The organism is Sphingobacterium sp. LRF_L2 (assembly GCF_965644235.1).
Taxonomy (GTDB): domain Bacteria; phylum Bacteroidota; class Bacteroidia; order Sphingobacteriales; family Sphingobacteriaceae; genus Sphingobacterium.
Genome location: NZ_CBFFRI010000011.1, coordinates 115,343 through 173,013 on the forward strand (window position 1 = coordinate 115,343; position 57,671 = coordinate 173,013).

A 57,671-nucleotide genomic window follows, 5' to 3' on the forward strand; every position below is an offset into this window, starting at 1 on the left:
CTATCTTGGTCAATGAAGCTTCAGCATTTGCGACAGGGCAGTTGCCGGATAAGGAGGGACAGATGTATCACGTTGGTGGCGATGATATGTATTTAATTCCTACAGCAGAGGTTCCTGTTACCAACTTATACCGTGATGTCATTGTTAAAGCTGAAGAATTTCCAATTAAGCATTCCGCTTACACACCTTGTTTCCGTCGTGAAGCAGGCTCTTATGGAGCGCATGTGCGCGGATTAAATAGGTTACATCAATTCGATAAAGTAGAAACCGTACAGATTGTTCATCCAGATCATTCTTATGATGTCATCGAGGAAATGAGTCTTTATATTCAACACCTATTGCAAAAATTGGAATTGCCCTATCGGGTGTTGCGACTTTGTGGTGGCGATATGAGTTTTACTTCTGCGTTGACTTATGATATGGAAGTGTTTAGTGCAGCACAACAACGTTGGTTGGAAGTTTCTTCGGTATCCAATTTTGAGACATATCAGTCAAATCGCTTAAAAGTGCGTTTTAAAAATACAGACGGAAAAATGCAATTGGCACATACGCTAAATGGCTCCGCTTTGGCTCTGCCGCGTATTGTTGCTTCTATCTTGGAAAATAACCAAACAGAAAAAGGGGTTCGCATACCAGCTGTGCTTGTACCTTATACAGGATTTGAGTGGATCGATTAATGATCGCTTGCTAAAAGCAACGCCAACTACCGTGTCATTCATGGAGTTGGCGTTACCCTTTCAATAATCCCCATTTTAGACAACGTTTGTAGGGACACTCTGCTATTTCGGTTATTGTTTTTTTGCAATGTATTCTCTCCTTGTACGAGAACTTTCTGTCTCTGTGCTAAATACTATAATATTTCCTTAGTTCCCAGCCTTCTAAGATACTTTTTTCTGGTAGGTCTCTTTTTCGATTTCGTAAGGGCTATCCATTGAAAAACACTTCACTTATTGATACCCACAACTGTTGCTGCATAGTCGCTTTCGTACATTAGATCTTTTAAAAGCGATATTTTCAACTCTCTCTTTTCAGCGCGAAACCTAAATTTCATAGGTTAATAAAAAACGTATGCGGCTGTCGGGGTAACCTATTCTTTGTTTGAAAATGCTCTGCTGTAATTGCAGAAATTCTTTCGTTTTTTTAACATATTTTAAGAGCTTCATTGTGTAATGTAATGTTCGTTAACAATACAATTAGGTAGTTTTGGCGTGATCAAAAAACAAGCAGACATGAAGAAATTTTTAACTTGGGTTGGTATCTTTCTCTTTTTACAGCAATCCAATGGCTATGGTCAAGAATTAAAATATAAATTTGGGGTAGGTGCGGATTTCAATTTACCTACCTACCAGATTGATGTCAACAAAAATGGGACAGCCAGGGAAGCCGATTATAACTGGGGATGGGCTGTAAATGGAGTTGTAGAGGTGTCTGCTTATCGGTTTTTCGGCTTACAGACAGGAATAACATTAAAATCTATAGGTGCAACATTAAAATATTCGGAGTTTGGAAAAACAACGATTGATCAAAAAACGTATTGGGCAGAAATTCCTTTAAATCTACTTTTTAAACTTCCGTTGGGCGATGCGGATCGATTCATGTATCTTTCTGCAGGGCCTTATGCTGCTATAGGGTTATGGGGGACGAACAATTTTTCAGATAGTTATTCAGGTACAACCGCAAAGTTCACATTTGGCGAAACACAAAGACGCTTCGATTATGGCGTAAATGCAGAGATCGGCTTCCAATTGAATGCTCGGTGGAGAGCTGGAGTAGGGTATCAAATGGGCATACAGGATGCGCTATCAAGTGATCGCTATGATCAGCGAAACAGAGCATGGAAAGCATCGCTAAAATATTATTTGAAACCTAAGAATGCCGAAAAGTAGATCTTTTGGGCATTCTGGTGTTAATATAATTAGGTAAGGAGTTGGGAGACGTCCGACTTCCTATTTATGGATACCTCTATTGTTTTAATCTGGGCTCCATCCTTACAAGGTACTGATCATTCTCGTCTTCGTATAAGATCTGGACTACCCAGTTCTCTTCCGTAGCAATCTTGATTAATTCCTGTTGGTCTATATATAGCCACTGAAAAGGCGACCCCATATTTCCTTTATATTCATATTGAAACCGGATCTCGCCCAGATAATGAGGCGGTCTCGCGATTTTGTATTCCTCGTAAAGATAACTGATATCGGAGGAATCGAATAGTAACTGTCCACGATCACTTAGTAGACCTTTTGCATGTCTCAACAGCTCACGAAAACCTTCAAGTGTTTTTGCAAGTCCTATGCCGTTCATAAGAAATAATAAGGTGTCGTATTTTCGATCTTTTAGGTTGAAAAAATCACCGCTCTGTACATGTTGTATGCCTCGGCTGCGCATAACGTTGCAGGCGAGTGTAGACTGCTCAATCGTGTCAACAGTAAACCCTTTATGTTGTAGGTATAAGGCATGGCTGCCCACACCAGCACCAACGTCGAGCACATGTCCGTCACATAAAGCCAAAGCAATGTGTTCTAATTCCGGAAAATCATCCTCGTCTCTGAAAAAAACTTCGATAGGCATTTCTTCAATATCCCCGTAACTGCTATGTAGCAGTAAAGGTTCTTTTGTTTTTTGGAGTATGAAAAAATCATACAATGCCTCACCATATACATCTCTGTTCATCTACGCTTCAATTTTTAAAATCTCTTTTGCAATATGGATTTCTTTAGAAGTACCTGTATGTTTATTTGGTTCATCTGATAATTTAATAACTTCGGTCCATTCGCCATCTTCGGGTTTTGCCTCTACCATTTTCAAGACAATGTTCATACGCGGAAGTCCCACATCGTTTGTGAAATCCGTTCCTATACCAAACGAATAACCAATTTTACCGTCGCAGAATTTTACTATTTTCTCCACCTTTTCGTAATCTAGTCCATCAGAAAAAATAATGGTTTTCGAGCGAGGATCTATTCCCTTCTGTTTATAATGATCGATTGTCATCTGCGCAAAGACCAAAGGATCACCACTATCATGCCTAACCCCATCAAATAGTTTGCTGAGTTTTTTGTCAAATTGTGTAAAGAAAACTTTGGTGGTATATGTATCAGATAAAGCGATGCCTAAATCTCCTCGATACACATCCGCCCAATGCTCTAGACCGAGAAGATTAGCCATTTTATAGCCGTATTTGGCAGCATGAAACATAAACCATTCATGTGCGTGAGTACCTATAGGGGTGGTTTCATATTTCATCGCGAGATGAACATTCGAAGTGCCAATGAATGTTTTTGAAGGATGTTTCTTTAACGTTTGAATGACTAGGTCGTGTACTTCGTAAGAATGCCGCCGCCTAGTGCCAAAATCAGCAATTGTGATGTGAAGTTTGTCGTATTTTACCATCTTATCTTCGACGATCTGACAGACTTCAGCATTGGATACTCTATTTAATTTGTTTGCTTGGTAATATAGCTCACAGATTAAAGACATGATCGGGACTTCCCAAAGAATCGTTCGGTACCAGTATCCTTCAACACATACTTTCAATTCTCCATCAATTTGCTCTATTTTTACCTCATCTGGATCGTAGTGATAACCTTGGAGAAAGTCTAGATATGTCGGGTCTATGTAGGGACATTTTTCACGAAGAAACTGTTTCTCTGCTTTAGTAAGCTTGAGCTGAGCCATCGTCTCAATAGCTTCTCTTAGCAATTTATCGAATCCTTCTGGAAAAGTATGTTTGCCGCGGTTGATGAACTCATACCTGGCCTTTGCTTTTGGAAAAAGTTTGCTCACCGCAAATTGCATCGTGAATTTGTAAAAATCATTATCCAAGATGGAGGTCAAATGCGCCATTTGTAAAAGTTGTTGGTATTCGTCGGTGAAGTTAGGAAATTGTAGGCTGAAAGCAAAAAAGAAGGCCTTTGCTCAAATGCTTAATGCAGCTGAATCCGATAAAATCAAGTACAGTCTTCCAAATGCTTGAAAAAATTACAAGACACTCACAAAACACTCTATTTCTACAAAAAAAGGTGAAATGCCATCGTAGGCTAGAACAAAAGCATAGCGTAATGCATTGGGAATAAAGCCAAAGTATTTTTTAAAAGCTGTAGTAAAATGTGTAGAATGTTTATAACCTGTTAACCGAGCAACATCGGCAACGCGATAACTCCCCGTTAATATCAGCGACCTAGCATGTTCCATTCTGACCTGTGTCGTGTAGCTCATGATTGTTTTTCCGAAATACTGTTTAAAATATTTCTTCAAGTACTGTTCGTTAGTTCCTACTTTCTTAGCCAAGACCGTTATGGTATACGATTTAGAAAGGTCAGCATCAATTATTTTCTTTGCAAGTTGGATTTTTTCTACTTGATCTTTGTTCAAAAATATATGAGTATCTCCCTCTTCTTCGTATAGCCCTTCCACTTGCCTTAAAAACAACTTCGTAAATAAAGATTGAAGCCTTAATTTGTCAAGTCGTACTTTGCATCCCTGCTCAATTAGATCTTTTATTCGATGAATTATAAGCATCGTTCGGGGATCACGATTTGTTAATAAACATTTCTGCTCATCGAATCTATCGTTCATTAATTTTAGAGCAAAATCATCGACCATTTCAAATGGAATAAATAGAATGATGGTGCCATCTTGTTCATCTCTATGCTGCCACTTAAAAATCTGGTCTTTCGTTATAGCATGTATAACATTTTGATTACTATGGATTAAGAAAGAGTTGTTGTCGATAAAGTAGGCAGATTTATTGATTGCCGTTTGATCCGTTTGTAAGATGTTCAGGAAACCATTTACAGGGCTTTCAAAATGTTCTGTCTTATTATTTCTTAGTATGCTGTAGTATAATTCAATATTGAGGCTTTGTAATAGTGGAGTTGGCATATGTTAGTTTTCAATAATTTCTGAATTTGAAGGTTTTTTTTCTACTTGCGTCATTTTCTTGTTTAGAATTAGTCTAGTTTTGTGACGCGAATTTATTTAGACTTGTTCTAAAGGATATTCGAAAATAGAATATTAATCTCAAATAATGAAATATTTTTACGTTACCTTCTTCATGATGCTGATTTCAAGCATTGCTCTAGGCCAATCGAGTACAATAAAGGGAGTTGTACATTTAGCCGACAAAATTCCGGTAATAAATGCTACGGTACGAGTTGAAGGAACAGAAATTATAGCCATATCGAATGATTTGGGACATTATGAACTTCCGAATGTACCATTCGGAAAACACGTAATCTTAATTACTTCCGTTGAGATTCAAGAAATGAAAATCCCCTTATCAGTAAATAAAGTAGTACATCATTTCAATATCCCCGTCAGTAACAAAGAAAATACGGCAATTGAAGAGGTTACCGTGGAGCGGAAAACGATGAAGAAGGATATGGAGACGAGTGGGTTTGCTGTTGCAGTCATCGAAACAAAAGAAGCCTCTCTACGTAATTTGACTACAAATGAATTATTGGACAGAACGGTGGGGGTACGTGTGCGTCAAAATGGAGGAATTGGTTCCCAGGTGGAATACAATCTCAATGGTATGTCGGGTAGTGCTATTGGTATTTTTTTAGATGGAATAGAAGTTTCAACCTATGGTTCCTCTTTTAACTTAAATAATATACCGCCAGCTATGATAGAGCGCATAGAGGTGTATAAAGGCGTTTTGCCATCACATCTGACGGGAGATTATGTTGGAGGAGCGATTAATGTGGTTTTGAAGAAAGATGCTTCTCGAAATAATGCAACCGTTGCGTTATCTTATGGATCTTTCAATACTTATAATGCGGATGCTAGTCTCATTCTTCGAGATAAGAAAACAGGACTTTCATTTCGAGGTTCAGGATTTTATACCTATTCCGATAATAGCTACGAAATGTGGGGGAAATTCGCAAAGTATACGGATAGAAACGGAAAACTACAACGTAATTTTAGAGCAAAGAGATTTAACGATACGTATAAGTCTATTGGAGGCCGATTTGATATCGGGTTTACTGATGTGAAGTGGGCCGATCAATTTTTTCTCAGCTACAATATTTCAGACACCTATAAAGATATACCTCATGGGGTTTCAACAGGTCAGCCTTATGTGGGGCGATTTACAGAATACCAAGCGCACGTCTTTAGCTTGAACTACAATAAGAATAATCTATTTACGGAAGGTTTAGCTTTGAATATCAATGCCGTAAGAAGTAATAGAAATACTTATGTACAGGATACGGCTTCTACGTTGTACAATTGGGATGGGAATCCTGTTATATTACATACCGATTATATGATTGCAGCGGGAGATCCTCCAAAAATTGTGAAATCACCTACCGGTGCACAACAAGGTGCTCCTACGATGACCCAGACCGATAGAGCGATAATAAATTCACGTTCAAATTTAGCCTACACCATCATTCCTGGTCACAAAGTCTCTCTGAATCACAAGTTAGAAAGAACCGATAGGGACGACACAAACCTTCTGAAGCCAGTCAATAAAGATCTCATAACAATAACTCAAGTTACTAAAAACATATTGGCTGCAAATTATGAAGCGCAGACATTTGGTAATAAATTACGAACGAACTTAATGATCAAATATACGGGGAACAGTACTAAACAGACGAATCCGAACCCTACCTATAATGATGATGGAACTTATGAGCTCGATCCTATTGTAAAGAAACGATTCGATGATAATTTTGGATACGGGGCGACAATCTCTTATAATATTATTCCCCGGCTGTTTTTGATTACGTCAATGGAAAACAGTTACATTATGCCTACAGAAGAGCAGATGTTTGGAAACCTCGAAAACAATATTTTGCCCAGTCTAGATTTACGTCCCGAACATAATGTAAACTATAATCTTGGGTTTAGATGGGGGAGCTTGGATTATGGCAGACATAGCTTTTCATTCTATGGTAGTGCATTTTTGAGAAATGGGTATGACAAGATCAGTAGGCAAACTGTTGATAGCGTTCAAACAGATAGTGATATGGATATACAGGCTGCAGCATTTGTTAATTTAGGCATGGTTCAGTCTAAGGGGCTAGAAGCAGAAGTACAGTATGTTTTTGATAACAGATTGAATGCGACTTTTAATTTTTCAAAATTTAATGCATTGTATAAACGTAAGTATGATGATGATGGGCGGCCAGATGATAGGTACAATTTGCAAGTCGCCAATGAGCCTTTTTTTACGATAAACACAAATTTGCAATATCGCTTAGATAATCTCATTCAGCGAGGCTCTGTGGTCAATCTATATTATAATTTGGGATATGTCGGCGCATATGATATCGCTTGGTTCCCGTCTGAAGGAAGTCTTACACCTTATCAGTTGTTTCATGATCTTGGCGCGAGCTATCGTTTCCCGTCAGGAAAGCTTGTCGCGAGTCTTGATCTAAAAAATATATTTAATGCAGCATTATATGACAACTTTGGCGTTCAAAAGCCAGGAAGAGGAGCCTATTTCAAAATAAATTATACGATCGGTAAATTTTAAGATAAAGTAATAACATGAAAAAAAATCTATTTAAAACAGCCTTTTTTGGACTAATGATTACTTCTTTAGCATTGGGAAGTTGCGAAAAAAATAACGAGTCTGAAGTTCCGGCACCCGAGCCAGAACCGGAAGAAGATGCAACTCGTTGGATTACATTAACAGCTGCACTAAAGCAGACCACTGATGGTGATGGTAACGGAGGTACATTGGCTTATGCTATCACGCATGAACAAGCAATTAATTCGACATTTGAATTGGATATTTTTCCAGCAGGAAAGGCATTGAAACTTGAATCCCCACGAACTTCTAGGATACAAGCTTCTGCTGATGGAAAATATTTGTATGATATTCAATATACAGGTGCAGACGGAGGTATCTTTCAAAAATTTAGAGTAGACGGTGAAGAGAATTACGTGAGGGTACAAGACGAGGTGAACACCGCAATTATCTTAGGAACATCTCCTCGTTGGGTTAAATCTGCTGAGGGAGTAGGTGTAGGCGTGAGTATTACAACTGAAACTGCATATACTGGAACTTTTCCTGCTGTGACTTTTGGGTCAATTAAATCTACTGCTGCCGTGGCTTCCCTTAACCTTGAAAGTCCGAGTATCTTAAACACAGCTTCTTTTGATGTACCTTTTACAGAAGCACAATTAGCCCAAGGTTATTCTATTGGTCGTATCGATGTTCCTATTTTAAATCAAGCGAAGGATAAAGTATATATAGGTTGTAATGTTTCTAAAATTAACCCAGTTGGTACTCCTACGCAAAATGCAACCTCAGGAGTTGTTTCATGGCCAAGTGATGCTGCTAATATAGCGGGAACGGTTACCATTGTACTTGATTATCCGACGTTAAAGAATCCTAAACTAATATGGTCTACGAAAAGTAAATATGGTAATAATGGTTATAGAACGATGATTCAGCATATTGGTGATGATGGGCACGTCTATCAAGCCACAGGTGTAAATACCACAGGATATCCGCATATCCTTCGTATCGATAAAAATACGAATGATTATGACAATACCTATTTGTTTGATCTTTCACAGGCGTTAGGGGTGGATGGAATTGCTGGGATCAAAGCTTGGAAATATCTTGGTAATGACAAAGGGTTTGTTATGTACGATATCAACAAAACCGGAGGTTATTTAGCTTTGATAGATTTAAAAGCAGGTACAGCTACTAAAATTGCGACAGAATACGAAGCCAAATTGAATTTTGACCAACATCAAAGTATAGCGGTTGAGGGGGATTATGTATATGTTCCTTTGACACCTGTAAGTGAAGCTGGAAACGTATTCGTTTACAATTGGAAAACGGGAGAACTTACTAAAGGTGCTAAATTGGCAAATGGAACGGGACATCGTTTTATTGGTGCATACTAATCCAAGTTTTCAATATTTTTTATAAAGTAAAATCAGGTAAGGGCTTGACCTTACCTGATTTTTATATAAATATCATTTTTACTATGCTGTTTACCTAGAGAAAATAATCCTGCTGTAGAATCCAATGACTAAATTAAATTATTAAGCCCATCACGCGTTGTAACAACCAATCATCAAGGATTCTAGGAATAAAATAAATAAATATATAGATGAAAAAAATATTTTTAGCCTTAGCTTTATTTGCTGCGATGCCTACTTCGGCGCAGCAATCTAAAGGCAATACGTTAATGTCTCCCGATTTTTGGAAATCAAAACCCACAGTTGAACAAGTAAAAGCCGAAATAGCCAAGGGGAACAGCCCCTCGCAACCCGATGGTGCCTCCTGGGATCCAACAGCAAGAGCAATTCTTAACGACGCTCCATTAGAAACTATCAAATTCATGGTAGAGCAAGAAGGAAATGGCGTTGCAAAAAAGACACATCACAGTGCATCCTATTTACATTGGGCAGCAGCGAGAGGAAATGAAGACTTAGTAGCTTACCTCATCGCAAAGGGATCCGATGTACATTTGTCCGATAGTCATGGACGTACGGTAATAGCGAATGCTGTAGCAAGCGGGAATAAAAACACCGCTATTTACGACGCACTTTTCCTCGCAGGAATAAAACCTGATCAAAAATATGAAGATGGAGCTTCACTTTTATTACTAGGTGTAGCAGGGGATAATGATCTGGTTGTATCGGACTATTTTGTGTCTAAGGGTTTGTCTTACAACGATACCGATGAATACGGAAGCACCGCGGTAGATTATGCAGCTAAGTTGGGTGATATCGCATTGATAGAAAAACTGATTAGTAAGGGAATCAAACCAACAAACAGAGCTCTTTTCTTTGCCGCACAGGGGTCTAGGATGTCCCAAAATGGTATTGAAACATATCAATACTTAATCGAAAAGCTAAAGTTAGATCCCACGGCGATTCATGCCAAGGACGGCACTACGATGCTGCATGCATTGGTGCGACGTCCAAATATGGATGTCGTTAATTACTTTTTGGAAAAAGGTGTAGATATCAATGTAAAAGACAACGAAGGCAATACAGTCCTATCCAATGCAGCAAGTGGAAGGGATATTTCCTTAATCAAAACCTTAGTTGCTAGAACCTCAATGATCAATACTCTCAATGAAAAAGGGGAGTCGGCATTGACCAAAGCAACAGCAAATGGTTCAATAGAAACCGTTTCGCTCTTATTAGAAAATGGTGCAGATATTAAAGTTACGGACAAAGAAGGGCGAAATCTAGCTTATTACTGGTTTAATTCTTTCCAGGAAGCAAGATCTGGAGGAGCGTTCGGTGGAGGACCACAAGGAGCAGCAGCTCAGCGTCCGCAAAGTGGGGCACAGACTCAGCCACAGAAAGATGATTTTGCTGAAAAGCTATTGGTTTTAAAAGAGTACGGCTTGGATGTAACTGCTCCGCAAGGTGATGGAAGTTCACTTTTTCATCTTGCAGTAGCTAAGGAAAGTGCGAGTCTAGTAAAGAAAGCTGCTGAATTGGGAGCAGACATCAATGCGCAGGATCAAGAAGGGACAACGGCTTTACACAAGGCTGCGCTAATCGCTAAAAACGACCAAACCTTAAAAGCACTAATTGTATTAGGGGCTAGGAAAGATTTGAAGACTGAGTTTGGTGAGACTGCCTATGATTTGGCACAGGAAAATGACTTTCTAAAAAATAATAATATTGCTATCGATTTTTTGAAATAAATCTCGCTATCCAAAACAAAAATATTCTTTATGACAAAAAAAATAATATTATTTACGCTATTGAGTCTGTTCTCGGTAAGTTCATTTGCTCAAAAAAGTAAATATAAATGTATGATTCAAATGAACAATTATCAAGGGGAAAAAGCATACGTGATCGTATCTCTTATAGATCCGAAGGGCGAGTACGAAAAGACTTTTGCTGTACTTGGTCCAGATAAGCAATGGTTTAATACATTAAAGGAGTGGTATAAATTCCAGAACAAAACCAAAGAGAAAATAAGTGCAGTTACTGGCGCTTCTGTAGGAGGAGGTGATCGTGCGGTACGTACCTTCGAAATAGAAGATGCCAAACTGAATAAGGGCTATAAATTACGTTTTGAATCCGCGGTAGAAGAACAAAAATACCACGTAAAAGATGTTGAAATTGCGTTAACATCGCAAGGAATAGTAGAAAAGATAGAAGGTTCGGGGTATATTCGCTTCGTGAAATTAAGTAAGGTTCAATAATGACCCTATCCATTTGGAGATTCGCTCATTTGACCCTTGCGGTCATCTCCTCCTTGTTTTTGCTGATACTTTCTATCACAGGAGTAATCTTGGCAATAGGGGCAGTAGAAGAAAAGACACAGGGGTACAAAGTGGAGGATGTTCATCAAATAAATCTTTCACAGGTCATTCCGGAACTGTGGAAGGTTTATGCTGAAATAACGCAGCTAACGGTAGATCACAACCAGTTTGTGATCATAGAAGCATTTGATGAGAATGGAAATCCTTTGAAAGCTTATATCAACCCCAGAGATGGTGCTGTATTAGGTCAACTGGAACCTCAAAGTGATTTCCTTCAATGGAATACAGCATTGCACCGTTCCCTGTTTATGAAGGAAACAGGGAGAATCATCGTCGGTATCGTTTCTTTTTTGCTTTTTCTTATTACAATCTCTGGCGTGGTTCTCCTTGCGAAACGACAGCAGGGAATACATAATTTCTTTGCTAAAATTAAAAACGATTTCTTTTCGCAGTATTTTCATGTTCTTAGTGGACGTTTTTTTCTGATTCCAATACTTATCATCGCGCTTACAGGAACCTATCTTTTTATGGTCAGAGTCGGACTGGTGAACAACGAAAGTCAGTTTGTTAACATGCCTGTAATGAGGGATGCTGTCGATTCCAAAGCATTAAAAGATTTTCCTGTTTTTCAGGAAACGAAGCTTGTCGATGTGGAAAAAATAGAATTTCCATTTATCCCTGACGACCCAGACGAACACTATGTGTTGAAGCTAAAAGATCGCCAATTATCCATCAACCAGATTACAGGACAAATTTTAGAAGAGAGCCGATACCCCTATAGCCTGCTTTTAGAAAAATTAAGTTTGAATTTACACACTGGACGAACAAGTATTGTATGGGCTTTTATTCTGGCTTTTGCGTCGCTGAATATTCTGTTTTTCATCTATACAGGTTTTGCAATTACGTTTCGAAGAAAGCAAACAAAGGTGAAAAATAAATTCAATAGTTCTACTGCGGAGTATGTTATCTTGGTCGGTTCGGAAAATGGTAGTACGTTATCTTTCGCCCATAAGATTCATCAACAACTACTCGCGCAAGGCTATAAATCCTTTTTGACGGAGATGAATAAATTTTCTACTTTCCCTCAGGCCACCCATCTGTTGCTGTTCTGCTCTACTTATGGACTCGGTACCGCTCCTGCTAATGCGTTGCACTTTGATAGATTGGTTTCATCGTCTTTGCAAAAACGACAAGTAAAGTTTACTGTAATTGGTTTTGGTTCAAAATCTTATTCCGATTTTTGTGCTTATGCAAAACATATAGATAGACTGTTGAACCGACAGTCTTGGGCTGAACGCCTATTGGATCTGTATACGGTTAATGATCGCTCCGCCACGGAATTTATCGCTTGGGTGAAAGCTTGGAACGATAAGAAGATCTGTGAATTAAAAAGTACACCGGCATTGTATACGAACAAGGCAACGGGCTTGCAGCGTTTCGATGTACTGAAGCGAACGGAAGTGACTGAAGATAACTCTACCTTTAGTATGGTGCTTCGCTCAAATACAGGAAAGTCCTTTCAATCCGGAGACCTATTAGCCATTTATCCCGAAAACGATAGTCGGGAGCGCTTATATTCCATTGGCAAAATAGAGGGCACTATTCAACTCGTGGTCAAGTTATACCCTCAGGGATTAGGATCAGAGTTCCTTTATAAAGTTAGTAAAGATGACTGTTTTTTAGGCAGGATTATTACAAATAAAGAATTCCATTTTCCAAAGAAAGCTTCCGCAGTTGCGATGATTGCGAACGGAACAGGGATAGCACCCTTTCTTGGGATGATAGCGGAAAGCAAAAGAAAAGCAATGATAAGGCTTTATGCAGGTTTTCGATATAATAATACGCTCGCGAAACAGTATCGTGAATTTGCCGATGAAGCGATTTTATCAGGAAAACTAATGGGGGTTCAAATGGCTTTTTCACGTGAAGAAGAGTCCAGCTATGTTATGGATCTGATCAGAAAAGATCGTGGGTATTTTTTTGAACTATTGGAAAATAACGGCATTATTATGATTTGTGGCTCATTAGGCATGCAGCAAAATGTGGAAAATGTTCTTCAAGATATAGGACTGACAAAAGATTGGAGTCATTATAAAAAACAGATATTAGTAGATTGTTATTAAACCTATTCGTTGTTTATGCCCATACGCTCTCACTTCATTCGGTTTCTTTCTGTTCTTTGCTTTCTTTTTTTTGGACTGAAGATTGTCTTTTGTCAACAGATTTTCAAAAAGCAAACCATACAAATGGGGTCAACTTTCGAGTTTGTTTTGGTAGAGAATGATTCTTTAAGCGCACAACGTCATTTTCAGTCCGTTATTGATGAAATTGAGCGAATTGAAAATCTAATTTCGGAATGGAGACCGCATACGCAGATATCACAGGTAAACCGCTATGCTGGAATTCGCCCTGTACGTGTCGATAAAGAAGTGTTTGAGTTGACACGGCGTGCTGTTCGCTATTCTCAGTTTAGTGAAGGCACTTTCGATATCAGCATAGCTGCTTTGGATAAAGTATGGCATTTTGATGGAGAGATGAACGAACTTCCTTCGGATGAGATGATTCTCGGTTCTATCCAAAAGGTCGGGTATACACATATTATACTGGATACCGTTAACTCTACCATTTTTTTAGAAAAGAAGGGTATGAAAATTGGCTTTGGATCTATTGGAAAAGGTTATGCAGCTGACCAGGGAAGAGCATTGTTACAGTCTCTAGGTGTGAAAGGCGGTATTGTCAATGCTTCTGGTGATCTTTCCACTTGGGGGGGGCAAGCAGACAAACAGCCTTGGAAGATTGGCGTGCGTGATCCATTTCGTACTTACAAGATGGTAAAAGTTTTGAAATTACGAGAGGGAGCGGTCGTTACATCGGGTAGTTATGAGAAATACGCCGAGATACAGGGCAAACACTATGCGCATATTATCAATCCCAAAACAGGATGGCCCTCAACGGGATTAACCAGTGTGACAGTATACGGTCCTTCTGCCGAGTTGGCAAATTTTTTGAGTACCTCGATTATGGTTCTAGGAGCTGACGAAGGGAGGTCGCTACTTAAGAAATTTCCTAATTATAAAGCGGTGTTTGTAAGAGACAGGTAAGCATAATTACCTAAATAAAAATAGCGGTTGAGACATTTACCTCAACCGCTATTGCTTTGTTTCAATATAAATAGTCTAAAATAATTTTATCTATTACTTCGGCTACTTGATCTTTCTGATGCAGCCTTAGAAGAATTTTCCCGTGTCGTATTACTACGTGTAGCGGTACTGCTACGCGAGGTGCTTGAAGAACTTTGACGGCTAGATGGCGAAGCAGTGCTGTTAGTTCGCTGACTAGTTTGATAAACACGTGATGACGCCGTGCTTTGTCCTCCTTGGTTACGCGAGCGACTTTCGCTTCTATTTGGCGTGGCACGTTGCTCGGTACTTGTTCTTCCGTTTGAACTATTGCTGCGCTGTTGTTGTGTAGTGCTTCTACTTACGCCGCTAGATTGTTCATTTCTAGACGATGACCTCGACTGATTTTGAGGTGTTGAACGCTCTTGTCGTGTTGGAGCTTCGTTTTTACTTTCACTGCGATTTATGCGATTTGTTGTTGTAGATCGCTCTGTTGCGGTGTTTGTGCGTCCAACGTTTCTGTTGTTTTCAGAACGATCAGATCGCGTCGTAGTTGAATTTCTACTGCCACTTCTGCTATCGGTATTTCTATTTTGTATAGTATTGTTTCTCGTATTATTGCTTCCCGTCGAACGATCAGTTCGGCGTGCTTCATTTGTGCTTCTGCTGTTCTGCCCGGCATTACTCCTGCTTGCAGAGCTTCTGGTCGAATTTCTATCCGGTTTGTAAATTGACACCGAGCGATTATCTACGCGAGATCTTCCTGGATTACTCGTTGTGCGTACACTTCTTACCGAAACACGGCGGCCAAGATTCCGTTCAATGTCTCTACGGCCAGGACCTCCATAATAATGGTGATTATTTACGATGTAAGTATTATTTATAATCGTTGTCCGATTATAAATATTGCGTTGTCCATAACTCCAGTGCCGCGAGATATAAGGATCATATATGCGTCGAACAGGCAGAAATACCCATAAGTTAATAGGGAGCGCTGCAGAGATTGATATACCCACTGCTGGCGCCATAGGTGCCCAGCCATAATAGCCGCCACCAGTACGCCAATCGACCCAAGCAGGTCCCCATTCATAACCCGGAATCCATCCCCAACCATTATAGTTTGTATAGACCCAGCGGCCGTAATGGAAAGGAGCCCATCCCCAATCGTAGTTAGATACCCACGTGTTACCGTACTCTGTCATCGTCCAATATCCGTTCGTTCCGTAAGGACGGAAATTCCGATCTACATCGGGAAACCAAATATCACCGTAATTGACATCTCTATCCCAATAACCGTAAGGCGAAAGTTCGTCATAGAAGAGGTCAAATGAAACATCTCCGTAGACTTGGGCGGACACTTTATTTACTGAAAATATACTAGCAACAATCGCGAGGATTGTAAAATATAGTGTGTGGGTTTTCATGCGTTTCATACTCTTTTCATTTATAGTGAAACATTCTCGTGTTTGTATAGTATGACGGATACGACAAAGCAAAGGTTTAATTGGAGAAGTGAAGTTATAGATCGCATGCGGCTTAATACTTGTCAAATAACCTCGGTATTTTTGTTCTTCATGGTGTATAATACGTTGATTTATTGTGGTTAAGTTGGTTTTGAAAATGGGAGAAATCAGTTTGTTTGTCTCAGATTTTAATTTCCTACTTCTCAAATAAAACAAGGAAATCTGTCAGAGGACAGCGTACCTCTAATCGCTAACGCACAAGATGAACAAAGTTGTAAACAAACCATAAACATTTTCGTTTATTAAATATTAATATATGATTGGACGTGGAAAGAATAAAGTTCGTACATTTGTCGGGTATTTTTTTGACCGCCATATATTGGGCATCAGCTTTAACTTCATACTTGAATGGGAAGTAAAATAGAAAAACTACTTATCGAATTTGCAAGGATACATCGTTTTATGATGAGTTTTTTGCGAGAAGCGGTATCTCCTCCTTATGAATTCAAGGAAATTATTCGTCAGTGTTATGAAATCGGTTGGAAGTCGTTTCCACTTATCAGTTTAACTGGCTTTATCGTTGGATTTGTATTTACCAAACAGTCACGACCTTCCTTGGAAGAGTTTGGCGCAACTTCTTGGCTTCCTGCCTTGATATCAATAGCTATTGTTCGGGCTCTAGCACCGTTGGTTACAGCGCTTATCGCCTCCGGGAAAGTAGGTTCCCAAATTGGAGCAGAGTTAAGTTCAATGAATGTTACGGAACAAATTGACGCGATGGAAGTGTCGGGTACCAATCCTACGAAATTTTTAGTATCCACGCGTATCGTTGCGACAACCTTTATGATTCCTGTCCTTTGTTTCTACGTAGCTGGTATCGGTCTTTTTGGAGGTTATTTAAGTATTGCTAGTAAAGATGACCTGAGTATATTGGCATTCTTTACACAGGTATTTGAATCTATAGAACCTAAGGACATCTTCGCGATGGTTTTGCGTGCAGTAGTATTTGGTTTTACAATAGGATTTGCAAGTTCTTATGTTGGATATTATTCCAGTAAAGGAACCGAAGGTGTTGGGAAAGCAGCCAATGCAGCGGTTGTATCATCGATGTTTTTAGTGTTTATTGAGGAGTTGCTTATTGTACAGTTACTATCATTAATCGGTTAATCATCAAAAAATGGAGAAAGGTGAAGTAAAAATCAACCATGATGATGTCGTTATTCATGTGGATAACGTCAGTAAATCATTCGGCGATTTGCATGTTCTACGAGACGTAGATTTGAAGCTGTATAATGGTGAGAATCTGGTTGTTTTAGGGCGATCGGGAACAGGTAAATCCGTGCTTATTAAATTGATTTCCGGTTTGTTGAGCCCTGATAAAGGTGATGTTCGTGTATTGGGAGAAGTGGTAAATGAATTGGAGGATCGCGATTTGCGCGCCTTAAGACAACGTATAGGATTTTCTTTTCAGAATAGTGCGTTATACGATAGTATGACCGTAAGGGAAAATCTTGAGTTTCCTCTGGTTCGGAACAAACGTAGCTTAACCCGCGCAGAGATCAATAAAGAGGTGGAGGAAGTTTTGGATGGTGTGGGATTGTTGCGTGCGATTAACCAAATGCCTTCTGAGCTCTCCGGCGGACAGCGCAAGCGCATAGGTATTGCGCGCACGTTAATCCTTCGTCCGGATATCATGCTTTATGATGAACCCACGGCGGGTTTAGACCCTATTACCTGCTTGGATATCAATACGCTCATTAATGAGGTTCAAGAGCGCTACAATACATCATCTATTATCATTACTCACGATTTAGCCTGTGCCAAAATGGTGGGCGATCGTATGGTGATGTTATTGGATGGAAAATTTGAACGACAAGGGTCTTTTAACGAAATTTTTGACACAGACGATGATCGTGTCAAACCATTTTATGACTATAATTTTATTGTTTAAAATATATGAGTACAAACGAAAGGAAGCGTTCGCTTACGGTTGGATTATTTGTTCTGATAGGTCTGGTTATTTTGGTAGCCGGTATTCTTGTGTTGGGAACCCAACAGAATAGGTTTAGCAAAAATCTTGTTGTAACCACTTATTTTCACGACGTAAAAGGCTTGAAAGTCGGTAACAATGTATGGTTCTCAGGTGTAAAAGTCGGGATTGTAAAGGCTATTAAATTTCAAAGTGTGGACAACGTGCAAGTAGTATTACAGATCGAAGAAAAATCGAGCGAGTATATTCGTGAAGACGTGGTCGCGAAGTTGGGTTCTGATGGTTTGATCGGAAATGCTATCGTGAGTTTAGTTGGCGGTAGTGAGAGAGCTCCAGCAATTAAAGACGGTGACGTAATTAAGTCTTTAACAGGAACAGATACCGAAGCCATGTTTGCCACTTTGCAAACAAATAATGAAAACCTCGTAGAGATCACGAAGAACTTTGCTGTGCTGTCGAAGCAAATGGTAGAAGGTAGAGGTACTGTAGGAGCTTTGCTCACAGATTCGACAATTGCTATGTCATTAAAAAGCTCTGTAAATTCATTAAACAAAGTCATGAGCGATGCAAATAAGGCTTCTGCAAATTTGGCTATTTTAATGAATAAACTGAATAGCAATCAGGGGCTGATTCATGATTTGACGACCGATACAGCTGTTTTTGCAAGCCTAAGGGAGTCAGCAGCGCAATTGCAAGGTGTTACACAAACAGCTTCTGCTTTAATGGCCAATCTGAATGAAACCTCAACACGTTTGAATGATAAAAATAATGCAATCGGCGTTTTGACGAACGATCCAGAGGCTGCATCAGAGATCAAGCAGATACTGCGCAACTTAAATTTGAGCACCGAAAAATTGGATGACAACATGAAAGCTTTACAAAGTAATTTCCTTTTTCGAGGTTATTTCAGAAAACAAGAAAAGGAACAAGCTAAGGCTGCAAAAGAAGCTGCGCAATAACCTTGGAAAGATTGTATAGTCAGGTCGATAGTATGGAAATTACAGATCAGGATGTCATCTTTGAAGACAACCATTACATAGCTATTAATAAGCGTGCGGGCGATATCGTGCAAGTAGATACCACGGGCGATAAGTCGATGGAAGATATGGTTAAAGAATATCTAGCCGCCAAATATCAAAAACCGAATGGTGCTTTTCTAGGTGTAATTCATCGCTTAGATAGACCCGTAAGTGGAATGATTCTTTTTGCGAAAACCAGTAAAGGGCTGGATCGTATGAATCGTCTGTTTCATGATCGGAAGGTATCTAAGACATATTTTGCAATTGTTCGGAATAAACCGGAGAAAAAGGCAGATACCTTAAAAAACTGGCTGTTGCGGGATCGTAAGAAAATGATTACGAAGGCTTACGATAGAGAAGTAAAAGGCGGTAGTTTTGCGCAACTGGATTATGAGGTGATCGGAGAATTGGACGGATACTTCCTTTTAAAAGTAACTCCACTGACCGGGAGGACGCATCAGATTCGTTGTCAGCTAGCTTATATGGGCTGCCCTATCGTTGGTGATAATAAATATGGATATCCGAGAGGCAGTCAAAGAAGATCCATCTGTTTACATTCCAGAGCACTTACATTTGTCCACCCTATTAAAGAGGAGCCTACTGAATTAACTGCCGAGTTACCAATAGATGGTTTTTGGGAACGGTTTAATGTACTCTTGTAATTTCAATATTCGCTAATCCACAAATAAAACGGTATTTTTGCAGTATGAATGCTAAGTCGTAGAAGATATGAAATCAAAATATATACCATTTCTGCTCCTAATAACTGTCTTGTTGATGATCTGTTTCTATACAGAACTTCCTGCACAATGTGCGATGTGTTCGCTTAATGCGGAGAACAGTGCTACCAATGGGAACACACAAGGGCGCGGATTGAATGATGGTATATTATTTTTACTTGCAATCCCTTACCTTATCGCCGTGGGCGTGGGCATACTTTGGTATACCAAATACCGTAAAAAACAGACTAAGCAAATTTCTCCTTTCGAAAGTAAATAAAGACAATGGCAACCTCAAAGTTTTCTGCTTTTTTGCAATCTAAGTGTCCTCGATGTAGGGTCGGTAAGATGTTTGAAGGTCCTGTCTACGGTTTAAAGAAACAGAAAATGAATGATGTCTGTCCACATTGTGCATTGAAGTTTGAAATCGAACCCGGTTACTTTTATGCCGCGATGTATGTCAGTTATGCTTTTTCTGTCGCCGAAGTGGTTTGTTTAGGACTGTTGACTGCTTGGACGACTAGAAGTGAGTCTCCTTGGTTATATCTTATCGTTTTGTTTGCTGCTATTTTTGCTTTTGCCCCATTTAATCTACGGTATTCTAGACTTGTTCTTCTCCATTTCTTATCACCGAAAGTTTCCTATAATCCGAAGTACGAAGAAAGATTAGGGAAATAATACGCTTATTGATTGTTGTGACTCTGAATAGGTACGGTTACCAAATCCGTGCTGGATATTGTTGCGTATAGTTTATAAAAATTGTCGCTCTTGTGGATAAAAATTGTTCCAGCACGTTGGAGTATCCAGTATATTTATTGTTTATTATTGTTCAGCCTTTCTTAATCCTGGAATTCTATCTGGTATTTAATATATAGACTGTAAAAATGCACTTTTACTGATTTTGTTGCTTAAAATATAGCGGGGTAATGCAGGTGTATATAGACGAGACATTCCATTATTCGTAGAAATTAAAGGTAAAGCAGTTTTAAAAAAATAACTTATTATATTTTAACCAAGTCCTCTCTTATTTTCACCATAATTGTTGTGGCCTATTGTTAATATTGAGTTAATCTCGTAACTTTCAATCACACTAATCAGGAGTCTCAACAAAGGTTACTAACAATCTAAAGGTGTTCTGTTATGAAAATGATTCAATTTAACGTGCCATCTCCAAAGGATAAATCAGTTTATGTGCAGGAGGATCGCTTGTCCGATTTTTATCCCTACTTCCACAAGCATGAAGAATATCAGTTTATGTGGATTATAAAAGGAGAGGGGACATTGTTCCTCGCTGACAGTTTTCATCCTTTTATCGAAAATGATATCTTTCTACTAGGGCCAAATCAGCCTCATGTGTTTAAACGAAACGAAAATTCGTTGGAAAATACAGAGGTAGAGTCTGTCTCTATTTTTTTCAACCTTAATGGCTCTTTATCGAGCTTGTTTAATATGCCTGAATTAAGAGGGGTATTAGACTTTATAATGCAAAATACGAATGGTTTTAAAGTTCCTCAAGCCTATACAAGTCGTATAAAACGTCGCATTGCTCTACTCAAAAAAGCAAATATGATGGAGCAGCTTATGAGCTTTGTATTTCTTTTGAAAGAGCTTAGTTTGGTTTCACAAGAATTGAAACCGCTATCGGTAACAACGGTGCTCAATAAAGATGATGGATTTCTGCGTATTAATGACGTCTGTCGTTACATCAAAGACAACTTTAGACGTGCAATTACACTAGAGGAAGCTGCTGATCATGCAAATCTTACGCCTCAGGCTTTCTGCCGTTACTTTAAAAAACATACTGGATTAACCTTTGTGAGTTATCTCAATGAGCTTCGTATTCAAGAAGCTTGTCAACTGATTACTTCGCAACGTTACGAAAGTATTGGACTTGTCGCATACAACTCGGGCTTCAATAGTATCACAAATTTTAACCGTGTTTTTCGCTCGGTGACCGGATTTTCTCCAAAAGAATACTACGGACGATATAAAAATAACGTCTAGTTTGTGATCTTGTTAAAATGCGGTGAATTTTGATTAAATCTCGACTAGCATATCAATTTATTAGGCCATAGTTTTGAAAAAAACAATTATTATTTATGGCGAATTTAAATTGGAGTGGAATTTTCCCAGCGATGTTGACACCGTTTCACGAAAATGGTGAGTTAAATTTTGAGATGCTTTCAATAAATATTGAAGCACAATTATCAGCAGGTATTCATGGCTTGATTTTTTCGGGGTCACTGGGAGAAGCAAGTACGTTGACAACAGAAGAAAAATTTGAAATATTAAGCTATGCACTGAAAGTCGTGAACGGACGTGTACCAGTGCTCCTTAATATCACAGAAAATACAACGAAAGCCGCTGTTGAGTTTGCGAAAAAAGCAGAAGAGTTAGGCGCAGATGGATTGATGGTATTACCTCCTATGCGTTACAAAGGAGACGATCGTGAAGTTGTGGCTTATTTCAGAACAATCGCACAAAGTACAAAACTTCCTATTTTGATCTATAATAATCCAGTCGATTACGCTACAAACGTGACGTTGGATATGTTTGAAGAGTTACTTCAAGAACCAAACATTCAAGCTGTCAAAGAGTCTACGCGTGACTTGACCAATATTACCCGCCTACGCAATCGCTTCGGAGACCGTTTAAAGATCCTAGGTGGGGTGGATACCATTATCGTAGAGTCTATTGTCGTTGGTGCAGATGGTCTTGTCGGAGGCTTGGTTGATGCTTTTCCAAAAGAGACATATGTATTGTATGATTTGGTGAAGAAGGGAGAAATAGAAAAAGCACTAGAATTGTACAGATGGTTTATGCCATTGCTCGAACTGGATATTCATCCAAAATTAGTACAATACATCAAGCTGGCAGCAAGCAAGGTCGGTTTGAGCACTCCTTACACACGGGCTCCTCGTTTAGAGTTAGTTGGTGAAGAAAAAGAACGTGTAAATAAAATAATAGATGATGCATTAGCATCAAAACCTCAATTTTAATTGTATGTATATCGAAATGTCCAATGAACAAATCCATGGTATTATTCAAGATTCTTTAATTGGATATAACTATCTTCAAGAAATTTCTTTAGCGAAGCGTGCTGATCTGATGCACGCTATCGCTGATAGTATTGATGCTTTGGGCGAAGAGCTTATAACGACCGCACAAGCAGAATCTGCTTTGCCTATCCCCAGGCTTCAAGGCGAAAAGCAACGTACGATCAATCAATGGAGATCTTACGCAAATGCTGTACGGAAAGGTGTCTATTCGGAAGCCCGCATTGATAAGGGAGATGGTGCTTCCAAGGCAGACATCAGAAAATATAATAAAGGACTGGGACCTGTAGCCGTTTTTGGTGCAAGCAATTTTCCTTTTGCTTTTTCTACTGCAGGAGGCGACACAGCGAGTGCTATTGGTGCCGGATGTTCTGTAGTATTTAAGGAGCATCCCGGACATCCTAAAACTTCCCAAATTATGGCAAAAGCCATTGTGGACGGATTGGTGAAATTTGGTGCGCCTGCTGAGGTCTTTGGCTATATTTCCGGAAGCTCAAATGCTGTAGGCGAGCAATTGGTTGTGCACCCTATTATAAAGGCTGTTGCATTTACTGGATCTTTCCGCGGTGGTAAGGCTTTGTTTGATCTGGGAACACAACGCAATGAGCCAATTCCTGTATTTGCGGAAATGGGAAGTGTAAATCCTGTTTTGGCATTACCTCAATATCTGGAGCAAAATTTGACAGCTTTTGCATCTCAATATATCAGTTCGTTGACTTTGGGTGTAGGGCAATTCTGTACCAATCCAGGGCTACTTCTTGCGATAAAGGGAGAATCGCTCGATCAATTTAAGCTACTTCTAGCACAAGAAATAGCAAAAGTAACAGATGCCGTCATGTTACACGCTGGCATTGCAAAAGCGTACAGTGAGGCGAAGTCTCATTTATCAAACCAATCCGATGTAGCACTTTTAGGCGATGGAATTTCGACAGAAGAATCACGCGCAGTGGCAGCCGTATACGGTACATCTGCCACTACTTTTTTAGGAAATTCACTTCTCGGTGAGGAGATATTTGGCCCTACGGGGCTTGTGGTGGAATGTGCTGATTCTGAAGAAATGGCCCTCGTATTGGGGAAATTGGGGGGACAGCTCACCATAACCTTTGCAGCTACAGCAGAAGATGTAGCACAAAACAAAAATCTATTTACTCTGGCACAAGAGAAGTGTGGACGTCTGTTATTTAACGGAATGCCTACCGGTGTTGAAGTCGTATATGGAATGCAACATGGAGGGCCTTATCCATCAACTACAGATAGTCGTTTCACTTCCGTTGGACCCGACGCCGTGAAACGCTTTTTACGTCCGTTAAGTTTTCAAAATTGGCCCAACGAGTTTCTGCCCGAGGAACTTCAAAATGAAAATCCCTTGAAAATTGAAAGAATAGTTGACAACCAGAGAACGGTGGAATAATAGATGTAAAAGAAATGAAGAAGACTTTTTTTTGTATAGACTCCCACACTTGTGGCTGTCCCGTAAGGTTGGTTACCGGCGGGGCACCACTGCTGAATGGAAACTCCATGATGGAGAGACGTTTGCATTTTATGGAAGAGTACGATTGGATACGCAAAGGCTTAATGTTTGAGCCTCGTGGCCACGATATGATGAGCGGCAGTATGCTTTATCCACCTTCCGATCCTCAGAATGATATTGGCGTTCTGTATATTGAAACAAGTGGCTGTTTGCCCATGTGTGGACATGGCACAATAGGGACAGTAACGATTGCAATCGAAGAAGGTTTGGTGATTCCGAAAGTTCCCGGAAAATTGCGATTAGAAACTCCCGCTGGTATTGTGCTTATTGACTATACCCAAAAAGGACCAAAAGTAGAGACCGTGAAGCTAACGAATGTACGGTCTTTTTTGTATAGCGAAGATTTATTGGTCGATTGTCCAGACCTAGGGGAAATTCGTGTGGATGTCGCTTATGGCGGAAATTTCTACGGTATTATTGATCCTCAGCCTCATTTCGAGGATATTAGTAACTTCTCAGCAAGCCAGCTTATCCACTACGGAAAAATCATTCGGCGGTTATTGAATGAAAAGTATGAATTTATTCATCCTGAAAATGCGAATATACACGGTTTGAGCCATATCCAGTGGACAGGAAAGCCTATAAAATCGAATTCTTCAGGAAGGAATGCCGTTTTGGTGGGAGAAAATGCGTTAGATCGTTCTCCATGCGGCACGGGAACCTCTGCCCGTATGGCACAATGGTATGCCAAAGGTAAATTAAAACCCGGTGAAGAGTTTGTACATGAAAGTTATATCGGTTCTCAATTTATTGGCAAAATTGAAGCGATAGAGACCGTGGCTGGTAAATCTGCTATTATTCCTTCGGTAGAAGGTTGGGCTAGAATCACAGGTTACAATACCATCATTATTGATGACGAAGATCCTTACAAAGAAGGCTTCCAAGTCATGTAATCAAAATTAATAATCACGACAACAGCGTAAAGTGGAAAAAAATAAAGGTACGGTAATAGTTATTGGAGCTGGGATAGCAGGGCTATCATCGGCTTTTTATTTAGTGCAAGATGGGTGGAAAGTTGTCGTCTTGGAAAGGAACTCCTTAGACGATAATTGTTCCTATGGAAATGCAGGAATGATTGTTCCCAGTCATTTTACGCCGTTAGCGGCTCCCGGTATTGTCGCACAGGGTATAAAATGGATGTTCGATAGTAAAAGTCCATTTTATGTGCGTCCAAATCTAAGTTGGAATTTGATGAACTGGGGATTAAAATTCCTAAAACATGCCAATAAGCAACATGTGGATAAACATGCTGAGGCTATTCGGGATCTCAATTTATATAGTAGTGGTCTTTATGATAGCTGGGCACAGCAAGCTGACTTCGATTTTGAGTTGGAACAAAATGGCATTATGTTTTTGTATAAAACCAAGGAGGTCGAACATGAGGAAGCTGAGTTAGCTAAGCGAGCACAGGATCTGCAACTAGACGTGGAAATGCTGGATGCAGCACAAGTTCAGGCTTTGGAACCTCAATTGAAGATGGATGTGTTAGGGGCTGCATTCTACAAATGCGATGGAAAGCTTTATCCACCCAAGTTGATGAAACAGCTTATAAACTATCTGAAGCATTCTGGAGTCACATTTCATGAGCATACGGACGTTCTTCGTTTTACGACTTCATCACGTCAAGTCAAAGAAGTACTGACCAACAAAGGTAGTTTTTCGGCAGATGAAATCGTGGTAACAGCTGGTGCTTACTTGCCACAGCTAACTGCTAAGTTAGGTTTGAAAACCCCATTGATGCCCGGCAAGGGATATTCGTTTATGTATAGCCCAGAGGAGGGACAGTCACTCAAGCATGCTGCGTTGTTGCTGGAGGCACGTGTAGCGGTTACTCCAATGAATGGACAGATTCGTTTTAGCGGTACTATGGAACTTGGGCCTGCGAATGATACAATATATACAAATAGAGTAAAAGGTATTGTCGAATCTATACCGAAGTACTTTCCTACATTTGATGTTCCTTATCCAGAAGATAAAATATGGTTCGGTTATAGGCCATGTCCACCAGACGGATTGCCGTATCTAGGACGTATATCCAAACTCGCAAATGTGACGCTTGCAGCTGGCGGAGGGATGATGGGATTGAGCTTAGGACCCGCATTTGGAAAAGCAGTCGCCGATTTATTATCTGGCAGAAAAACCGAAACTGACATCAGCGCTTTTAGCCCCGATAGATTTGACTAAAAGCGGTCTAAAATCTAAATAAGACATGAAAAACATCCTTTCCCTAACTAGAAAAGCTGCATTCTGTAGTATGTTGTTCTTTTCTTACACTAACATTATGGCTCAAGACCAAAGCTTATACAACCACACCACGCCAGTGGAACCTCTTATCGTTCAATATGGGCACGATGTCCAAGCCTTAAATTATTTCTATGGTCCCATGCCTAAAGGCTGGGGATATCAACGCGCCGCAGAATCACCGGAGCAGGTGCAACGTTTGCTTGATCTGGATCAATCTTACTTAGACAAACTTAAAGCCTTTCCGTATAAAGCATTGGAGACGGATGGTCAGGTTGATTTTGTATTGTTAAAACGAAAAATTAAACAGGACATCGAGCAATTGACCGCAAAAAAATCGCAGTACCAACGTCTGGAAATTTATTTACCATTGGCAAAGGAAATTTACGGTTTCGAGAAATTGCGCAGAAGGGGAACTGCGATCGATGGGGAGGATATGGCCAAGAAATTACAAGTCGCTTATGCTCAGGTGCAAGAGGCTATGCAGAAAATGGAATCCATTTCGTCATTACCCTACCAAGACGTAAACTTTTTAAAAGCCACTTTGCAATCCTTAAAGCTTCGTCTATCGAGTTCGTATGATTTTTACCACGGTTATGATCCATTATTCACGTGGTGGGGAACGGAACCTTACAAACAACTCACCGCGAAGATAGATGCTTACAGTGATTTGTTGAGCTCGAAAAGCGACTGGAAGGTATTTGACGACGGCAGTATGATCGGTGGTACGCCTATTGGACGAGAAGAACTCAACAAGCAGTTAAAGGATGAATTGATTGCGTATACGGCTGACGACTTATTGAAATTAGCGGATAAGGAATTTGCTTGGTGTGAAGCTGAATTATTAAAGGCTTCACGTGAAATGGGCTTTGGCGATGATTGGAAAGCTGCACAGGAGAAGGTGAAAAATTCGTATGTACCCGTAGGTCATCAGCCGGAATTAATTCTGAAACTGTATAACGATGCGCAAGCGTTTATACAGAAAAATGAACTGATGGATATCCCTGCCTTGGCCGACGAAACTTGGGGTATGATTATGATGACACCAGAACGTCAGCTAGTAAACCCCTTTTTTACTGGAGGTAGAGAAATCAGTATTTCTTACCCTACCGACGGGATGACACAGGAGCAAAAGTTGATGAGTATGCGTGGAAACAATCCTTACTTCTCCCGAGGAACTGTGCAACATGAGCTTAATCCTGGGCATCATCTTCAATATTTTATGAATAGACGTTATAAACCTTACCGTGAAGAAGCTTTCAACACACCTTTCTGGACCGAAGGATGGACGTTATATTGGGAGTTGCTTCTTTATAGTAAAGGCTTTGCACATACACCTGAAGAGCGTATAGGCATGTTATTCTGGCGTATGCACCGTTGTGCACGTATCACGTTCAGTATTAAATTCCATTTGGGAGAATGGACACCTCAGCAATGTATTAACTATTTAGTAGATAAAGTAGGTTTTGAAAAAGCAAATGCGCATGGTGAAGTCAAGCGTTCGTTCGAAGGCGGTTATAGTCCCTTGTATCAATTAGCCTATCTTGTAGGAGGTCTACAATTAATGAGCATAAAAAATGAACTGGTTGATACGGGTAAAATGTCTTACAAAGCTTTCCACGACCAAGTAATAAAAGAAAACTACATGCCAATGGAAATGTTACGTGCGATCATGACCAAACAAAATTTATCAGCTGACCATGAAGCTTCCTGGAAATTTTACAAATTCAATTAAACGCTACATCGATGGAGAATACAAATCAATCTTTTCGAAAGTCGATGAGCCTGCTCGACGCAACGATGCTAGTTGTCGGCAGTATGATAGGTTCGGGTATATTTATTGTATCTGCTGATATTGCCCGAAATACAGGATCCGCAGGCTGGATGATGTTAATTTGGGTGATCTGTGGATTCATGACTCTTACCGCAGCACTCAGCTATGGCGAACTCAGCGCAATGTTTCCTAAAGCCGGAGGACAATATGTGTACCTCCGTGAAGCTTATACCCCCTTGGTCAGTTTTGTTTTCGGTTGGACATTTTTTGCTGTTATTCAGACGGCTACGATAGCAGCTGTAGGCGTAGCATTTGCTAAATTTACAGCTTACTTATTCCCCTTTCTGGACGAAGATGTCTATTTATTGGTATTAGGCGATTATCGAATATCCTCTGCACAGGTGTTGTCCATTGTCGTTATTATTGTGCTCACTTTCATCAATTCAAGAGGCATTAACAGTGGAAAAAGAGTGCAGACAACTTTGACGTTAATTAAAATTTTCAGCTTACTATTGTTGGTTTTATTTGGTTTTATTGCCTTTAAGTATGAGATATGGAATGTCAATTGGCTCACTGAAGATGTATGGAAACTTCGTCGCCTCAATTTAGATGGTTCTTTTGAAGATTACAGTACTTTCGGTGCATTTGGTGCTATATCTGCTGCTATGGTGGGAGCTCTATTTAGCAGCGACTCATGGCATTCGTCATCATCTGTAGCTGGAGAAATTAAAAATCCGCAGCGTAATATTGGCCTCAGTCTGGCCTTAGGAACTACTATTGTTACGGTTATTTATATCGTAACGAATCTAATGTATACTGGTGTTTTGGATTTGCATCAAATGGTCAACGCACCAAAAGATCGGGTAGCAATGAGTGCCGCCCAAGAGATATTTGGGCCTTTTGGAATAACCATTATAGCCGTGATGATTATGATCAGTACGTTCGGTTGTAACAATGGAATTATTTTGGCTGGAGCAAGGGTTTATTACTCTATGGCTCAAGATGGTCTTTTCTTTAAAAAAGTAGGTATATTAAATAAAAATGCTGTTCCAGCTTACGCTTTGTGGATTCAATGTTTGGTTGCTTCTCTATGGTGTTTGAGTGGAAAATATGGCGATTTGCTGGATATGATTACTTGCGTAGTCGTGGTTTTTTATGTGTTGGCCGTAGCAGGAGTTATCCGGCTGAGGTATACACGTCCAGATTTAGACCGCCCCTATAAGGCGCTTGGCTATCCTTTTTTGCCTGTTATTTATATTGTAATGGGGCTTGCTTTTATTATACTTATGCTCGTGTATAAGCCAGATTACACTGTACCGGGTATTGTTATTGCTCTAGCAGGAGTACCCATCTATTATCTTGTTAACAAAAAACGAAAGACAGATGTTTAAACCATTTTTTAATACGATAATCCTCTTCTCGCTGACGATAGGGAGTGTGCTTGGGCAGGGCACTGCACAAGATTACCAACGTGCAAAAGATTTACGAGGCAAGATTAGTAATAAATTGTATGATGTCCCTACACAAATTAAGTGGAATGAGGCTGGTGATCTACTATGGTATGAGAAAAATTCTGCTGAAGGACGCTCCTTGGTACTTGTCGATCCAAAATCAGGCGTAAAATCTGATTTGCTAGCTATAAATGCGCTGAGCGGAGCCTTAAAAACAGAATTAAAGAAGGATATAGATCCTCGTTCAATCACCGCGGATAAGATAACACGTGTTGACCAACAGGTCGTCATATTTGACTATGAGGGGTACAGTTGGTCGTGGAATAGGCAGGAGCATATCTTGACAAAAATTCAAGAACAAAAGGGAGATCGACGTGGGGGATACTGGGGACAGCGCTTTGACGACAGCAAAGGGGAGCCTATAGCATCGCCTGATAAATCGCAAATTGCTTATATTAAAAATAGCAACATTTATGTTGCAAAAAAAGATGATCCAAAGTCAGAAAGGCAATTGACTTTTGATGGCAGTCAAGGTGAATACTATGCTGCACATTTACACTGGTCGCCAGACGGTAAAAAGATTGCGGGGAGTAAGGTCAGAAAAGCAGAAGTGCGTATACTTACTTTATTAGAATCTTCCCCAATAGATCAGCTACAGCCGAAATTACAGACACGCGATTATCCCAAACCTGGTGATGCCTTGTCACAGTATTATCCTGTAATTTTTAATTTAGAAACCAATGCTCTTCTACCTGTAGATCCAAGTTTAATCGCCAATCAGTTTTCCGTTAGTCGCATAGAATGGCGACAAGATAGTAGAGCCATCACGTTTGAATTTAACAAACGCGGACATCAGCAATATGCCATAGTTGAGCTGGATGCGGTAGCTGGTAAAAGCAGGTATCTTATCAATGAAATGAATAAGACTTTTATCGATTACAGCGGAAAACGTTTTAGAGAAGATTTACAGGATGGTAAAGAAATCATTTGGGCTTCGGAACGTGACGGTTGGAACCACTTGTATCGCTATAATGGTACAACTGGTGAAGTGGTGAATCAGATTACAAAAGGCGATTGGGTTGTTCGTAAAGTCGTCTACGTGGATGAGCAAAACAAGCAGATTATATTGGAGGGAAGCGGACGGAATAAAAAACAAGATCCTTATCTGATTCAGTACTACAGTGTCAATTTTGACGGAAGTAATTTTCGCGAATTAACCAACGAAAATGGGAACCATACGGCTTATTTCAATGCTGATTACAGCTACTTTGTCGATGTGTATTCCCGTATTGACCAGACACCTGTTGCTGTTTTACGTGATCGATCTGGAAAAATAAAGGTTTCCTTAGAAAAAGGCGACAATCAAGCACTATTGGCAACAGGATGGAAAGAACCTGAAGTATTTACATCGAAGGCTAGGGATGGACAGACGGATATCTGGGGTATTATTGTTCGTCCGACTAACTTTGATGCAAGTAAAAAATACCCCGTAATCGAGTATATCTATGCGGGGCCCCACAGTTCTTTTGTGCCGAAAACCTACATTCCGAATCCCAGTGGCATGCAAGAGTTAGCTGAATTGGGGTTTATTGTTGTGCAAATTGACGGTATGGGCACCTCCAATCGTTCGAAAGCATTTCATGATGTATGCTGGAAAAATTTGAAGGATGCAGGATTTCCAGACCGTATCTTGTGGATGAAAGATGCGGCGAAGAAATACCCTTACATGGATTTGGAACATGTCGGAATTTATGGAACCTCAGCGGGAGGGCAGAGCTCTACGGCAGCAGTATTATTCCATCCTGAGTTTTATAAAGTTGCGGTATCTTCTTGTGGATGCCATGATAACCGAATGGATAAAATTTGGTGGAATGAACAGTGGATGGGCTGGCCAATTGGTCCAGAATATGCTGATTGTTCGAATATTGAGCATGCAGCGAATTTGCAAGGTAAGTTGATGCTTATCGTCGGGGAGCTGGATGACAACGTGGACCCATCTTCTACCTATCAATTAACCAATGCTCTTATCAAAGCAAATAAAGACCATGAGCTGATCGTTGTACCTGGTATGGGGCATTCCTCAGGTGGAGAGTATGGAGAGAAAAAACGACGCGACTTTTTTGTAAAGCATTTAATGGGCGTTAATCCGCCTCTTTGGAACCAGAATTAACACAAACATTTCATACTTCTTGCTAAAGGCTGCTCTATCTGGGCAGCCTTTTTTGCTATACATCGCCTTTATTAATTATATCCGTAATTAGAGACTAGTCGTCATATCGAAATAGTTTTGGTTTTAGCAAATGCTAAAATAGGTGCGAATAAGCCAGTTAAAATATGGTGATGAGTAAGCAAAATCAGATTAAAATCTAGATTTGTCTTCTGCTAAATTTGGAATATAGAATTGCAACAAAATAGATACTAACCAATAAAGTTGCCAATGTTTTTTGTGAGGCAAAGTAAGTGATTCCAAGATTCTATAAAGATATGCTTGATTAAATGACAAGCGATCTGAGATTGAAATTATTGAGCTTAAACTATACACTTATTAATAATTATGAATATGCATGAACATCCCCCCAAGAAAATCCTACTAGGTATTTTAATGATGCTGTTTTTGCTGAGCGGTCAGCTCTATGCACAGCAGCGTGTTATTTCCGGCGTAGTAAAAGATGAGCAAGGCAAGCCACTTGCTGATGTTAGCGTCTCGGAGAAAGGCGCGAATAATGGTACAAAGACAGAGGCTGGAGGTAGATTTAAGATATCGATACAATCCGCAAAACCGATGTTGGTTTTCAGCTCTGTTGGTTATTTAAAGCAAGAATATGCCGTTAAGTCTGGGAACGAAATCGTAGACATTGTGATGAAAGAAGATGCGGCAGGGCTGGATGAAGTTGTCATCATGGGGTACCAAGACGTACAGCGTCGAAAGACGACAGGTGCCATTGCCTCTGTGAAAGGAAAAGATTTTGAAAATACACCTTATGCAACTTTTGATGCCATGTTGCAGGGACGTGTAGCGGGCTTAAACGTAATGAGTACCTCTGGCGAACCAGGAACCAATAATATCGTGAATATACGGGGATCAAGTAACTTAGGCTTAGCAGATAATGCTATACAGTCTCCTTTGTATGTTATCGATAACATTATTTACGATGTAAGTGATATTCAGGCCGCTTACGGGAACTCTAGTCCTTTGCAGGCCATCAATCCCAACGATATTGAATCAGTTGATGTGTTGAAAGATGCTTCTGCGTCAGCTATCTATGGTGCCCGTGCTGCCAATGGGGTGATTATCATTAAGACTAAACGTCCTGCTTTTGGAAAACCAGAGATTCGTATATCAGCGTATAATGGAGTGTCAGATCGACCATCTATGAAACCGATTACTGTAGGAGCAGCAGAGAGAAGGATGAAAATGGATCTCCTCTACAATGGCGGTTCTTACGATTGGTTTAACGATGGCTCTATCAGTCAGATGTTAACTGACAGTCTAAATCCATCCTTTAATAACAATACCGATTGGCAAGGTCTCTTCTTACAATCAGCAAACATTAACAATGTGAATGTAAGTATTGGTGCTACCATGGAAAAATTTCTCTATCGTTTTTCCGCACAACGTTATTACGAAGAGGGTGTGATGATGGGCTTTGAAAATGAGAGCTTAACTCCACGTCTTTTATTACAAGTGAATCCAACGGATAATTTCCAGTTTGAGACCAATATCTTTGCAGGATTTACCAAAGCAAAGCATGGATCTGGTAGTGATGCAAAGTATCCATTTAACTCTTGGGGTTTTCCTTCATCATTTTATCAAATTACTGAACAAGAAGAGGCTATTTACACAGGGCGATACGACGGCTTGTTGGATAAAGATAATACATTTAGTTTAAATGGAAATTTCGCGGGAACCATCAAGAAATTTATCGTCAATGGATTATCTCTTCGGTCACAGTTTTCTTTTAATGTGAACAATAATACTAGAGATTTGTACCAACCGGCATTATTAACAGGAAACCGAAACTATGCACAAAACTGGGTCAATCAAAATAAGCGTTGGGAATGGGAAACTTATTTTAATTATATCAAAAGTATAAATGATGTTCATAATATCAGTGCTGTTTTAGGGACAGGTATTGAACGAAATACCTCCAACAACAGTTATCTTTATGGCTACAGTGATAATAGCGAGTATATTAAAACCGTTACGGGAATTCCTTCCGGAGCAGATTTGTATGGTTACGCTACGATTACTGAACGATCCCGAGCTTCTTTCTTTGGTCGGCTAAGCTATGATTACAAGGATAAGTATCTGGTTTCAGCCAGTTATCGTATGGATGCTTCATCACGATACAGTCCGGAAAATCGCTGGGGTATTTTTCCATCCATTTCTGCAGGATGGGTACTTTCTGAAGAACCCTTTTTTGAACCCTTAAAAGGTGCAATCTCCTTCTTTAAATTAAGAGCTAGTTACGGACTTACCGGTCGAGATCCAGGATCCTTATATGCCCGCTATACGACATTGTCTTTTGATGGGGCCTATAATGGATCGGTAATGGATAGTGGTATCAGTGGATCTCAATTTACATACAACGGCGTCAATGTCGTTTACCCTGATTACGCAAGTTCAGCTTCTTCTACGAATATAAAATGGGAAACCTCACCACAATTTAATTTAGGCTTGGATATGAATCTTTTGCACGATCGTATTACAATTACTCCTGAATTTTATGTTAGGGATTCTAAGGATCTACTTTACGATTTAAATATGCCTGCTACTTCGGGATATTCCACAATTTCTAACAACTTTATCAGCGTGCGAAACAGTGGGGTAGAGCTTACGGTTGTTTCGCGAAATATGCGACCAGAATCAGCATTTCAATGGGTGACGAATTTTAATATTGCTTACAACAGAAATTATGTCACTAAATTACCTAATGGAGGACAAGAAATTAAAGTTGGTCCAACTTGGATGGAACGCGCTTTAAATGTCGGGCAACCTTTATACCCGTTTAAAGTTTGGCAAGTGGATGGTGTATTTGCTACAGACGCTGATGTTCCTGTTGATCCACTAACAGGTAATCGTCTATATCATGCAGGTACAGGTCAGTATTACCAGGCTGGAGATCCTCGTCGTGCCGATTTAAACGGAGATTATATTATAGACGATAACGATAAAATCGATATGGGAAATCCAAATCCCGATTTTCAAGGTGGTTTAATGAATCAGTTTTCATATAAGAACTTCTCGGTGTCTACCTTAATCACTTTTATTTTTGGACGTACATTATGGAATGGTTATCTATCTGACAAATTACAAGATGCAGGTTCATCTACATTGTACAGTACTTGGGGAACAAGTTCGGGAATCGCTGGTGATTATGATCTGAATGATTTTTGGATGAAAGATGGGGATCAAACGAAGTTTCCGACTTTGTTTCGCAATACCGTTGATAATTGGCACATCGCAAATAGCACCTTTGTCGAAAATGCAAGTTTTATCCGGTTCAAAAATGTTCAATTAAGCTATACCTTTCCAAAATCTATTACAGAGCGTCTGAAACTAAAAATGCTTCGTGTTTATGGTGTACTCGATAACATTGCTATAAAATCTTGGTCTACAGTTCCTGATCCGGAAGCGGTAGAAGCCAATGGTTATTCTACAGGAAATGGATATCCTATTCCAAAAAAATGGACAATTGGCCTAGACGTGACCTTTTAACTTAAATTGTAAAGACATGAAAAGAAAAATAATTAGTTTATTGTTAGTTGTCATCTTGTTTTCAACTTACAGCTGTAATAAATTTTTAGATATAGAACCAGTCAGTTCAGCCACGGAAGAAAACTTCTGGAAAACCCAATCTGACGCTAATGCTGCCACAGCGGCTATGTATGCCTTACTACGAAAAGCTTTTAATTATGGGGGAGGAATAAGCTTTTATGCTTATGGAGACCTCGCATCGGACGAATTTTCATCAGCTGCAATTGGAGCTCCTTTCGATCAAATTATTAAAATGGACTGGAGTTATTCTGTTGCTTCATCAGAAACGGGAAACTCTCTTTTACGGCTACGTCGATATGATATCTTTTATCAAGTTATCGATCAGGCTAATCGGGTAATTCAAAATTTACCTAAAATGGAGGCAGATGTTTTTGATAGTGAAGATATACGAAATTATTATATTGGAGAAGCTTATTTTATTCGCGCTTTTACCTATTTCTATATGTCGCGTGTTTGGGGGGGAGTACCATTGATTACAGAATCTGTACAGCCGGTTGATGCCGTTAATCATGCTGCAGCTACAGAAGGAGAAATCTTAGCGCAGTGTCAAGCCGATTTAACCAAAGCACTCTCTCTATTGGAATGGGATAATATAGCATCTTCAGATTTTGCCCTTCGTGGAAACAAAGGTGCGGCATTTGCTTTACAAGCACACTTGAGTGCTTGGCAAGGTGATTATGAACAAGTCATAAAAGCAGCTGACTCTGTTTTAAACAGCGGTTACTACAGTTATGTATCTCGAGATAGTACCGCTTATCGTGAAATGTTCAAAGGTCAATCCAATGAAGCTATTTTTGAAGTATCGCAGAGCGAGAATAATGAAGGTACAACGTTAGGTATTGGTTATTACACGTTGGCTGCGCCCTATCTTCGATCGCAAGAAAATCCTCGCTTCAATATTCTACCAGCTCAGATAGATTCCCTATATGATGATGGAGATAAACGCTTGGAAAGCATTTTTAATACAGAAAAAAGTTCAGATTATGTGATTTGTAGAAAGTATTCTAATGTGAGTTATACCAATGAAACATCCAATGCAGTTGCGATTATTAAAAACAACATAGTTGTTTTCCGTTATTCCGATGTCAAGTTGTTGAAAGCAGAAGCATTGGTGGCTATAAATAAAGGAGGAGATGCAGAAATTATCTTAAACGAAGTCCGGGATCGTGCTGGTTTAAAAGACTGGGATGGTAATGGAGAACTCATAGAAGAGATTTTTGATGAACGCGCACGTGAATTGTTTTTGGAAGGACATCGCTTTTACGATCTTATACGATTGTATAAAAATTTCAATGTATTTAAATTCCCCGATACAAAAATGAACGCATCTCAGTTTCATGCAAAGAAGTACTATTGGCCTTTTGATCCAGGACTGTTGTCTACCAATCCATTGCTGAAGCAGACACCGTATTGGGGTACTGTCAATATGTAATTAATATAAAGGATAAGGAAATGAAAAATTTATATATTTTAATTGGGATATGGTTTTCGGTATTGAGCTTTTCTTCTTGTAAAAAAGCTGCTTACTTAACGGACGATGGTTTGCACGTTGCTGAAGTTGATCAGACGACTTATGATTATTTAGCTTCCCATCCAAACGGTATGTTTGATACGTTACTGTTGGTGATTGACCACTTTAACTTAAAGGAGGAGATTAATAATGCTAAAACATTTTGGGCACCATCGGATTATTCGGTGAATAGGTATTATCAATTGAAAAAGGATTCGGTTACAAACATTGATGAAAATGCCCAGTATCCCTTTAGTCAATTCTTAGAGGAAATCCCCGTCGATTCTGTTCGAGTTTATATTTGCAATGATGCACAATATAGTTTAGATAATGGGCCTATAACTAGTTATGGAGCAGTAACCAATGCAGCTGGGATAGATGGGTTTGTATATCATAAACAAAAACAGGCACAGTTGGCTTGGTCTTATCAGCCTGCTTACTATTTATATTATGTGAAGGTTCATGGAGAACCAGACCAAGTCGGTGCGGATGGCGTAATCACAACCAAAGAAGACGATAAAGTAGATACGCGTGTATTGTGCCAAACAACAGGAATCAAAACATCATCAGGAACTTTATTGCACGTATTAGCAAATACACATACATTTATCGATGGTTTTGTCCTTAAAAAGGATATCGCCGAGGTTGTTCAATCTGGTAATCAAATAACATTCACATACGAGTTAGAAATGGACTTTGATGCAGTTGATTACTCAGGTTTAAATGCAGCTACAATGTTATCGAGATTAGCTAGTTTTTATGGCGTAAGTTCGGGTTATATTCCGGGGTTAATCGGTAACAGCATCACCTATTACGCCGTCGAACCAGATGGTACACTTAATCCAAACAGTACAGCAAATGCGCCTGGACATTGGTTTGATGCTACTGGAAAAACATGCAGTTGGGGAACTGATGCTGTCATCGTTTCAGAGCTAACAGCTTCTACTATGACATTTGGAATATTGCAATACCCGAATAAAGCAGAAATAGGAAAAACGTATACTGTTAAACAGGCCTTGGTGTATAAACAAACAGGTAAAAGTGATTTGCAAGCTAATTTTGTATTTAATATTACTATTAAATAGAAATTGACAATGTTGTTGATCTAAACGAAAAGAGAAATGAAAAAAAAGATATTCTGGAATGTATGTTTTTTAGTAGCATGTTCCGTACTATACAAATGCAAGCCAAGTGAGGAAGGTTATCTTAGCGAGACTTTCCGCTACAATGTAGAAAATCTTCAGGTAAATCAGGGATCGGTAGTTTATACAGACCCCCTGATTTCCAATGGGAGTACAACACCGTTGACGGTCAATCTTCTTGCTATTCGTAACAAGGAAACTGGGGAACTAGCTCCTGAATTTTTGGAAGAACAAGAAATTTCCACTTATCTGGGAGAAGTCACTTGGCGGGATACAACATTGGAACAGTTAAATGCAAAGATTGGTAAATCGATGTATCCACCTTTGATGGTAAATACGGTCGGTGGAAGAGTGGGGTTTACGCAAGCGACGAATTTTGTAAACGCTGGTTCCTATACGATTGATATTGAAGTGAGCAATCTTGTAGGCAAAAGGACGATAAATAATGCATTAGATTTTGATATTATTGGCGCGAAGATAGATTCTATTTTCTATCAAGCTTGTACCAGTTCAGATTATGGGGCCGAGGATAATTTTACGTCATATTCAAATTACAGAGTAGATGTGGAGTACATTCCTGAAGGCGAAAATAAAATTGTCTATATGTGGTTGGATAAGGATGGAAAAGCCTTTAGTCCGAAAGCTGGTCAGGTAATAAAGCGGGGGGATCGTCCCACATTCAAGAACTGGTCTCCTTATTATCCGGAAGAAGTGACAGATACCGCATTGGTTTATGAGTTTCCAGACGTTTCAGGGTTGGTTTATCCCATTATTAGCGGTATATACATCGGATCGACCTACTGGTCCGGTGATCCAATCTGTTATTACCGTGTTGTAGGAACAGCGAATAGTTTGGGTAGAAATCTAAACCCGGTTACTACCGTAAAGTACTATAGGAAAGGTACGTATATCGTTCGCTTTAGGTTTTTGACATTGAGTCGTGTTTAGTTGATCGCTTCAATTGTATGATTATGGTAAATAGAGTAATTCCCATATTTATTTCGTTGCTTGTTTCCCTTGTATGGATTACGACCGCATGTAGTAAAAAAATTGTAGCTCCGCAACAGGAAACCGATCCACCTGAAGTAGAAACGCCTTCTGATGATTCGTTAACGATTTATAGGCCAAATGAATTCGCTGATATGGATTTTACAAACAATGCGAGTACCTGGTCCTATAGTAGAAGTCGGGAATCCACACATTTTATAGTGTTTTGGGGCGCTGGCTACGGAAGCAATGATCCCAATTCTGCTACTGTACCCGAAACCTATCGTGTAGATATTGATGATTTACTGGCAAAAGCTGAACAGTTCTACAGTATCAACATCAATACCTTGAAATTTGCAGAACGCGGTGTGGGGAAATCTAATCTCGATAAATACAAGATGATGATATTCCTACATTATACAACAGAATGGATGGCTTATGGTGGTGGATACGATGATGTGATTGGTGCATTATGGATTAATCCTGCAACTTGTAAACCCGTTGGTTCCACTATTGCGCACGAGATCGGACATAGTTTTCAGTATCAGGTACGCTGTGATTTAGGGGCTACGCATGGTTTTCGCTATGGTTTTGGTGGTAATGGCGGTAATGCATTTTGGGAACAAACGGCCCAATGGCAAGCTTTTCAAAGTTACCCGGAAGAAGCTTTTTCTTCCTATAATTTTACAGTTTATACGGAGAATTACCACCGTCATATTCACCATGAACATCAGCGCTATGCCAGTTATTTTATTCATTGGTATTGGACGAATAAGCATGGTATTGATATGGTTGGGCGTGTGTGGCGGGAAGCTAACCAGCCGGAAGATCCTATTCAAGCTTATATGCGTATAAACGGTTTGAGTGTTAGTCAATTCAATGATGAGATCTATGAAGCTGCTACACGTTTTGTGACATGGGATTTAGATAGTATACGTAGTTTTGGACAAAACTATATCGGAAAGCATACACATAAATTTACTAAACAAAGTAACGGGAGTTACCGAGTAGCTTATGAACGCTGCCCTGGCACGACGGGATACAATGTCATTCCATTGGTCGTGCCAGCGACAGGTACACAGATAACGACTTCGTTTACAGGATTGGCGAATGCTACGGGGTTTAATCCAGTGGATGCTTCACGTGCAGGCTGGCGATACGGCTATGTGGCCCTATTAGAAAATGGAACCCGCGTATATGGAGATATGGCACAAGGAGGAACTGGTACGGTGCATTTTACAGTGCCTGCAAACTGTAGCAAATTATGGTTTGTGGTGACAGGCGCTCCAACTGTTTACCAGCCCCATGCTTGGGATGAAGATGAAAGTAACGATGAGCAGTGGCCATACGAGGTTCAATTTACGAATACAAACATTGTTGATTTTATTGATGTCGATGCAGAACCTCAAGATATTGCACTAAATTATAACGTAAATTTTGCTGCAAGCGCTACGGAATACACAGGTGCTGATGTTTCGGTGAATGCCGCGCAATTGGGGCAGGCTTTTGCTGTGCAACCCACTGATATAGCAGGACTACTGTCTAGCGGTGCGATGAAGTTCTATGCAGTAGAGGCAAACGGTACATTGAATGCAACAACCACAGCAAATGGTTATGGACATTGGTATACGGCAGCAGGTAATGTAACGAACTGGAATGTGGGGTCTGTACTTTTTTCAGAGTTTAATGCGAACAATCTCACATTCTCAGTTGGGCAATACCCAGGAGCTACATCGCAAGGAAACCAATACACGATCCGTCAGGCGATTATATACACTTATGATACAAATAAAACTGTACAAGCGACATTCACCTTTAATGTAACAATCAACTAAAGTTTTGGTAATTGTTTTTATTTGAGAGGGGCTGCTGTTTTAGCAGCTCCTTTTTTTTAATCGTTTTGGCCTCGTTTACCTAGAATCCAATAAAGTGTCCAGCCGATTAATGAACCGAATAGAATGATGATAATCCATAGTAACTTTTGGTTACTATTGAGATACGGGTTACATACTGCGTGATAAATCGTATAACCGAAAAAAAGAAATGAACCAAGGGCAAAAAATATAATAATTTCTTGCATTCCGATAAATAGTATGCTCATAATAAAAGTTAATTTAAGATAGTATCTGTAACCTTAATTTTAAATATTGATTTACAATGCGAATCTTAATGTTTTTTTTTAGTTAAAATAGGAATAATTCATCTGTATTACTAACCGGATTTTGATGTATAGATCACATATTTTAGCTCTGGGATTCAATAGTCTACAGAATAGAATTCTCTTAATGGTTTTGCACTACTAGTATAAGTTTTTTTGTGATTGGTTTTGGGCGATAGCAACTGGTATAGGCTTAGATCATACTTGTACTGGCGTACTACATACCTGTATAAGCATATATCATACTTGTGTTAGCGTATCACATACCTGTATTGGAGTAGATCATGCTTGTGTTAGCGTATTACATACCTGTATTGGCGTATATCATACTTGTGTTAGCGTATCACATACCTGTATCGGCGTAGATCATGCTTGTGTTAGCGTACTACATGCCTGTATCGGCGTAGATCATACTTGTGTTAGCGTACTACATGCCTATATCGGCGTAGATCATACTTGCGTTAGCATATTACATACCTGTATTGACGTAGATCATACTTGTACTGGCTTATTACATACATGTATCGGCGCAGATCATACTTGCGTTAGCGTACTACATGCCTGTATTGGCGTAGATCATACCTGTATTGGCGCAGATCATACTTGTGTTAGCGTACTACATGCTTGTATTGGAGTAGATCATACTTGTGTTAGCGTACTACATACCTGTATTGGCGCAGATCATACTTGTGTTAGCGTACTACATACCTGTATTGGCGTAGATCATACTTGTGTTAGCGTATTACATGCCTGTATCGGCGTAGATCATGCTTGTGTTAGCGTACTACAGGCCTGTATCGGCGTAGATCATGCTTGTGTTAGCGTATTACATACCTGTATTGGCGTAAATCATACTTGTGTTAGCGTATTACATACCTGTATTGGCGTAAATCATACTTGTGTTAGCGTATTACATACCTGTATTGGCGCAGATCATACTTGTGTTAGCGTATTACATACCTGTATCTTCTGTTAAGGAACTTATTCCTTATGTATTCTGACCTTGATATTTTTTGTAAATGGTAGGGTGGCACTTCGAAAAAGACCGTCTAAAGACTATGGAAGAGAGCCGAAATAAGGGCAGATGCTAAAAAGTTTGTCATAAACTGATGTAAGTTTGTCGTATCCGAACTTCGTTTGTGATAAACTGATATGCGTTTGTTATAAACTTGGAAGCGTTTGCGGTAAACTGATTTTCGTTTGTGACAAACGCAATCGCGGTTGCTACAGATTGATATGCGGTTGGGGTGTCAGATGCAAGCTGACGATAAACTTGTCTTCGTTTGCGACAGACGCATTTACGTTTGTGATAAACTTATTCTAGTTTGCAATAAACTGCTATGCGGTTGTGATAGACTGTTATGCGGTTGGGACAGATTTATATCGGGTTGGTTCAGACTAAGTGTCGTTTATGGGGGATTTTTGGCAGTATCCTGCCAGGAAATAGGCCAGATTGGAAAAAAGACGGCCTTCGCCTGAGGTGAGAAAGTATTTATTTATCAAGATAAAAAGCTAATATTATTAGCTTTTTATCTTTTTATTTCTGATCTTTGATTACGAAAATCAATTGTACAGTCTGAAGAAGTTCTACTGTCCCTAGAGGCAAGTAGAATTATTCTTGACGACCATTTATAACAACGATCCGTTTGTCATGTGCTCTTATTTTGATGTACAGGTATAGCGGTGATAATTATGCTCAAATGAAAACACAAAACAATCTTTTAGGGAAGTACGTAGATATATGTACTGATTTTGGCTGGAAGCTTTATTTTGGTCCTGAACAGGGCAAGCAGAACCTGATTTCCTTTCTGAACAGCCTCTTTGACGGGGAAAAGGTAATTAAGGATCTGGACTACCGCGCTACTGAACGACAGGCGGAGCGGGAGGGTGGACGCAAGGTTATTTTTGACCTGTACTGCACGAGTGAGGATAACAGCCATTTTATCATCGAGATGCAGCAGCTCGCGCAGGAGTTTATCAAAGATCGCATGGTTTACTACAGCTCCCGTCTTATCCATAGCTTAGTACCGAGAGGACCTCGGGGAAATAGTTATGAGCTTCCAGAAGTTTATCTGATCGGTATTTTAGATTTTTCTTTGCAGGGAAGCCTTCCGGATAAATATTATAATGACGTGCTTTTGTGCGATAAAGATAGTAAAGAGATCTTTTACGATAAATTAGGTTACAAACTGTTGTGTCTACCCAATTTTCAGAAAAAAGGTGCTGAGGTAAAGAGTACGATGGATATGTGGCTTTATTTATTTAAGTACATGAATGCGTTGAATGAAATGCCCAAGTTCTTGGATAAGCGCGTGTTTAGGCTTATCTTTGAGTTAGGAGCAGTTTCAAATCTAACAGTAGATGATATGAGAGCATACGAATGGAGTTTAAAAGATAAACGTGACGCAGAAAGTATCCGCATCACAGCAGAGCGTGCTGCCCTTCGGCAGATGGAGGAAGGTATGAAGACTGGTCTAGCGAAAGGGATGGAGAAAGGTTTAGCGGAAGGTCTAGAGAAGGGTATGGAAAAAGGTTTGGCGGAAGGTATGGAAAAAGGTATAGCGCAAGGAATGAAAAAGGGAATTGAAAAGGGGATTGAAAAAAACAAACATGAAGTTGTAAATAAACTTATTGTTAGGGGAGATTGTTCGGACGAGACTATTGCAGATATTGTCGATGTTTCTTTGGAATTTGTACAAGCCATGCGAAAGGAGTTGTCCCCAAGTAAACAGTAAGTTCGTGATGATAAATCGCCTTTCAGTTTACCTCTATTCATTTTTGTTAAACCAAACCACTGTCTAGCTTTATCAATAAAACTAGACAGTGGTTTGGAAAGTATTTACCGCTACTTTTTCGTGTTCTTTTTTACCCATTTCGCATAGTCAATCTCAACAAGCTTGCGGGGACTGTCCACAAACCAAGCATAGCCATTTTTTCGTTCATTCGAAACATCCTGAAAGTTGTAAGTTGTGCTATTGTCTCGATCTCCGAAGATGGGTTTGTTATTCTGAAGATCATAAAATCGCGACCATATAATAGATGTACTGTCGGGGATCAGTTCCCGGACATCATCTCCTTGGCTATTTTTAATATGTTCGAATCGATACCCCTCAATATCATGCGTCGCAAACCATCTTACAGCAGCGTCTACACTTTGGCGGATCTGATCGGAATAAGGTTGCTTCATTAGAAAGCGTACCACGTTGACGGATTCGGCAGTGCTCAAAGATGCCGGCTCAAAACTGCGTGCTTGTGCTGGAGTTAATGTATGATGATCATACTGTGCTGCCCAGATAGTAAGTGTATCATTTTGTTTTACTTGTAGTGAGAGTAAGCAGGAAATGCCTTTTTCTACGGCATCAGCTGCCCTTTTTTTAAGAGAGTTCTGAACCTCTTTATAAGAACCCGAACCTGTCGCAGTTGCATCTAGAATAGCTAAGGCATTTACCATAGCATTATCGTTTAGTGTTATTTGTCCGCGATACAATGAACTGTCTGGATAGTATTGAGGGAAGCCTCCATTGTTATATTGTGCCGTAAGAAGATAATCAATACCTTTCTCCGCGGCCTGGAGGTAGGTTTTCTTCTTTGTTTTACTGTAGGCGTTCATCAATATGTCGATTTCTCTACTGGTTGCTTTGTTGTCTATTGTCGCATGTTTTGTTCCTGTAGATTTAATTGTATTCAACAGATCCGGGGTCAAAGGGAGTCCATAATTGACGACAGATTTGTCACTGAGCTGCTTAGGCCAAGCTCCATTGGCCAATTGATAGTGTAGCACTTTTTCTGCGAGTGTATCAATCTTTTCGGATGCTTTTTGCGCATTAACGAGTGCAAGAGTAAATAGCATTAAAATAGAAATCGCGTATTTCATGTAAATCATTATTTATGATTGCAACGACCTCATTGGGATAAATGAGATCGTTGCAACCGGTTTATTTTTTTAATCGCAGTGGCAATCTATCTCCATCGGGGATCTCCACTGGTGTTTTTACCTTCAAACGATGCATCTTTGAACGTGAAATTACTACCTGCAGGATTGTTAAAAAGATCGATGCTACTGCCTGTGTAGGTAGTGATTCCAGTCAATGGTCTGCTACTGTCTATATCCAGGTCACTGGTTTTAAAGGAATTGCTGACGCTCAACGAACCGCTGCCTCTGACACCACCAACAGGGCTGGTGACCGCCAAATGTTTTGCAAAAATACTATTTCTGATGTTTATTGCTCCATACGATTGCGCGTTATAGTCTATCAATATCCTTCCTGTTCCGATAATATTGTAAAATGTACAACTCTCTATGGTCACCGATTCCGATGGAGAGTTGTTGTGTAACAACAGGCCGTACCCAAGTGAACTGAATGTGGAATTGGAAATCGTTATCTGCTGTATTACATTGTTCGCAACATTATTATTGATGAAACAATAACTGCCATTTCCACCTGCGTTGACTCCGATATCTTCTACAATACATTGGTTAAACGATAACTTTTGTATTGTTTTTGCATTATTCGCATTTTGTAAGCGCATTGGCGAATTGGTGAGATGCCTTATTTCACAATTTTCAAAGATCAATTCTTCGATGTTGCAAGCCGCACTTTGGTTGAAAATATAGTTGTTTTTTGTGCCCTGACCGACTAGGCCTCCTTCATATCCTGAAAAATGTATATTTTGAAATTTAATAATACCACCTGTCGTCGGAAGGTTTATTTGGCCTGAAACCGTTAAAATAGGTTTGTCAGTTCCTTCCGCGCCAAATAAGGTGATCGAACCATTGGGAAGTGTTACGGTTGTTAGGCTGTAATGGCCGCCTTGCTCTAGTACATATACATCACCGCTCTTCGCTGTGTTCAATAAACTTTCTAGGCTTTGGCTGGCGTCGGCGGGATTTGCAGACACGTTGATAATATTCCCAGAAGGAACGCCATCTTTGGTAGAAAAAGTGATAGTTCCCTTATTGGCTGTACCATCAAATATGATGGCCTCATACGTTGTAGACGGTGTTAGTCCTGAAATTAATTTGCTTCCATTTGTTTTTTCTTCTTCGTCAATGTTGTAGCTCACATCATTTAATGTGAGGTGAGTAACGTCACTGGGAACGGTCCAGTACAGTTGCACTGTGGTCGAGGTGATGTTTTCGTACTTTGCCGACTGCAACAGTTGTAAACCAGCAATTTTAAAGGAAGGGGATACAGACCATTTGGATTCCGATACATTCTCTTCACCGTTGACTTTAATACGCGCATAATATGTTGTGCGGACTAGAATATCAGCATCGGTAATTGTGAGTGCATTGGTTTCTGATTCAAAAGTATATTCAGCTCCCCCTGCAAAGTTATTGTCCTGAGCTACTTCTACCGTATAAGAAAGATCACCTGTAGCATGCTTAGGCGCATCCCAGACCAACACCACAAATGTCTGCTCATTCTGACTTACTTCTATATTTTGGACCGAGAAAAAACGATCGTAATCAAGACTCGTCAATTCCGTAAGCTCTTTACTGCAAGAAATGCTGGTTATAGTAAGCATGCCTACTATGCATAATTGAAGAAGATTTATTTTTAAGTTATTCATAAGTTACACCTCCATTCGTTAAGACACCATTTGAATTGTCAAGAAAATATTGAAAAATAGGCCAATATTGCTGTGAATTTGGATCACGCCGAAACAAACAGTTCCAATATTCTTCCCCTACATTATCTGACGAGCTGGCCAACTGCCAGTTGGTACTGCTGGTATAATTTATTGCGCCATAAGCATCGGTATGTCCTTTTTCCAGTCCATATATTTCTAGGGTTTCATTGTCGGCTAATGTCTTATAGTAGACTTTTGTTGGATAACTCGCATAGGCTCCTGTTTTTGTATCGAGTTGTTGTAATTTCGATTTGGCAAGCTCCAATTTCTCGGACAGCTTGCCCCATCGGATCAAGTCTGCTTTTCGAAGCATTTCGCCGCAAAATTCCAGTGCTCGTTCGTTGATGATTGCATTTCTGAAGCCTGTTTGATCTGTGATACCTGCCATGTATGTAGTTACCATTTCAGGATTATCGGGATAGGCTCTGTTTCGGATAAGTTCGAGGTAATGTTTGGCGTTGCTCAGATCGCCAAGTTCATTATAGGCTTCGGCTAACATAAGGATGACGTCTCCATATCGCATATACATCCAGTTCATACCATCGTCACTGGTAGCTAGAAGACTTAAATCCCGTGTCATCCATTCATACCTGAATTTACCGTAATAAAAAGCACTAGCCGAAGAGATAGATTGCTTACCTCCATCCCAACGATAGGGAACAACACTCACGTTTCGCCGAACATCTTCTTTCTCATATTCATACCACATAATAGGATTAGGACCTAAACTTCCGCCACCAGCGTAGTTGGTGTATTTGTCTACATTGACATGACGGACAGCATAAGCAGACATGATACGGCCACGCCCTGCCTTAAAGGGGATTTCCCATATGGACTCCAATCCTGCCGTTCCCTTTTCTTCCATCAACGTTCTAAATACAGTTTCGAAAGATTGCAGCTGATTGACTCCCGCGTCGACAATGCTTTGACATTCTTCCTTCGCAATAGTATACAGCTTATCGGTAGACATATCGGAATCGGATGTTCGTCCTGTTGTACCATCCATATTTTGAGATACGCCTGCAGCATATAGCGCAATTCTTGCTCTGAGTGCTTTAGCGAATGATTTACTTACGCGTTCCACAGACTTCGTTTTCTCAGATTGGTTAGGCCAAGGCAGGTAGTTCTGTGCTTCTTCCAAGTCTGCTAACAAGCGTTTGTAGATAACATATTTATCCGTTCTCGGCAAATTTGTGGTCTCCGTTGTTATTGGATCAAAACGCATTGGTACATCGCCCCAGGCTTTGATAAGTTCGCAGTACATGACAGCGCGTATCGTCATAAATTCACCTAACAATTGGGCCATCGCGCTGTTGTTGGGAATATCATTGTAGGTATTTAATGCATAGATGGCAATATTTGCACGCTCAATTCCCTGATACATCATCGCCCAGGTATCGTTGGATAAGTTTAAGTTCGTATTTCCTACGTTCGTCTTGTAATTAACCAGTTTTGTACGATCATCACTGATGTTTTTTAGGGAGAGGTAGACGTCCACATCTGTGTTTGCTCCGTAATAAGATAGGTACCTCGAGCGATGGGAGTTTGTTTCCATAAAGCTTTGTACTACACCTGTGTATGCACCTTCCGCGAGTACAGAGGTAGTGAAAATAACAGACGCATCTAATGATGATTGTGATTCTGCTTCTAGCAGATCTTTCTTGCACGAGGAAAGAATGGATGCACCGAATGCAAGTAGTAATAGATATTTCTTTAACATAATTTCAGTCTTTAAAAACCAACATTTACACCGAATACAAAACTTCTGCTTTTAGGATAAGCCGAATAATCAACACCAGGAGTCAGCGGTGTTTTTCTCCTTGTTGAGACCTCTGGGTCAAATCCGCTATAGTTGGTAAACTTTAATAAATTATAGCCTGATACGTAGAAACGTAATCTTTCCATTTTTGCTCGCTTGCTAATGCTTTGGGGCAATGTATAACCTATGGTTGCTGTTGTCAGACGAAGGAATGAGCCATCTTCTACCGCCCAATCGCTAAATACAAACCGATCCATTACCGGAGACCACATGGTGGTATTGGCATTCATAGATGCAAGTTCATCGGGATCGTTACTGATCGTTCCATTGGCTCGGAGGTTTGTCCATCTTTTTCCAGATTCCATTTCGCTGGTCATGTTTCTATTTGCGTATCTGCTTGTTGTTGTGTATTCGATTTTGTTCGCATTATAGATATCATTACCGAAACTCCAGGTGAAATAGGCTGCTATGTCAAAGTTATAGATACGTGATACGAGTGAAAAACCGCCGGTATGCTTGGGCGTTGCGTTGCCTATGATGGTGCGGTCATCGTCAGCATTAATCACACCATCGTTATTCAGATCTTTCAGCTTTAAAGAACCTGGGCGAAGGGTGCCAATGACACCACTGGCATCGGCAACACCTTCTTTCAGAACCCAGGCATTGTTGATGTAACCTTGAAAGTCGGAGACTTCATATCTTCCGGCATTTTGATAGCCGTACATCGAACCAAGAGCTTGTCCAAGTGCAGCTTGGTAATCTTGATTGATCTCAGTCGATGCCCAACCTGTGGTCACTGTCGATCCATTGATGGCATCTAGACCTCCCAGAGATTTGATTTTATTTCTATTGATGGAAAGGTTGGCATTGATCATGAGATCGAAGTTCTTCTTTCTGATGGCATTGTAGTTTACAGAAACTTCAAATCCTTTGTTTTCCGTGTCGCCCAGATTGCGGTATTGGTTATCGTATCCTGTGCCTGCAACGGGGAAGAGAATAAGCAGGTCTTTGGTTGTATTTTGATATATCTCTGCTGTAAAGTTTAGCCGGTTTTTAAATAAAGCCATGTCTAATCCCAAGTTTCGTGTGACGGTTGTTTCCCATCTTAAATCAGGATTTGCCATGGTTTTGGATGGCGCCCATAGACTTGTCTCCCCATTCACATAGATGTTTTGGTTGGAAACAGCATATTCTTGTAAAATTTGCCCCGCAGGAATTCTGTTGTTGCCAGATTCCCCATAACTGAACCGCAACTTGAGATCATCTAACCAACCTTTTGTAGAGGTCATGAAGCCTTCATCTGAAATACGCCATGCTGCTCCCATTGAAGGAAAGTAACCCCATTTGTTTCCCGTAGAGAATTTGGAAGAACCATCCGCTCTAAAAGCAATATTAAACAAGTATTTCCCTTTGTAACCGTAATTAGCTCTGCTGAAGAAAGAGAGTAGGATATCGTCTGGTGAATAGAAGGTATTGCTGGCATACGCGACTCCCTGACCCGAAAGTTTTCGTGCGTCTTCGAATGTAAAGGTTGTTGGAAATCCTACGTTTTCCTTTGAAAACACATTCTCTTTCGTAACGAGATATTCGTGTCCTCCTAATAGATTAAGACTATGATCTTTTGCTAGTATATTTTTAAAATCAAAGTTTAACGTATTTGTATTGCGAAGGGTACTTTTCGTCGTGTTCGTCGTTCCAAGAACAGGATTGCCTTGGTACTGAGCATCACTAATGTTTGTCGCATAATAGGTTGTTACACCGTAAAATCGATCTTGATAGTTTTTGTAATCGTCATAACCGATATCGGTTCGAAAACGCAAATTGTCCGTGATTTGATAATTTAAGGCTGCATTTAGATTATACTGTCTTCTCGTTACTAATTGGTCATTATCAGAAAGGGATACCAAAGGATTGTATAGACTGAATCCGGAATCATCCTCGTCAGTGTTTTCATCGCGTATGGTCAAACCCGGAAGTGGAATTGATGGATAGATAACCGCATGCTTGAGGCGAGAATCGGCGGATGATTTTTCGTTTACTTCATTTGCACCTGCACCGTTTATTTTGGTGTCGGCAAAGCGAAAACCTAAGTCTAATGTCAGTTTATCGAAAATTTTATGATTGAGTTTAAAATTTAAGTTTTGTCTTTCGTAACGGGATAAGGCCATAATAGCTTTGTCTTTGACCATATTATGCGAAACATTGAATTTTGTTTTTTCTGTTCCTCCGCTAACACTTAGATTTTGATTGTAAGTCGTTCCTGTGTTGCCAAATACAATATCCTGCCAGTCATTTCCAACAACACCTTGATAGAGATCGATGTCCTGAAATTCGCCAAAATATTTAGTGTAGTTTATCGTATCCTTTTTCAAGAGTGCGCGCTCATATTGCAATAAAGCATAGTCATAGGGCTGGAGCACGGTAAGTTTATCGGCAAGTCTTTTTACACCGGTGAAGGCATTAAAACTGATGTTTGTTTTGCCTGCTTTACCCGATTTTGTGGTAACGATGATGACGCCGTTTGCACCTCTGGATCCATAAATTGCTGTTGAAGAAGCGTCTTTCAGGACATCAATCGTTTCGATATCATTGGGGGCGATATCGGCGATCGAACTTACTGGAAAACCATCGACAATATACAAAGGGGAGTTATCTTGTGTAATGGATCCTCCTCCGCGCACGCGCACGGTCATTTCGGCTTCTGGCGACCCTTCAGTTGTCATAATCGATAAGCCCGAAACACGACCGGCCAATGCTTCTAGTGCCGAGGAAACAGGTGCCGCTGCTATGGTTTTGGCATCTACCGAAGATACCGCTCCTGTAAGATCCTTACGTTTGACAGTACCATAGCCAATGACGACTACTTCGTCAAGTTGGGAGTCGGCTTCTTGCAGTACGACATGGAGTGTGTTGTTGTCCGTAACCGGTAGCTCTTGGACAGTGTATCCTACGGATGTAAAGGTTAAAATATCACTGCTTGACTCAATGTTGATACTGTACATTCCCGATGCATCGGTCTTTGTCTGTACATTCTTTCCTTTAATCTTGACAGTGACGGATTCGATGGGGCTCCCATCGGCGGTTTCTACTTTTCCTGTTAGGGTTCTTTTCTGGGCAAAAGCCATTTGAAAAAACAGGAGTAAAAGAAATAGGGCATGTAGTTTCCTCATAATAAAAATTAAAATTTATAGTGGTTAAACTTGTTAATACGTGACCTTACACAACGTCGGTTGCTTGATGACAACAAATCCCGTGGGGACACAATAATTTTCGTGTTATTATTAGATTTACTTTTTATGGTTATGTCGATTAGATGATTATATCTTTCGATGTAATGACTTTATCGACTCTACAATAATAAGAGAAAGGAATGATTGAATGATCGATTTTCGTTGAAAAAACTACGCAATCGTTGCCGGAATAATTATTGAACCATTTATTTTTCTTTATGAAAAATACCCTTATTTCGATTTTATTCTGAATGTTTCTGCGTTGTTTGTTGATAATCAGTTGGATGCAGACAGTGCAGGACAGTTGGAGGGAAGTGATTTTTTTTAAAAAGAGTATGCTGAAAGTTAGTGTGATATATTTTTCCTTGTTACAAAGATTTGTTTGTAACACCCGAAAACAGAAATGGCTTTCCATAAAAAAAATGCTATGGATTAGTTTTTATAACTCTTTTATTTCATAAATAAAATTCCGCAAAAAACTGCTCCGTAATTCTATAGAGAAATCGGATGAATAGGGAACAAAGAAAAGCTAATCTATTTGTGTTTAGCTTTTCTCTGTCATTTTAGACGAGCGTTAAACAGGCTACTTAGATTTTTTTCCCCATATGGAAACACCTGTGGCTGACAATCCTGCGAATACAATTGTTGGGGTCCGGGGATCAGACTCCCAATCCAGTTCCCGTCGAAGCAGCAGCTGTTGACTTCCTATTGTCAGTATCTGTGTGTTTGTATTGTAATTCCAATTACCCGATAACGACCCTGTCGCCGTTTTGTCGCTAAGCAGCGTCAGTGTTGTTGCTGTTTGTTGGACGCCATATTGGTAATTCAATGCGATATATTCCCATGTTCCTACCAGATCATTTTCGGATATCACATCCTGTGGTAATGCTGTATAACGTTCGGGCATGACGACAGGCCAACCATCTGATGTCCATTCAATCGCACGGATGTGCCCCATCATGATAGCATTGCTGTAAGCGTTTCCATTTGTGTTTGCAGGAAGCCTTCCTTGTGAAGCATAGTACCATGATCCTGTTGCTTCATCTTCGAAGATTGCTGGATGGGAGATACCTACCCAACCTGCATGATTGTTGAAGCGATAGGGATGGGTTAAGATGGGGTACACTTCGCCTCCGCTGCTGATATCTTTACCATCATAACCAAGGTATGGACCTGTGACAGATTTTGAACGTGCTACGCGCGTGTTGTAGGCGACGGATAACTCATCATATGCCAGAAATAAATAATAGTAGCCTGTTTTGGCATTATAAATAATTTCAGGGGCTTCCGAACCTTGCCATCTCGAGTTTTTCGTGCGGGTGTAGATGGGCGTACCCCAAGTCGACTCATCTTTTCGATCAAATTTCTTGAGAGGTAAGCCTGTTTCTGGATTAAGCTGTATGGCGACAATACCACTATGCCATGAACCGTAGATTAACCAATGTTCGTTGTCGGGTGTAACAATATAGGATGGGTCAATGGCATTATACTTAAAGTAGGCATTCCAATTGTTTAAAGACGATCGATACCAATCGTTGCCTTTATCTGATGCTGAGCATACCACCATCCCTTTGTCTATCCAGAGATTGTTTGCTGGGTAATCAGTTTCCCGTAAGCCAATGTATGCTTTTTCTGACCAAGAGTTATCAAAGTTGTCAGCTGTATTAGCTTTGCCAGAGGCAATGTAATTATCAACAACCACACTGTAATACATTCGGTATTTACTGCCCACTTTCTTGATGCTGGGTGCCCAGAAAGCTAGTGCAGGTGCACTTATTGCACTTAACGCATCGACAGCGCGCATATTGTTTAAGGAATCCGTTAGCCATGCTGGTGATGCAGTCATCGCCATTCCTTTAAATTCCCAATGAACCAAATCCTTTGATCGCCTGTATAGAAAATGCCCTTTTCCATCGTGCGCATTTCCATAGGAAGCATCGGTAGAATACATGTAATAGTAACCGTCAGCTGCTTTCACAACTGTTGGATCGTGGACGTTTGCCAAATTCCATTCCACCCGATTATCCCAACTGGAAATAGCAGCGTAATCATCGGCATAACTTGGAGCCGTATAGCTTACGCCATTTTCTGTGCTGTCTGTTGGCGATGTACCATCGTTATCTATCGTTTGGTCTTTTTTGCAACTTAACGCGAGGATAAGTACTATCCCAAGACCTACTGTTCTTTTTTTCATTTGAATAATTTTAGCGGCAATACTTCATGATTAAATTATTGTGAGCGAGTTACCATCCTGAATTTTGACCCAATGAAGGCGCCTTTGTTACTTCTGCATACGGAATTGGGAAGAGATCATTCTTCGTTCGCGTATAAGAGACATCACCGACATTGGTGTCTTTTCCATAGGTGTATTTCGTTACTCCATTGCTGGTGGTCACTGTCACGCCATATAGATTATAAATTTGTTCCTGGTAAGGCTTGCTGGTTTCGTCGGTACTAGTCTGATCGTAATAGGATTTCCAACGACGTAGATCGAAGTAACGGTGGTCTTCAAAAGCAAGCTCTACGCGGCGTTCGTTGCGGACGCGTTTACGAAATGCCGCCTGAGAAAGGCCTGTGGGCAGGTTGGGCATTCCAGCACGTGTACGCACTTGATTAATTGCTGCATAAGCTTCTGTTGTTGGTCCTTGTGCTTCGTTCAGTGCTTCCGCATAGTTCAGTAGAATTTCTGCATACCGGTAGATAATCCAACTGTGGGCTTGTGCTGTTAGGTAAGAAGAATTGAAAATAATCGTTGGATTTACAAATTTCTTGACGTAGTAGCCGGTGTAGGTTCCACCGGAAGATCCTCTATAATCGGCCCCCTGATCGGTGGAGGAATTGTAATGTACGTCTACGGCAGCCTCTTCGCCGTAATCTGGTCGACCCCAAGTGGAGCCGTGATGGAAGATGGTAGCTGCCAATCGAGGATCTCGGTTCGAATAGGGCTGTTGATCATCATATGTGGCATCTTCGGTAATCGTTTTTCCATTCATGGTTTCGTAAGCGTCAACGAGATTCTGCGTCGGGTTTGTTCTTCCATAAGCGCCTGAAAAACTTCCGAAAGGAAGTAGACTGAAATCAATGGTTGTGGTAGACCAGATAGATCTACCCATGATAATTTCATCGTTATTATAAGGCAAGGTCACGAAGCAATACAGATAATTGAGTGTTCCTGGCTTTGCATTAACAATGTCGGAAGGCATGCTGGTACTGGATATTGCCCCCGTGTAAGTAAACAACTGGTGCGGTGTAGCGAAGCTGTTGTTTTTCGTGATAAAATCTTGCGCTGCTTGCGCTGCTTCCGTCCACCACGATCCATTGCTTTCTGTATTGTTCAGTGCGCTTGCACGGTATAAGAGTGCGCGTGATTTAAGCGCGTAAGCTAATGCGCCTGTTACCCGACCCCAGTTTCCTTGAGAAGAGTAGCGGAAAGGTAATACATCTTTTACTTCATCGCATTCCGATGCAATCCAAGCGAGGACTTCTGCTGCTGAACTACGTGTTACGTTGGTTAACTCTTCGTCACCTAGATTGAATACCTTATCATCGAGTATAGGAGCAGCTCCGAAGTAAGCAACCAATTCAAAATGATAAAGTGCGCGAAGTAGACGAGCTTCGGCTTTGTATCTAGTGAAGAGTTTATTGTCATCGCCCTGAATAGTTGCGTCCGAAATGATATCAGCACGCACGTTGGCTAGGAATTTATTGCATCGACGAATGCCGGTAAAGTTATTTGTCCAGAAGCTACCGGCTAATGGGTGAGAGGTGGACGTATAACTATCCGTGCGTATTTTGTTGTAATAGATCAATCCCCAAAAAGCGATGGAATTGTCCGACATGCAATCCCGGGAAGCATTTAAGAATTGGGTGTCACTGAACGGGCCAAAACCATCGGGTAAAAAGGTATAAATGTTTGCCAGAAACTCTTGTGTTAAAGTCGCATTTGCGAATACTTTTTCTTCGGATAAAGATGCATCGTATTCTTTATCAAGATATTTGTCGCAGCCTGTACACAGAAATAAACTGATACTTAGGATACTTAATAGGTGTTTTAATCTGATTGTCTTCATTGCTGTCTTTTTTTTCGTTAAAAACCAATGTTTACGCCTACAGAAAATGCTTTTGTTTTCGGATAGCCCCACTGATAATTGGTTGGGTTTTCAGGATCGAATCCATTGTCGAAATTACTCCAGTTCTTTAAATTATAGCCGCTGAGATAAAACCTGCAAGTGCTGATATGGAGACGTGATGTAAATTTTAACGGTAACGAATAGCCAATTTCTACGTTTCTTAATGCAAGAAAATTTCCATTTCTTATCCATACTGTTGTTGTATTATAGGGATAATTGCGGTCTACATCACTGAAAGATGTGGATAATCTTGGATAAAGTGCATTAATATTACGGCTGTCGGTTGGATCGTCCGTATAATAGCCCCATGTTTTGGTAACCTCATGTGTCGAGGTTCCACCCCAACCGAATCCATAATCCATATTTTCGCGTGTTTCCACTGTACGATTCAGATAAGCGGTCAAGATAACCCTGAAATCTAGACCATTCCAGCCTACACCAAGTTTTAGATTCGGAATAAGTTCAGGAACACTTGAGTAGCCATAGGGAACGAAGTCTTTAGTATCAATGAGTCCATCGCCATTTTGATCGACATACACAGCATTTCCGAGACGTGTACCAGCTAGGTAAGGGTATTTTTCAGGGTTGGCTAGCGCATCTTCTGCGGATGTAGAAATTAAGTTTGCATCGGAAGCCCATTGGCTTTTAACCAGTACCTGACGCCGGTCAATGCGTTGGCCGGTTCTTGCCTGATAAGATTCTTCGGGGGATACTTCATCCATGAAAACAATTTTATTTGTTTGCCATGTTAAGCTTCCTTCTATCAGATAATTGAATTTCCCGAATGTTCGTGCATGACCTAAGGTGAATTCCAATCCTTTGGATTCGGCTTTGCCGATGGAAGATTGTGGAATAGCTGCACCAAAAAGATCGGGTACGGTTGAAGGTGATACCAAGATCTGTGAACGCCATTCTTGGAATGCATCAAAGGAACCATATAGCGTTCTTTTCTTCCAATCGTAATCCACACCTAAATTAAGCATTCTAGAGAGCTCCCAGGTGATGTTGCTATTGCCTGTTTTTGACTCGTATACGCCTTGAAGATAGGATTGCGACGTACCGAAGTTATAACCATTTCCTGTGCTATATTCACTTTGGTAGGGGTACCGGCTTGTACCAATTGAGGATTGCCCTGCAAGTCCATAGGAAGCACGCCATTTCAGCAGATCGAATTTGCTGTTTTTCATCCAATTTTCCTCTGACATGAGCCAACCTACGGATGCGCCGGGGAAGAAGCCCCAGCGGTTTTCTGGAGCAAAATTGTCGGATCCCTGGTAAGATGCCGTTACTTGAGCGAGATATCGCTTGTCATAACGATAATTTACTATTCCACCGAAAGTAACGTAGCGGTTAGAAGAGTTGTAGCCCTCCACAACATTTTTGTAGGTGCGGAACATGGCTGTGGCGTCTACTTGGTGTTTTCCAAAAGAACGACCATATTGCAGGGAGCCTATTGTATTGATGTTGTAATACATCTGCCTTGGATTCGTTGCGGGATCACCTAGCGATTGTGCTGTATGTGTACGGGAATACGTATAAGAGCTTGGGTCGCTATATACTCCAGAATCGAAATCGTAATCAAAGGCATCATAGCTTTGACTTTGGGTATATTGAAACGTGTTGTACGAATCGAAGCCAATCATCACTTTTGCTTTTAGCCCCTGGGTGATAAAGTCTAAATTGAAATTTGCAGTAGCATTACTGTAGAGATTACGACGTCGATTATAATCAATACCACTCTGTGCCACTAGAGCGGGTCCATTTTTGGATGAATT

General features: G+C 40.2%; 40 protein-coding genes (2 of these 40 running past the window's edge). 28 read left to right on the forward strand and 12 right to left on the reverse strand.

From position 1 onward, the window contains the following. Together serS and ACSZOX_RS20285 are read left to right on the forward strand one after the other, a co-directional pair. A protein-coding gene (serS, locus tag ACSZOX_RS20280) for a serine--tRNA ligase (RefSeq protein WP_437922032.1) crosses the window boundary here: on the forward strand, nt 1–677 show its 3' portion. 595 nt of this gene lie to the left of the window's left edge; 677 of the gene's 1,272 nt are visible here — the last part of the coding sequence; the start codon falls outside the window, past its left edge; its stop codon occupies nt 675–677. A gap of 552 nt (nt 678–1,229) precedes the next feature. Next, complete coding sequence (locus ACSZOX_RS20285; protein ID WP_437922033.1) at nt 1,230–1,886, forward strand: outer membrane beta-barrel protein; 657 nt, start codon at nt 1,230–1,232, stop codon at nt 1,884–1,886. 76 nt (nt 1,887–1,962) lie between these two features. On the opposite strand, the gene ACSZOX_RS20290 is transcribed toward ACSZOX_RS20285, so the two are convergent. The 3 genes from ACSZOX_RS20290 to ACSZOX_RS20300 form a co-directional block, all read right to left on the reverse strand. Beyond that, the gene (locus tag ACSZOX_RS20290; RefSeq protein ID WP_437922034.1) at nt 1,963–2,670 is read right to left on the reverse strand and encodes a class I SAM-dependent methyltransferase; all 708 of its coding nucleotides are present in this window, start codon (nt 2,668–2,670) and stop codon (nt 1,963–1,965) included. Further along, on the reverse strand, nt 2,671–3,843 hold the full coding sequence (gene pncB / locus ACSZOX_RS20295) for a nicotinate phosphoribosyltransferase (RefSeq protein ID WP_437922035.1): 1,173 nt from the start codon (nt 3,841–3,843) through the stop codon (nt 2,671–2,673). A 135-nt stretch (nt 3,844–3,978) separates the two neighbouring features. Further along, nucleotides 3,979–4,881 carry a helix-turn-helix transcriptional regulator gene (locus tag ACSZOX_RS20300; RefSeq protein WP_437922036.1) on the reverse strand — a complete coding sequence of 301 codons (903 nt, stop codon included), beginning with the start codon at nt 4,879–4,881 and terminating at the stop codon, nt 3,979–3,981. Between the two features lie 145 nt (nt 4,882–5,026). Between ACSZOX_RS20300 and ACSZOX_RS20305 the strand changes: the two genes are divergently transcribed. The 6 genes from ACSZOX_RS20305 (at nt 5,027) to ACSZOX_RS20330 (ending at nt 14,305) form a co-directional block, all read left to right on the forward strand. After that, entirely contained in the window at nt 5,027–7,483 is a 2,457-nt protein-coding gene (locus ACSZOX_RS20305) for a TonB-dependent receptor (RefSeq protein ID WP_437922037.1), read from the forward strand. A 14-nt stretch (nt 7,484–7,497) separates the two neighbouring features. Further along, nucleotides 7,498–8,871, forward strand: a complete 1,374-nt coding sequence (locus ACSZOX_RS20310) for a hypothetical protein (protein WP_437922038.1) — start codon at nt 7,498–7,500, stop codon at nt 8,869–8,871. A 209-nt stretch (nt 8,872–9,080) separates the two neighbouring features. Continuing rightward, nucleotides 9,081–10,637: an ankyrin repeat domain-containing protein gene (locus tag ACSZOX_RS20315; RefSeq protein WP_437922039.1), complete on the forward strand. Its 1,557-nt coding sequence runs from the start codon at nt 9,081–9,083 to the stop codon at nt 10,635–10,637. A gap of 30 nt (nt 10,638–10,667) precedes the next feature. Continuing rightward, nucleotides 10,668–11,144, forward strand: a complete 477-nt coding sequence (locus ACSZOX_RS20320) for a DUF2271 domain-containing protein (RefSeq protein ID WP_437922040.1) — start codon at nt 10,668–10,670, stop codon at nt 11,142–11,144. Beyond that, a complete protein-coding gene (locus ACSZOX_RS20325; RefSeq protein ID WP_437922041.1) occupies nt 11,144–13,327 on the forward strand; it encodes a PepSY domain-containing protein in 2,184 nt (727 codons plus the stop codon). The genes ACSZOX_RS20320 and ACSZOX_RS20325 overlap by 1 nt, the downstream gene beginning before the upstream one ends. Before the next feature lie 123 nt (nt 13,328–13,450). Next, nucleotides 13,451–14,305, forward strand: a complete 855-nt coding sequence (locus ACSZOX_RS20330; protein WP_437922042.1) for an FAD:protein FMN transferase — start codon at nt 13,451–13,453, stop codon at nt 14,303–14,305. Nucleotides 14,306–14,391: 86 nt separating this feature from the next. Here ACSZOX_RS20330 and ACSZOX_RS20335 read toward each other — a convergent pair whose 3' ends face one another. Further along, on the reverse strand, nt 14,392–15,756 hold the full coding sequence (locus ACSZOX_RS20335; protein WP_437922043.1) for a DUF6600 domain-containing protein: 1,365 nt from the start codon (nt 15,754–15,756) through the stop codon (nt 14,392–14,394). Nucleotides 15,757–16,194: 438 nt separating this feature from the next. Here ACSZOX_RS20335 and ACSZOX_RS20340 point away from each other — a divergent pair, with 438 nt between their 5' ends. The 19 genes from ACSZOX_RS20340 (at nt 16,195) to ACSZOX_RS20430 (ending at nt 40,820) form a co-directional block, all read left to right on the forward strand. Beyond that, nucleotides 16,195–16,953 carry an MlaE family ABC transporter permease gene (locus tag ACSZOX_RS20340; protein ID WP_437922044.1) on the forward strand — a complete coding sequence of 253 codons (759 nt, stop codon included), beginning with the start codon at nt 16,195–16,197 and terminating at the stop codon, nt 16,951–16,953. A 10-nt stretch (nt 16,954–16,963) separates the two neighbouring features. Beyond that, complete coding sequence (locus ACSZOX_RS20345; protein ID WP_437922045.1) at nt 16,964–17,737, forward strand: ABC transporter ATP-binding protein; 774 nt, start codon at nt 16,964–16,966, stop codon at nt 17,735–17,737. Between the two features lie 5 nt (nt 17,738–17,742). Further along, entirely contained in the window at nt 17,743–18,735 is a 993-nt protein-coding gene (locus tag ACSZOX_RS20350; protein WP_437922046.1) for an MlaD family protein, read from the forward strand. 32 nt (nt 18,736–18,767) lie between these two features. Further along, a complete protein-coding gene (locus tag ACSZOX_RS20355; RefSeq protein ID WP_437922089.1) occupies nt 18,768–19,457 on the forward strand; it encodes an RluA family pseudouridine synthase in 690 nt (229 codons plus the stop codon). Between the two features lie 67 nt (nt 19,458–19,524). Further along, nucleotides 19,525–19,794: a hypothetical protein gene (locus tag ACSZOX_RS20360; RefSeq protein ID WP_437922047.1), complete on the forward strand. Its 270-nt coding sequence runs from the start codon at nt 19,525–19,527 to the stop codon at nt 19,792–19,794. A 107-nt stretch (nt 19,795–19,901) separates the two neighbouring features. After that, the gene (locus tag ACSZOX_RS20365) at nt 19,902–20,192 is read left to right on the forward strand and encodes a DUF983 domain-containing protein (RefSeq protein WP_437922048.1); all 291 of its coding nucleotides are present in this window, start codon (nt 19,902–19,904) and stop codon (nt 20,190–20,192) included. Between the two features lie 462 nt (nt 20,193–20,654). After that, nucleotides 20,655–21,518, forward strand: a complete 864-nt coding sequence (locus ACSZOX_RS20370; RefSeq protein ID WP_437922049.1) for an AraC family transcriptional regulator — start codon at nt 20,655–20,657, stop codon at nt 21,516–21,518. A 95-nt stretch (nt 21,519–21,613) separates the two neighbouring features. Next, nucleotides 21,614–22,513 carry a dihydrodipicolinate synthase family protein gene (locus ACSZOX_RS20375; RefSeq protein WP_437922050.1) on the forward strand — a complete coding sequence of 300 codons (900 nt, stop codon included), beginning with the start codon at nt 21,614–21,616 and terminating at the stop codon, nt 22,511–22,513. A gap of 4 nt (nt 22,514–22,517) precedes the next feature. Further along, nucleotides 22,518–23,981 (forward strand): aldehyde dehydrogenase (NADP(+)), encoded by a 1,464-nt coding sequence (locus ACSZOX_RS20380; protein ID WP_437922051.1) that lies wholly within the window; start codon nt 22,518–22,520, stop codon nt 23,979–23,981. A gap of 14 nt (nt 23,982–23,995) precedes the next feature. After that, nucleotides 23,996–24,994 carry a 4-hydroxyproline epimerase gene (locus ACSZOX_RS20385; protein ID WP_437922052.1) on the forward strand — a complete coding sequence of 333 codons (999 nt, stop codon included), beginning with the start codon at nt 23,996–23,998 and terminating at the stop codon, nt 24,992–24,994. 31 nt (nt 24,995–25,025) lie between these two features. Continuing rightward, nucleotides 25,026–26,285, forward strand: coding sequence for an NAD(P)/FAD-dependent oxidoreductase (locus ACSZOX_RS20390; RefSeq protein WP_437922053.1), 1,260 nt, complete (start codon nt 25,026–25,028; stop codon nt 26,283–26,285). A gap of 97 nt (nt 26,286–26,382) precedes the next feature. Beyond that, nucleotides 26,383–28,077 (forward strand): DUF885 family protein, encoded by a 1,695-nt coding sequence (locus tag ACSZOX_RS20395; RefSeq protein WP_437922054.1) that lies wholly within the window; start codon nt 26,383–26,385, stop codon nt 28,075–28,077. An 11-nt stretch (nt 28,078–28,088) separates the two neighbouring features. After that, nucleotides 28,089–29,507, forward strand: a complete 1,419-nt coding sequence (locus ACSZOX_RS20400; protein ID WP_437922055.1) for an APC family permease — start codon at nt 28,089–28,091, stop codon at nt 29,505–29,507. Further along, complete coding sequence (locus ACSZOX_RS20405; protein WP_437922056.1) at nt 29,500–31,737, forward strand: DPP IV N-terminal domain-containing protein; 2,238 nt, start codon at nt 29,500–29,502, stop codon at nt 31,735–31,737. Before ACSZOX_RS20400 ends, ACSZOX_RS20405 begins: the two co-directional genes overlap by 8 nt. Nucleotides 31,738–32,121: 384 nt before the next feature. Beyond that, on the forward strand, nt 32,122–35,286 hold the full coding sequence (locus ACSZOX_RS20410; protein ID WP_437922057.1) for a SusC/RagA family TonB-linked outer membrane protein: 3,165 nt from the start codon (nt 32,122–32,124) through the stop codon (nt 35,284–35,286). A gap of 16 nt (nt 35,287–35,302) precedes the next feature. Further along, the gene (locus tag ACSZOX_RS20415; protein WP_437922058.1) at nt 35,303–36,778 is read left to right on the forward strand and encodes a RagB/SusD family nutrient uptake outer membrane protein; all 1,476 of its coding nucleotides are present in this window, start codon (nt 35,303–35,305) and stop codon (nt 36,776–36,778) included. A 20-nt stretch (nt 36,779–36,798) separates the two neighbouring features. Then, nucleotides 36,799–37,941, forward strand: a complete 1,143-nt coding sequence (locus tag ACSZOX_RS20420; protein WP_437922059.1) for a DUF4859 domain-containing protein — start codon at nt 36,799–36,801, stop codon at nt 37,939–37,941. A gap of 36 nt (nt 37,942–37,977) precedes the next feature. Next, a complete protein-coding gene (locus ACSZOX_RS20425) occupies nt 37,978–38,946 on the forward strand; it encodes a hypothetical protein (protein WP_437922060.1) in 969 nt (322 codons plus the stop codon). Nucleotides 38,947–38,969: 23 nt separating this feature from the next. Next, on the forward strand, nt 38,970–40,820 hold the full coding sequence (locus ACSZOX_RS20430; RefSeq protein ID WP_437922061.1) for a DUF4859 domain-containing protein: 1,851 nt from the start codon (nt 38,970–38,972) through the stop codon (nt 40,818–40,820). Nucleotides 40,821–40,876: 56 nt separating this feature from the next. On the opposite strand, the gene ACSZOX_RS20435 is transcribed toward ACSZOX_RS20430, so the two are convergent. Continuing rightward, nucleotides 40,877–41,086 (reverse strand): hypothetical protein, encoded by a 210-nt coding sequence (locus ACSZOX_RS20435; protein ID WP_437922062.1) that lies wholly within the window; start codon nt 41,084–41,086, stop codon nt 40,877–40,879. 1,757 nt (nt 41,087–42,843) lie between these two features. Between ACSZOX_RS20435 and ACSZOX_RS20440 the strand changes: the two genes are divergently transcribed. Next, nucleotides 42,844–43,878 (forward strand): Rpn family recombination-promoting nuclease/putative transposase, encoded by a 1,035-nt coding sequence (locus tag ACSZOX_RS20440; protein WP_437922063.1) that lies wholly within the window; start codon nt 42,844–42,846, stop codon nt 43,876–43,878. 110 nt (nt 43,879–43,988) lie between these two features. Here the strand turns inward: ACSZOX_RS20440 and pelA are convergent, their stop codons facing one another. The 7 genes from pelA to ACSZOX_RS20475 form a co-directional block, all read right to left on the reverse strand. Further along, on the reverse strand, nt 43,989–45,017 hold the full coding sequence (pelA, locus tag ACSZOX_RS20445; RefSeq protein WP_437922064.1) for a pectate lyase: 1,029 nt from the start codon (nt 45,015–45,017) through the stop codon (nt 43,989–43,991). Nucleotides 45,018–45,103: 86 nt separating this feature from the next. Next, nucleotides 45,104–46,717, reverse strand: coding sequence for a DUF5123 domain-containing protein (locus tag ACSZOX_RS20450; RefSeq protein WP_437922065.1), 1,614 nt, complete (start codon nt 46,715–46,717; stop codon nt 45,104–45,106). Continuing rightward, nucleotides 46,710–48,497: a RagB/SusD family nutrient uptake outer membrane protein gene (locus ACSZOX_RS20455; protein WP_437922066.1), complete on the reverse strand. Its 1,788-nt coding sequence runs from the start codon at nt 48,495–48,497 to the stop codon at nt 46,710–46,712. Before ACSZOX_RS20455 ends, ACSZOX_RS20450 begins: the two co-directional genes overlap by 8 nt. 11 nt (nt 48,498–48,508) lie before the next feature. Next, nucleotides 48,509–51,706 (reverse strand): SusC/RagA family TonB-linked outer membrane protein, encoded by a 3,198-nt coding sequence (locus tag ACSZOX_RS20460; protein ID WP_437922067.1) that lies wholly within the window; start codon nt 51,704–51,706, stop codon nt 48,509–48,511. A 643-nt stretch (nt 51,707–52,349) separates the two neighbouring features. Next, on the reverse strand, nt 52,350–53,960 hold the full coding sequence (locus tag ACSZOX_RS20465) for an arabinan endo-1,5-alpha-L-arabinosidase (RefSeq protein WP_437922068.1): 1,611 nt from the start codon (nt 53,958–53,960) through the stop codon (nt 52,350–52,352). Nucleotides 53,961–54,009: 49 nt separating this feature from the next. Further along, nucleotides 54,010–55,836: a RagB/SusD family nutrient uptake outer membrane protein gene (locus tag ACSZOX_RS20470; RefSeq protein WP_437922069.1), complete on the reverse strand. Its 1,827-nt coding sequence runs from the start codon at nt 55,834–55,836 to the stop codon at nt 54,010–54,012. A 17-nt stretch (nt 55,837–55,853) separates the two neighbouring features. Then, a protein-coding gene (locus tag ACSZOX_RS20475; RefSeq protein WP_437922070.1) for a SusC/RagA family TonB-linked outer membrane protein crosses the window boundary here: on the reverse strand, nt 55,854–57,671 show its 3' portion. Its footprint extends 1,299 nt past the window's final position; 1,818 of the gene's 3,117 nt are visible here — the last part of the coding sequence; its start codon lies beyond the right edge, outside the window; its stop codon occupies nt 55,854–55,856.

Excerpts from the sequence above, each read along its gene's own strand:
- ACSZOX_RS20285 (WP_437922033.1), top strand. The coding sequence starts at position 1,230 with ATGAAGAAATTTTTAACTTGGGTTGGTATCTTTCTCTTTTTACAGCAA.
- ACSZOX_RS20290 (WP_437922034.1), bottom strand. The coding sequence starts at position 2,670 with ATGAACAGAGATGTATATGGTGAGGCATTGTATGATTTTTTCATACTC.
- pncB (WP_437922035.1), bottom strand. The coding sequence starts at position 3,843 with ATGGCGCATTTGACCTCCATCTTGGATAATGATTTTTACAAATTCACG.
- ACSZOX_RS20300 (WP_437922036.1), bottom strand. The coding sequence starts at position 4,881 with ATGCCAACTCCACTATTACAAAGCCTCAATATTGAATTATACTACAGC.
- ACSZOX_RS20305 (WP_437922037.1), top strand. The coding sequence starts at position 5,027 with ATGAAATATTTTTACGTTACCTTCTTCATGATGCTGATTTCAAGCATT.
- ACSZOX_RS20310 (WP_437922038.1), top strand. The coding sequence starts at position 7,498 with ATGAAAAAAAATCTATTTAAAACAGCCTTTTTTGGACTAATGATTACT.
- ACSZOX_RS20315 (WP_437922039.1), top strand. The coding sequence starts at position 9,081 with ATGAAAAAAATATTTTTAGCCTTAGCTTTATTTGCTGCGATGCCTACT.
- ACSZOX_RS20320 (WP_437922040.1), top strand. The coding sequence starts at position 10,668 with ATGACAAAAAAAATAATATTATTTACGCTATTGAGTCTGTTCTCGGTA.
- ACSZOX_RS20325 (WP_437922041.1), top strand. The coding sequence starts at position 11,144 with ATGACCCTATCCATTTGGAGATTCGCTCATTTGACCCTTGCGGTCATC.
- ACSZOX_RS20330 (WP_437922042.1), top strand. The coding sequence starts at position 13,451 with ATGGGGTCAACTTTCGAGTTTGTTTTGGTAGAGAATGATTCTTTAAGC.
- ACSZOX_RS20335 (WP_437922043.1), bottom strand. The coding sequence starts at position 15,756 with ATGAAACGCATGAAAACCCACACACTATATTTTACAATCCTCGCGATT.
- ACSZOX_RS20340 (WP_437922044.1), top strand. The coding sequence starts at position 16,195 with ATGGGAAGTAAAATAGAAAAACTACTTATCGAATTTGCAAGGATACAT.
- ACSZOX_RS20345 (WP_437922045.1), top strand. The coding sequence starts at position 16,964 with ATGGAGAAAGGTGAAGTAAAAATCAACCATGATGATGTCGTTATTCAT.
- ACSZOX_RS20350 (WP_437922046.1), top strand. The coding sequence starts at position 17,743 with ATGAGTACAAACGAAAGGAAGCGTTCGCTTACGGTTGGATTATTTGTT.
- ACSZOX_RS20355 (WP_437922089.1), top strand. The coding sequence starts at position 18,768 with ATGGAAATTACAGATCAGGATGTCATCTTTGAAGACAACCATTACATA.
- ACSZOX_RS20360 (WP_437922047.1), top strand. The coding sequence starts at position 19,525 with ATGAAATCAAAATATATACCATTTCTGCTCCTAATAACTGTCTTGTTG.
- ACSZOX_RS20365 (WP_437922048.1), top strand. The coding sequence starts at position 19,902 with ATGAATGATGTCTGTCCACATTGTGCATTGAAGTTTGAAATCGAACCC.
- ACSZOX_RS20370 (WP_437922049.1), top strand. The coding sequence starts at position 20,655 with ATGAAAATGATTCAATTTAACGTGCCATCTCCAAAGGATAAATCAGTT.
- ACSZOX_RS20375 (WP_437922050.1), top strand. The coding sequence starts at position 21,614 with ATGGCGAATTTAAATTGGAGTGGAATTTTCCCAGCGATGTTGACACCG.
- ACSZOX_RS20380 (WP_437922051.1), top strand. The coding sequence starts at position 22,518 with ATGTATATCGAAATGTCCAATGAACAAATCCATGGTATTATTCAAGAT.
- ACSZOX_RS20385 (WP_437922052.1), top strand. The coding sequence starts at position 23,996 with ATGAAGAAGACTTTTTTTTGTATAGACTCCCACACTTGTGGCTGTCCC.
- ACSZOX_RS20395 (WP_437922054.1), top strand. The coding sequence starts at position 26,383 with ATGGCTCAAGACCAAAGCTTATACAACCACACCACGCCAGTGGAACCT.
- ACSZOX_RS20400 (WP_437922055.1), top strand. The coding sequence starts at position 28,089 with ATGGAGAATACAAATCAATCTTTTCGAAAGTCGATGAGCCTGCTCGAC.
- ACSZOX_RS20405 (WP_437922056.1), top strand. The coding sequence starts at position 29,500 with ATGTTTAAACCATTTTTTAATACGATAATCCTCTTCTCGCTGACGATA.
- ACSZOX_RS20410 (WP_437922057.1), top strand. The coding sequence starts at position 32,122 with ATGAATATGCATGAACATCCCCCCAAGAAAATCCTACTAGGTATTTTA.
- ACSZOX_RS20415 (WP_437922058.1), top strand. The coding sequence starts at position 35,303 with ATGAAAAGAAAAATAATTAGTTTATTGTTAGTTGTCATCTTGTTTTCA.
- ACSZOX_RS20420 (WP_437922059.1), top strand. The coding sequence starts at position 36,799 with ATGAAAAATTTATATATTTTAATTGGGATATGGTTTTCGGTATTGAGC.
- ACSZOX_RS20425 (WP_437922060.1), top strand. The coding sequence starts at position 37,978 with ATGAAAAAAAAGATATTCTGGAATGTATGTTTTTTAGTAGCATGTTCC.
- ACSZOX_RS20430 (WP_437922061.1), top strand. The coding sequence starts at position 38,970 with ATGGTAAATAGAGTAATTCCCATATTTATTTCGTTGCTTGTTTCCCTT.
- ACSZOX_RS20435 (WP_437922062.1), bottom strand. The coding sequence starts at position 41,086 with ATGAGCATACTATTTATCGGAATGCAAGAAATTATTATATTTTTTGCC.
- ACSZOX_RS20440 (WP_437922063.1), top strand. The coding sequence starts at position 42,844 with ATGAAAACACAAAACAATCTTTTAGGGAAGTACGTAGATATATGTACT.
- pelA (WP_437922064.1), bottom strand. The coding sequence starts at position 45,017 with ATGAAATACGCGATTTCTATTTTAATGCTATTTACTCTTGCACTCGTT.
- ACSZOX_RS20450 (WP_437922065.1), bottom strand. The coding sequence starts at position 46,717 with ATGAATAACTTAAAAATAAATCTTCTTCAATTATGCATAGTAGGCATG.
- ACSZOX_RS20455 (WP_437922066.1), bottom strand. The coding sequence starts at position 48,497 with ATGTTAAAGAAATATCTATTACTACTTGCATTCGGTGCATCCATTCTT.
- ACSZOX_RS20460 (WP_437922067.1), bottom strand. The coding sequence starts at position 51,706 with ATGAGGAAACTACATGCCCTATTTCTTTTACTCCTGTTTTTTCAAATG.
- ACSZOX_RS20465 (WP_437922068.1), bottom strand. The coding sequence starts at position 53,960 with ATGAAAAAAAGAACAGTAGGTCTTGGGATAGTACTTATCCTCGCGTTA.
- ACSZOX_RS20470 (WP_437922069.1), bottom strand. The coding sequence starts at position 55,836 with ATGAAGACAATCAGATTAAAACACCTATTAAGTATCCTAAGTATCAGT.